Source organism: Peptoniphilus obesi ph1, assembly GCF_000311865.1.
GTDB classification, from domain to species: Bacteria; Bacillota; Clostridia; order Tissierellales; family Peptoniphilaceae; genus Peptoniphilus_E; species Peptoniphilus_E obesi.
The window spans coordinates 1-57,671 of sequence record NZ_HE978580.1; the positions used below are offsets into that span (position 1 = coordinate 1).

A 57,671-nucleotide genomic window follows, 5' to 3' on the forward strand; every position below is an offset into this window, starting at 1 on the left:
AAGTATAATGTATTGTCAAGTAAAATTAGAAATTATTTTACTTATTTTTTTCAATATATTCATTTCAATATTTTATAATGTAATCAGCTTGAGCTGACTTTTAATATTTTACTATTTATTAAAAATAAGTCAAGGCTTTTTTCTAAATTAATAAAGATTTTATCTGGTCATTTGGATTTAATTCATATGCTTTTTCAAGATATGGCTTAAAGACTTGATCTTTGATGTTATATAAAAATATTCCAAAGTTATAATTTAATAGATAACTTTCTGGTAATTTATCTATTCCAACTTTATAAGTTTCTTTTGTTTTTTCTAGATCTTCTAGATTTAAATAAATTTGAGCTTTTAAATTGTAATATTCCTCTACTTCATCATTGTAGTTAAGACTTTGATTGATATGCTCTAAGCTTTCTTCAAGAAGTCCAAGCCCAAAAGTAGTTAACGCTTTATAATAATGTAGTTTTTCTTTTTCTGGATATAGGTCTGATACATTATTTAAACTTTCATAAGCCTTATCTAATTTTCCATAGGCTATGTATGATTCAGATGCTTCCAGGTTTGCATAGTCATCTAATTCTTTTAGGTCTTCCCTTATTTCATCTTTTAATTCTTCATATTCATCTTCAGAATTGTTTAAAAATTTCTCAAAGTAAAGTTTAGATTTTAAATAATAATTTAAGTTCCTATATATATAACCTAGTCTATAATAGGCTAATATATATTCTTCACTATGATTTAGTATGTCTTCATAATCATTTGCTATGTCTTCTAAAAATTCTTTTTGCTCTTCTTCTGATAGGTTTTTGTATTCCTTATTATAGATAGCTTCTTTTATATTTGCCTTAGCAAATTCTAGGTCTAGATCGTATTCAATGAAGTTATCATATGAGTTTAAATAAATAAAAGAAGCAATGTTGTCATCTAAGTTAGCTGCTTGTGATGAAAGATAAAGAATCAAAGCTTTTATGTCTTTTACTGCAAAGTTTATAATTTTTAAATATTCATTTTTAAATCTAAAATCTTTTTCTATCCCTAATAGGTATATTATCCCTTCATTAATTCTTGATAAATCAATTTTTTCATCTATTGATTTATCTTTTATTCCTTCAATAAGACCATCTAGCCTTACTGGTAGATTTATTTCTTTTTTGAGTTCAATTTCATTTAGCTCAACATTTTTATTTAATTCTATAAAAACTATGTCTTTTAGTCTCTTATCTACTTGTTTTTTTAGGTACATTATTTCTCCTAACTAAATACTTCCCATATATTTTCTTTTTCTTAACGTGCTCTTGCTTAATATATTGAATAAGCTTGCTCTAAATACTATATATACGCCTGTTAATAAATAAAATATTATATATCTTATTAAGTTGTCTGTATTATTTAAGCTTGGAAGATAAGTTTTAAATCCTAAGCTTATATTTATATAGTCCTGTTTTGAGATAGATTCTATTATTGCATTTGGAGATAGTATAAGACTTGATAAGATTCCATATACTATTAGTAAAATTAACCAATGCAAGATGTTTTCTTTCATAAAGTTTAATGTATAAGTAAAGCTTTCTATATATTGCTTGTCTTTAATGTAGATGCTTTCTGCTATTGGATTGAATACTATATATAAAATCAATCCAAGTAAATAAAAATTACTGCTAAATAAACTCACCCAAGAATATACAAATACTACAAAATATATATTAAATAAATAATTACTAAAGTTTCTTGTGTTAAATATATTTTGTATTTTTATTCTTCCAAAATATACTAGGTCTGATAATACAGAAAAATATATAGACATTATAGCAGAGTAAATTAAAGCATATATCAAACTGCCTAGCAAAGAATTATAAAATAGTAGCCCCGATAGACTAGAGCTTTCAAGATAATTTAATATTAAAGTAAAAATCATAGGTAAAAATAATACTATCGGATTTTTTATTATAAGATCTTTACTTATTTGAACTGTTTTTGAGTAAACTAATTTTAAATCTTTTAAAATATCCATAACTTCCTCCTGATGTTATTATACAAATTATTTGAGAAAATAATCAATAAATAATATACTTATTGTATATGAAAGGAGAAATTTATAATATGTTTAATAATTTTAAAAAATTTTTTACTAGTATTATTCTTGCTTTAATTGTGGCCTTATCTTTTAATGGCACTTCTTTTGCAAAAGTTAATAGTAGTGAAGAAATAGCACCAGGTGTAGTTAGAGAGGAACACATTGTTAATTATAATAAGAAAAATACTTATATAAATTTGCTAAAGATTGATTTAAATAATCCTTATGTGGGAATTGAAGTTGTTGCTGGTAATGGAAAGTATACCCAAAGAGCAACTGTAAGCCAAATGGCTAAAAGAACTGATGCAACAGCTCTTGTTAATGGAGACTTTTTTAATACCTTACTTCAAGGATCTCCAGAAGGTCCTTCTATAGTGGGTGGAAAATTACAAACATCTCCTGTTTACTATAATGGACTTTATTCTTTAGGAATAACAAAAGACAATATTGCTAGTATTGAACAAATAACTTTTACTGGTAATGTTAAGGCGAAAAATGGAAAAACCTTTAAACTTGATAGTCTTAATAAATCTTACTATTGGTATGAAGACACTAATGAATATTCTCACCAAGATAAATTGAATTTATATAATGATTTTTGGGCATCAAAATCAAGGGGAGAAAAAACAAACAGTGAGATTTTGGTTAATGCAAATGGAGTAGTTGAACAAATTAGCGAAGGGAAAAACTTTAATTTCCCAGTTCCTGATGGAAAATTAATTCTACAAGCTGACGGAAAAGCTTATGATTTTATAAAACAAAATGTAAAAATTGGCGACCAAATTGCTATTAACTATAGTATAAGTCCTAAAAAAGATTTTAAATTCTTAATTGGTGGTCATGCTCTACTTGTTAATAATGGACAAGTTGTAAAATATACTAAAGATATCAATGTTCTAGGTGGAGTTAGGGCAAGAACTTGCGCTGGTATTTCAAAAGATGGAAAAACTTTATATATAGCAAGTGCTGAAGGTAGAACAAAGAGATCTGCTGGGATGTCACTTCCTAATTTGTCGGATTTCATGGTTTCAATTGGAGCAAATAAAGCACTTAACCTTGATGGCGGTGGATCAACTGCCATGGTTGCTAAAAATCTTGGTGACTTTGAAAGAACTAGATTTATAAATCCAGAAAAAAATGCTGCTGAAAGAAAAGTAGTTAATGGAATTGGTATTTATAATACAGCTCCAAGCACTAATAATATAGCTGGTTTAAAGATAAATGGTCCAGACTCTATGTTAGTAGGAACTAGTGCAGAATTTTCTGTAAAGGGAGCTTGGAATGAAAATCTTAAGCCTATAAAAGCTGATAGCTTTGCTTATAGTCTATCCTCTGCTTCTGAAGAAAAAGGTCTATTAAATGGAAAATGGTATCTTGCTCTTGCTGAGGGAGAAAATGAAATTAAATTTGTAACTCAATCAGGTTATGAACAAGTTAAAAAAGTTAATGTCTATGGCTTTGATAAAGTAAAAGATTTAAAAATAAAACTTAACAATACCAAAATGGTTGAAGGCGGAAGTTACCAAGCTACTGTAAAGGCTGTTTTAAATGATAAGACTGAAAAAGATATAGATCCAAGAGTTTTAAGTTTTGAGCTTGAAGGATTTTCAGGTTCTGTTGATGGTGGAGGAAATTTCACTATAGATTCTCTTAATGGTCTTAGCAAGGGTCTTTTAAAAGTAAAAGCTGGTAATTTAGTAAAAACTATAGACTTATACGACAAAGATTCAATGAATCTTGTTATGACAATAGATAAGAAAAATTACACTATTAATGGAGTCGACAAAAAGATGGATACTTCTCCATTTATAAAAGATTCTAGAACTTTCGTACCTATTAGATTTGTAATGGATGCTTTAAATGCAGAAATTAATTACAATGAATCTAACAGAGAGGTAGAAATTTCTTATAACGACCAAAAAATTATCATTCCAATTGACAAAAAATATATTATGGTAAATGATGAAAAGAAAGATATAGACACAGCAGCCTTTATTAAAGATTCAAGGACTTTCGTACCTATAAGGTTTGTGAGTGAATCTTTAGGACTATCTGTTGACTATAATGATTCAGCAAGACAAGTTATAATCTCAAGTAACTAATTGTTAAATAAATTTTATTAGATATATTCATTTTTGAATTAAAAAAACGACAATTTTAAAATTGTCGTTTATTTTATTATCATTCAGGTGAAACAAGTGAATCAAAATTATATTTTCCATTTTCTATTTTTATAATGACAACTGATTTGTAGGGATTATTTTTCTCATCAAATCTTATGTTGCCAGTTACTCCCTCAACCTCAATATTTTTTATAGTTTCAATTAATTTTTCACTATCAGTAGAATTTGATTTTTCAAAAGAATTTTTCAAAATATATACACTATCATAAGCAAGAGCTGAAAAAGACGATGGCACTTTCTTATATTTAGCTTGGTAGCTATCTACAAACTCTTTAACTATTTCTGATTGATCATCACCAGCATAGTGGCTAGCAAAGTATATAGAGTCCAAGACTTTTCCCGAATTTTTATCAGCTAGATCTAAAACTCCTTCCCAGCCATCTGATCCAATAATTTTTGCATCTATTTGAGCTTCTCTTATTTCTTTAGCGATTATAAAATCTTTTTCAGAATTTTCTGGGATTAAAATTAAATCAGGATTTTCTTTTTTTATATTCTCCAGCTGAGTTTTAATATCAAAATCGTCTTCTTCATATCCTTCATCCGCTAGGATTTTTAATCCCCTTTGTGTAAATTGATCTTTAAATGCATCTGCAATTTCATTTGAATAGTCGCTTGATTTATTTCTCAATACAAAAGCACTCTCTGCTTGTAAAATATCTATTGAAAAATTAGCCAAAATCTCTCCCTGTACGCTATTGGTAAAACAAGTTCTAAATATATTATCCGAATCTTCTGTTATAGATTCGCTTCCTGCTGTTGGACTTATAATTGCTATCTTTTTTTGACTAGATTTATTTGCAACAGCTTTTGCATTTTCTGAGCTTATTGGTCCAACAATAGCATCGACATTTTTTTCAATTAATTTGTCATAAGCTTTTACTGCCTCTACTGGATCACTCTTGTCGTCTTCTAAAATATATTCAACTTTCTTTCCATCAATTCCACCATTTTCATTTATTTCATCAATAGCTAGCTTAATTCCTTTATCTACAGCATCTCCATAGATATCTGATTTCCCTGTCTTTGAAACTATCGCTCCAATTTTTATAACTTCAGATTCCTTGTCTGCTGGATTAGGATCATTACTATCTCCAGTTTTAACATTGCTGTTACAGGCTGCCAGTAAAAATATTAAAAATAAGGCTAAAATTGTTTTTTTCATTTTGATTTCCCCTATTAAATTGCGATTGTAGAACTCAAATACTCATATATTCACATAACTTTTCAAAAATCTTATTATAAAAGTTATTTAATCTTTCTTCTTCACTCAATATCCCAATCTATATACTAATACAAGTTAAAGAAGTTTTCATGTCTATAAAAAATAATACCACATTTCAAAAAATAGCAACACCAATTAATTTAATAGACATTGTAGAGCATTTACTTATTCTCATCTATTATTCTACTATTGAGATATTGATCTATTTTTTCATCTGTATCTAATCATAGAATGATCTCTAATATATAAATATTTTATATACATATAATATCTATAATTTAAGAAATTCCTAATTTTTTATATTTATAAATTTATCCATTAAAGAGATACTCGAAGTAAAATAAAGATATCTTTATGTATATACTTATAAGTAGGACCATATTATTTTGATGGTTGCTGTACTATAATTTCTCCTTTGTCAGCATCTAAAGTTATTTTTTGTCCATCATAAACTTGGTTATAAAATTCTTTATCTACCTCTGTTACCATGGGAATTTCCATAACAATTGCACAAGATACAAGAACAGTATCAAGTTCCTCAACGATTAAAGCTTTGGGACCTGTCCCACATTCATCAAGTTTATACAAGCCATCAGCTTGAACTACAGAACTACCTTTACCCTTTGGAAAAACAACTATTTTATCTTTGACGCTCTTTCCTTCAAGAGCATGACCTTTTTCAATTATATTTCCAGTTTTAGGGTCTGTGTGGTAAAACAAAATTGGCTCTTTAGAAAAAATTAATTTTCCTTCAACCTTTCCACCAGAAATTACTTTACATTTAAATTTATTCATTTTAAAAGTCACCACCCTCAGAAGCTATTTCCATACATTCTTTTGCATCAAGAACATTTATCTTAACATTAAAAGTTGACATATAATATGAACATTTTGGCGAATCAGATAAACCATTTTTCCCTTTTAAATCTTTCCAAACTCGTTCTTCATCTATGCATGTATTTGGAACAAGACTGATATTATACGCTTCCAATTCTTTCCTTAAATCCATATCTTCTAATAACTTTATTAAAGCCTGTGATGTCAAAATCCAAATAGGAACTTTAGGTTTTTTACTCCTAGCCATTTCTAAAACATTGTTTATTTGCTCAAATGTATAGTGAGGACACCCAAACATAATAAAGTCAATTTTTTCTTTAGGTTTTATTTTATCTTTAAAATCTTTTATATCTTCATTAGTTATCACTATCTCTTCTTTGATTTTTTTATTACCCATAGCCATTTCAAGATTCTTAGCTTCAGGCGTATAACCTAAGATGTGATATATAGTATGCGAACCAGTTACATTTAAATTAGTACCTAAGTTTATATGAGCCTCTGTACTAGGATTTTTCTTTATTCCATCAAAGATTGGAATACCATTGACTTTTTCCCCGCAAATTAAACCTAGTATTGAATAATCAAAATCACTTTCTAAATCTGCTTCTACTCTTACTAATGTATCTCCATATCTGTTTTCATCCAGCAAAAATCCATATTCTGGGGTAAAACCAGTAATGGCTGAGCACATAGAACTGAAAGAACTTTCCCTATTTGTCCTAGCACCTACTACTGAATTAGCATAGATTGTTACACTAGTTTCTGAAAAAGCAACTATATCCCCATATTTTGGAACATTGGCAAATAGGTAAGGTGTGCAAGAGTAAGTCATTATTGCCCCCATATTCTTATAAGCATTATGAACCCTTTGCATGTTATCAATATCATCTTCTGTCAATATATCTTTATTATTGAAATAAGATAGAGAGTATCCTGGATTTACTGTGGGTTTTACCGCAAAAGTGGCACCCGCTTTATTCATTTTTTCTGAGAACCACCTATCGGCACCCTGTGCACTTAAAGATATATGAGCTCTTTTTATTGGAACTAGTCTATTTGCACCAAAACTTTCTCCAATTGCAACTAGTATTTTTATAGCCATAGCTTTACCTTTTCCAAAGTCGCCATTTAACATCTGAGATTGATATTTTGTTAATTCCATTAAGCCCTCCTATTTTTTATCGCACCAAGAAATTCCAAACCCTGAAATCATTTGATTTTAAGTTATAGGTGTTTGTCATAAACTTTTAAACTTAATATATCTAATTTTAGTTTTTTTATTATTTTACTGCTCCACTAATTGCTTTAATAATAACTGCTGTCTCTGCTCTTGTTAGTTGACTATCTCCATTGAAATTATTATTATGGTCACCCTTTATATATCCAGCATTTACCAAGTGAGCAACATAAGGTTGAAATTCTTCAGGTATTTTATCAAAATCTTTAATTCCACTTGGTCTTGTAGTATCTGGTGTCTCATTTTTCAACTTTTGTAGTCCTAAAGACAAGTATTCTGCCATATCATTTCTTGTAATATCATAGTCAGGATCTTGAATATAGTCTACTATATCTAAACCTTTGCTTACTAACTCGTCAAAAGTAGGTTGGAACCAATTGTCGTTAGGATCAGTATTTGGAACTTGTTTCTCGCCTATTGTATTATTCATTAATGTTAAAAATTCAGCTAAGGTTACAGACTTATTTGGTCTAAATGTATTATCTTCATATCCATTTATTATCCCCTTATCTGTAAGTTCACTTACAACACCATAATACCAATCATCATTGTTAACATCCTTAAATGTTTTAGCAAAAATATTTGTTGGTGTTAGCAATATAGTACTCAAAGCAAGTGTAGCTATAACTCTTTTTTTCATTTTATTTCCCCCTAGGTTTTTAATTTTCTCATCACTTTTATATTATTGTCTTAAGAATATTATACTAGAAAAAACATTGAAAACGAGAAAGAAAGGCTTTTATTTTATTATCTGATACAGCGATAAAGATAATATTTTTCTTTATCATACATATATAATTTAAATACAAATAATCCGCTATAAAAAATTTATATTTTCTTCTAATTTAATTACTAGTTTTTTTATTACTTTAAAACTGATTATAATTTTAATTACTTTTCATAATCCGTAGACTATTTTACATTCTGAATAATACTGGAAATAAAAATAAGACCCTATAATCTTCTATAGGGTCTTTGAGTCTAAGTTTTATTTTAAATTTATTTTTAAGTTATTCTTCTTGAATTTTGTTTTTACTGTAATAGTGCTTTATCTATTATATCTTATAGATTATCTGCAAAGCTTTATTCTTTTTTTATAATCTTCCATTAAAATCTAGATTATCATAAACACTTTATTACAAAAATAATTATCAAAGAAATTTTTAACCAATAATTATATTTACATTTTTTCTGGAGCTTGTATTCCAAGTAGGTAAAGACCTTCTTTTAAAACATTTTTAACTCCATAGCAGAGCATAAGCCTTGTATTTTTTAATACAGAATCTTCATCAGTAATTATTTGAGTATGACCATAATATCTGTTGAATAATCTAGCTAAATCTCCAACGTATCTTGTTATAAAATATGGTTCATATTTTTCATGAGCATCTATAACAACATTAGTAAAGTTGTATAAAGTCTTTATAATTTCATGTTCATCTTCTGATTTTAAAAGTTTATAGTCAACTTCAGCATTCTTGTCAAATCCACCTTTTTCTAATAGAGAAGCTATTCTTGCATGGGCATATTGCACATATGGTCCAGTTTCTCCGTCGAAAGAAAGAGTTTTATCCCAAGAAAACATGTAGTCTTTTATTCTTTGATTGAATAATTCTTGGAATTTAATTGCGCCGATTCCAACTTGAGCTGCTAGTTCATCTTTGTTTTCAATTTTTTGTCCACGTTCTTCTTCTCTTTGACTTAGTATTTCTTTTACTTTTTCTGTTGCCTTATTTAAAACATCTTCTAAGTAGACTACTCTACCTTTTCTTGTAGAAAGTGTTCCATCTTCAAGAGAAACCATTCCAAATGGAACGTGTACTATTTCATCTGACCAGTCATAACCCATTTCTTTTAATATAGCTTTTAATTGTTGGAAGTGAAGTGTTTGTTGTGATCCAACAACATAAATATTTTTATATGGTTTGTGTTCTTCATGTCTATAGTGAGCAGCTGCTATATCTCTTGTTATATAAATTGTTGATCCATCTGATTTTATTATTAGGGCTACAGGTAGGTCATATTTTGATAAGTCAACAATTTGAGCTCCTTCAGATTCAACCAAGGCGCCAGATTTTTTTAATTGATCAACTTCTGCTTGCATTAAGTCAGAGTAAAAAGATTCCCCCTTGTAAGTGTCGTACTGAATATCAAGCATCTTATAAACTCTATTAAATTCTAATAAAGAAACTTCTCTGATCCATTTCCATAGTTCAACCGCTTCTTCATCGCCTTTTTCAAGTTTTGCAAACCAAGATCTACACTCATCTCTTAATTCTTGATCATTTTCAACTTCTTGATTTATTTTTACATATAATTTTAACAGTTCTGGTATAGGATTTTTTGCAATTTCTTCTCTATTGCCCCACTTTTTAATAGCAACAATAAGCATACCGAATTGAGTTCCATAGTCACCTAAGTGGTTGTAAGAAATTGTATTATAGCCTAAAAATTTATATATTCTTTTTATTGAATCTCCTATTACTGTCGATCTTATGTGCCCAATATGAAATGGCTTTGCTATATTTGGAGATGAGTATTCAATTACAACATTTTTATTTTGTCCAACATCTTCTTTTCCAAATTCTTCGCCCTTAGTAATTACTTCATCAATAACCGTTTGAGCTAATTTTTCTTTGTTTATAAAAAAATTAATATAAGCAGATTTTGATTCTACCTTTTCAAAGTAATCTGATTTTATTGATTCTGCTATTTCTTTAGATATTAAATTTGGATTTTTCCTATATACTTTTGCTAAAGAAAACACTGGAAAAGCATAGTCTCCCATATCACTTGTTGGCGGAACTTCAATAGCATTTGATATTTCTTCCTTGGTCATGACTTCTTTATCTTCATTTAATTTTTGATCTAGAATTTTTATAATTTCATCTTTAAAATTAATCATATTTTCTCCTTTATAAATTAATTATTTAAATTCAACAACACTAACTCCACTACCACCTTCATTGTAGGCTGCGTCTTTGCAGGATTTAATATTTGCTTTGGATTTTAAATAATTTTTTACTTTTTCTCTTAATACACCAGACCCCTTGCCGTGTATAATCCGAACACTTTTAAGTCCAGCAAGATAAGCATCGTCTATATATTTTTCAATTATTGGCTGTGCTTCATCAAAAGTTTTTCCTCTTATATCTATCTCAGATTTAACATATTTTGATTTTGATCTTATTAATTTCTTAGTTTTATTTTTTTGACTTTCTTCTTGCACATCTGATTTAGATAGTGAATTTTTAGGAAGTTTTACTTTCATCATCCCAATTTGTACTAAGACATCTTTTCCATTTTTATCAATATCAATAACAGTTCCATCAGCATTTAATGAATCTGCATGGACACTATCACCAACTTTTAATGATTTAATTGGCGCTTTTGCCTTTTTGATTTCTATTGTTTTTGAACCTGGTATTGTCTCATCAAGAGAACTCCTTAAAGTATCATTTACATCTTGAAGTCTTCTTGCTTGTTCGGATGATAATTCTTCTTTTACTTCTTTTATTTCATCCATAATAAGCCTAACATTTTCTTTTGCATTTAATAAAATTTGCTTAGCTTCTGTTTTTGCATCTTCAATTAACCTGTCTTGCTTATTTTTTTGCTTATCTATTTCTTTTTTTAATTTCTCATTGTTTTCTTTATATTTATCAATTTCTTCTCTAAGTTCGAGTTTTTCTCTTTCGATAATGCTCCTATCTTTTTCTATAGATTTTAAAACATTTTCGAAATCGACAGACTCTTCACTTATAAATTCACTAGCATCTTCAATTATATCCTGACTTAATCCTAACCGTTTTGATATTTCAAATGCGTTTGATTTTCCAGGAACTCCTATCAAGAGTTTGTAGCTTGGAGAGAAAGTATCTACATTAAATTCCATAGAAGCATTTGCAACTCCATCAGTAGTTAAAGCATAAATTTTTAACTGATTGTAGTGAGTTGTTGCTATGGAGGTTATATCATTTCTTCTCATGCTCTCCATTATTGCATTTGCTAAGGCTGCCCCTTCTGTTGGATCAGTTCCAGCTCCAAGCTCATCGAAAATTACCAAAGATTTTGAATTTGCATATTTTAATATTTCAACAATATTTATCATATGCGATGAAAAAGTTGATAAAGATTGTTCAATGGATTGTTCATCACCTATGTCTGCTAGAACATTTTCAAAAATTCCAACTTCACTGTTTTCCCTAGCAGGAATATGAAGACCATATTGTGTCATAAGCACGAAGAGACCAACTGTTTTTATGCTGACAGTCTTACCTCCAGTATTTGGTCCAGTTATAATAAGTGATTTAAATTCTTTTCCTATATGAATATCTATTGGTACAACTTTTTTTGCATCCAATAGAGGATGTCTAGCTTCTTTTAAATTTATATACCTGTTTTGATTAATAATTGGTCTTGTTGCATTTAATTTTAAAGAAAGTTTAGCTTTTGCAAAAATAAAATCTATTAAAGATAATATTTCTTGGTTTCCTAAAATTTCATATCCTTTTTCAGCAACCTTCCTAGATAATTCTTCGAGAATCCTATTTATTTCTTCTCTTTCATCATTATAAAGTTCTCTAAGTTCATTGTTGAGATTAACAACAGACATTGGCTCTATATAAACTGTTTGTCCACTGGAACTCCTATCATGTATTATCCCTTTTAATTTTGATTTACTTTCAAGTTTTACAGGAACAACATACCTTCCTTCCCTTATAGTAACCAAACTATCTTGCATATATTTTTTTGTATTTTCATCTGTAATCAAGGAATTTAACTTATCCTTAATTGCCACTTTTTTTCTAGCTATTTGTTGTCTTATTGAAGATAATTTCGATGAGGCATTACTCGATATTTCATTTTCAGAAACTATAACCCTATCAATATCGTCTTCAATTTTTTTGTAGCTAAATAAATCATCTGCAAGTCTTGGAAGATAGGTATATTCTTCTACATCAACATTTAAATAAGATTTTAAATACCTAGATACTCTTAAAAAATCTGAGATTTTTAAAAGTTCTCCCGAATTTAAAACCCCGCCAATGTCTAGTCTTTTTATTAAAGCGGTAATATCATTAATTCCAAAAAGTGGGGGTTCAGATTTGTCTATGATTAATTTTATTGCTTCGTCACATTGGTCTTGCCGCTTATTTATTTCTGAAACGTCAAAAGATATGCTTTCTTTGTCTGCTAAATCTTTTGCAAGTTCTGAAACAATTTCATCTTTTAGCAAATTAATTATTTTATCAAATTCTAAAACTCTTTTCGATTTTTCTATTAGTTTATTCATATAATCCCCCTGTTTAGATGTCCAAAACTAACAGCTCCGTATCTATCTATAAGTTTGTTTTTCAAACTATCCTGGTCAAATTTTTTGTTATTAATAATATTATAATATAAGTTTATACTTTCTTTTATATCTGAATTTAAAGATATTTTAAAATTAGCAAGATCAAGATCTTTGATTTTATCTCCAAACATTATTGGGTGTGAATTAAATAATTCGCTAATATCGTCATTTCTTCTTACTAAAAATTTCTCCTTGTGAGAATCTTCTAGGTAAAAGCCTTTAGAAAATTTACATTGATTACATCTGCTGCTATCTTTGCAATTTAAAACAGTTGACATAGGACAATGTCTCATTGTCATTACAGGAAGTAAGCCATGGCTAAATACTTCAAGTTTTTTGCCATAATGACTGGCTATTTTTTGAATTTGATTTTTATTTAATTCTGGAGAAAGTATTATCCTGTCTATCCCTAGATTGAGTAAATATTTTACACTGTAGGAATTGAAACAATTTAGCCCAATATCTGCAACCTTATTGATATTTTCATTTTTAAATATATTAATGTTTGCCAAGTTATTAAATACAACTTCTTCAAAATATTCTTTATTATTTTTATATAAAGAATAGCTAGCTTCTAATTGTTTATAATTTTGAAATTTTGGCAAAACAATAGATATCTTTTTATTAGTATTTTTTACAAAATCTATTACATCTTCATCAATGCTAGTTGCTGGATAATAAATCTTATCTACTTTTTCTAAATCTATTTTTAATAAATCTTGATAGTTAAAAACTTCAACATTTAGATTTTTCTTTTCTTTGTTTTTCTTATCTTCTTTTTCCAGTTTAAAAATATTTTCATCAATTTTTATTTCTTGTCTTTTTTCTATAAAATTTTCATCTAGTTTTTCTATGGCTTTTCTTCTCAACTTATTTAAATCAGATTTGCTAATAAAAATATCTTCATCGATATCAATATTTATTTCATCTAAGTAATATATGCTATCTCCTAGTTTATTAAGAGATTCCATTATCTGTTCTTTATCTAATCTAATTTTTCTTGCCTTAGTGATTTTTTTATCAAGAGAAACCGTTTCTTGGTAGCCATCTGATGAAACTTTTAATTTTGGATCTTGATCAAGTTTTAAAATACAGTCCATAGCAATTGGTCTGAATTTTTTGTTTTGATTTAAACTATCTTTTATTTTTTCGTCCAAGTTTTTAGAGAAAGTTCTGTATACTTTTGATCCTATCGATATATTTCTTTTACTTTTAATAAAGGCTTTTTTATTTTTCTTAACATCCTCATCTATCTTAAAACCTTGACTATGATTGCCATCGTCAAATTCTATTCCATCGCCCTTATTTATATCAGCTTTTAAATCTATAAAGACTCCACTTTTATTTTTTTCTACAACTTGTCCTATTAAAATTCCCCTGTTATTCGCTTTTTCACTTGAAATATAAGATCTACCAAAATCACCATAAGCTAGTCCTTCAGTTTGACCTCTGTTAAAAATTTGTTTGCTTTCTAATTTGTCTTCTTCTTTCAAATTATTTTCCAAAGAATTTTTATAGGAAGAAACTATCTTATATACATATTCTGGACTTTTTAGCCTTCCTTCTATTTTTAGAGAATCAACCCCTAGACCAACAAAATCTTCAATTTTATCTAAGAGTGATAAATCTTTTGGAGATAAATAATAAGCATCATTTGATAAAAGTTTTGAATCTAGACCAATAATTTTGTATTTTTTTCTACAAGCTTGGGCACAATTCCCCCTATTTCCTGACCTTGCTCCGATCATAGAAGAAAATAAACATTGGCCTGAAAAGCTGACACATAAAGCACCATGTATAAAGGCTTCAACTGATAGATTTGTTTGATTTTTAATCATTTTTATCTCATCTAATTCAGTTTCTCTGGCTATAACTAGTCTGTCAAATCCCATCTCTTCAATTTCTTTTGCCCCATAAATATTATTTACAGACATCTGAGTGCTGGCATGTTTTTCTATTTCTTTTATAGATTTATCTAAAAGATAAAAATATCCTAGGTCTTGGATAATTATCCCGTCCACACCAATTTCATATAAAAATTTACTAAATTTAATACTGTCTCTTAGTTCGCTATCATCAAGGAGAGTATTTATTGTTACATAAACTTTAGCATTTCTTAAATGAGCATAATTTACCGCATCAATTAGGTCTTGTTTAGAAAAGTTATCTGCCCCTGCCCTTGCTGAAAAGTTTTTACCCCCTAAATAAACAGCATTAGCACCTGCCTTAATTGCTGCTTCAAAAGATGCAGTATTACCAGCAGGTGCTAAAATTTCAATATTATTATTTATCATTTAAGCTCTCAATTTCTCTATTTAAATCTATAATTCTTTTTTGAGATTCATAAATTTGTTTTTCTAATACTTCTTTTTCAGATTTTACTTCAGCAAGTTTTGCCTTTAAATCCTCTAACTCTTTATTTTGAAGTTCAATTTTTGATGTAAAAGATTGATTTTCTTCTCTTTCATTGGATAGTTTTTTATTTAATTTTTCAATTTCTTTTTCTAAAAGTGAGTTTTTATCTTCTAATCTTTTATTTAGGTCTTTAATTTCTTCTAATTCTTTTACATTTTTTCTAAAAACATCATCATTATCTTTTACTTCTTTAATTGAATTCTCTTCACTAATAGCCTTGTTTTTTTCATCTAGTATATTAAGAGCTGTAAGTATAAGACTTTGAGCTTGGTTTAATTTATAATTTGAGTTTTGTGTTTGTTTTATTCTTAAATCTAGATCATCTGCTAAATTTTTTACATAAATGGAATCATTTTCTCCTACTACATAAAAATTCATATCATCTATAGAAACTTTTACTCTTTTATCGCTCATGTTTCCTCCTTATTCTCTTAGCTTTCCAGAAAGGTCTTTTGTTATATCTTCAATTATTTTTTCAATAATTTCGTTAACTTCCTCATCTTTAAGAGTTCTATCATTAGCTCTAAAAATTACTGAAAAAGCAAGAGATTTCATTCCATCATCTATACCTTCGCCAGTATAAACATCGAAAACTTCGTATTTTTCTAATAAATCTTTAGCATTTTTCTTAACAATTTTTTCTATTGAATAACTATCTACATCTTCATCTAGGATAAATGCCAAGTCTCTCTTAGTTGCAGGATATTTTGGAAGTTCTTTATAAATATAGTTTGGAATTGCAAAATCAAGAAGTCTTTCAACTAATAGTTCCCCAACAAAGGCTCTTTTCTTCATATCAAAATTCTTTAATACATTTGGATGAACTTCACCAAATACACCATAGCTAACTCCATTATAATAAACTTCTGCAGATCTTCCTGGGTGAAGAAATTCTACATTTGCTCTTTTGAATTCTAGGTCTTTAATACCTATTTTCCAGAAAATTTCTCTAACTGCTTCTTTTAAGTAATAGAAGTCGCCTATATCATAAAAACCTAGAGACAATTTCTTTTCTTCGCTTGGTAGGTCTCCATTTTCTGGTTTAAATGTGTTTCCAAATTCAAATGCTGCTACATTATTATTGTCTCTGTGTTCATTGTAGGATAAGTTTTCTAGTAGATTTGAAATTAATGTTGTTCTCATGACACTAAATTCATCACCTAGTGGATTTATTATTCTTACAGCATCTCTTAATTTATTATCTTTTTTTAGATTTAATTTATCAAAATTTGAATCTCCTACAAATGAGAAGGTTATAAGTTCATTAAATCCAAGAGTAAATAAGGATTCTTTTATTCTTATTTCAAGATTTCTAAGTGCTGATCTTCCACCAACCGTAACTGTTCCTTCAAGAGGCTTTGGTTCAATATTATGATAGCCATAAATTCTTGCAATTTCTTCAATCAAATCTTCTTCGATAGATAAGTCTAATCTAAAAGTTGGAACTATTGAAACAATGTGGTCGCCTTCTATTTTTGATTTAATTTCTAATCTTTCAAGAAGATCTACCATTTCTTGTGGACTAATTTCAAAGCCAATTAATTTATTAACTTTTTCTGGTCTAAGTTTTATTACTTTTTCTTCTGCCCTATCTTCATAAGCATCTATGCAGCCTGATAAAACTTCTCCAGCCTCAAAATCTTTTATAAGTTGAGCTGCTCTATCTACACCAATTTTAGCTATATTAGGGTCTATTCCCTTTTCAAATTTAGCTGATGCTTCTGATCTTAATTGAAGTCTTCTTGCTGTATCTCTTATTAAGTCTTGGTCGAAGTTTGCACCTTCCAATAAAACATTAACTGTATTTTCTGTTACTTCAGTATCAAAACCACCCATAACTCCAGCAAGCCCTATAGCTTCTTTACCATCACTAATAACTATGTCTGTATTTTTTAATTTTCTTTTTTGATTATCAAGAGTTAGTAATTCTTCGCCTTCTTTTGCCATCCTTACTAGAATTTCTTTTGTTTCAATCTTGTCTAAATCATAGGCATGAAGAGGTTGTCCATATTCAAGCATAACAAAGTTTGTTATATCAACTATATTGTTAGTTGGTCTAACTCCTGCTGCCATAAGATAGTTTTGCATCCAAAGTGGTGATTCTTCTATTTTTACATTCCTAATTGCTTTTGAATAAAATCTTCTGCAATTTGAAGTTTCTATTTTTACATCATTAAAAACTTCTTTAATATTTGTATCTTCTTCTTGGAATTTAATTTCTGGTTCTTTTAATTTTATGTCAAAAGTTGCTGCAGTTTCTCTAGCCATACCAATAATGCTTAGACAGTCCGGTCTATTAGGTGTGATTTCAAATTCAATAATTTCACTATCTAAATCTAAGGCTTTTATGGCATCTTGACCTATTTCTGTTCCTTCTGGGAATATATAAATTCCATTCCTATATTCTTTTGCTATTACGCTAGAATCAAGTCCTAATTCTCCAAGTGAGCAAAGCATACCATGTGATGCTACTCCTCTTAGTTCACTGTCTTTAATTTCCATACCCTTAGCAAGTTTAGCTCCAACTTTTGCAACAGGAACAATTGCTCCTTCAAATACATTTTTTGCACCAGTAACTATTGTTAATTCTTCATCACCAGTATCAATAGTACAAATAACAAGCTTATCAGCATTAGGATGATTTTCTATTTTTAAAATTTTTCCAACAACTACATTACTTAGTCCAACAGATCTATCTTCAATAGATTCAACATGGGAACCTGTATCTGTAATCTTTTCTGATATTTCTTTTGTGCTTGCATCTATATCTACATAATCTCTTAACCATTTAACAGGTAATAACATATAAAACCTCCAACTAAAATTGATTTAAAAATCTGTTATCGTTATCGAATAGCAACCTAATGTCGTTTAATTTATATTTAACCATAGCTATTCTGTCTATTCCCATTCCAAAAGCAAATCCTGAATAAACTTCTGGATCTATGCCACAGTTTCTTAAAACATTAGGATGAACCATACCACAACCTAGAAGTTCCATACTCCAACCAGTATTGTTACAAGCGCTACAACCTTCGCCACCACATACTGTACAAGTAACATCTACTTCTGCACTAGGTTCTGTAAATGGAAAATAATGAGGTCTAAATCTAGTTTTCATATTATCGCCAAAAAATGATTTAACGAAATAATTTAAATATTCAAATAGATTGGCCATAGAAATATTTTTATCAACAACTAGCCCTTCTAATTGATGGAACATTGGAGAGTGAGTTGCATCCACTTCATCAAATCTAAAAACTCTTCCTGAACAAACCATTCTGATAGGAGCTCCGTGTTCTTTCATAGCCCTAATTTGAACAGGTGATGTTTGAGTTCTAAGTAAAGTCTTATCATCTATGTAAAAAGTATCACTTTTACTTCTTGATGGATGGTTCTTAGGAGCATTTAGTAAATCAAAATTATTTGCAACAGTTTCAATTTCTGGACCATCATAAACCATAAAGCCCATGTTTATAAACAAATCTTCAAGTTCTTCAATTGTTTCAACTAATGGGTGTTTATGTCCAATTAAATTAGTCTTTTTATCTAATGTTATATCAATCTTTTCTTCGTTTAATTTCTTTTCTAATTGTTTTTGATTTAAGTCTTCAGTCTTTTCTTTAATTTTTTCTTCTATTCCAGTTCTTACTTCATTTGCAAGTGAGCCTATAATTGGTCTTTCTTCTTTGGAAAGTTTTCCCATTTCTTTTAGGACTGCTGTTAACATTCCCTTTTTTCCTAAATATTTTATTCTTACTTGCTCAATATCTTTTAAGTCATTTGAATTGTCTAAGTCTAAATTTGCTTGATTTTTTATTTCTAAAATTTTATCCTTCATCATATCCTCCATTTGCTCATCATCCCTAGCATTATAGCATTAAAAGCAGATATTTTCAATGTTTGAGCCAGCTCTTAAGTTAAAATAAAAGCATTTTTAAAATTTTATTTTCTATCTAAATTTTAATAAAAAATAAATCGTCATCTAAATTATAAATTAATAATTTGATAACGATTTAACACTTAAATATTTATTTTTCTAAAATTGTTCCTGTTCTTCCTTTTAATGCTTGGTCAGCTCTCTCAAGAGATGTAATTATTGCATGACAATTTTCTTTTCCATTCATAATAAAATTTTTACAAGCTTCAATTTTAGGAAGCATAGAACCTTTTGCAAATTCTCCTTCAGCTATATATTTATCAATTTCTTCTAAATTTAAGCTATCTAAGTCTACTTGATCTTTTGTATTAAAATTAATTGAAACTTTATCAACAGCAGTTAGTATTAATAAAGAATCCGCTTCTAGGTCTAGGGCTAGTTTTGCACATGACCAATCCTTATCTATTACAGCTGCTACTCCTCTTAAGCCCTGTTCACTTTCTACAACGGGAATTCCCCCGCCACCACAAGATATTACTATTTTTCCACTTGCAATCAAAGTTTTAATGCTATTTAATTCTATTATTTTTTGAGGTTTAGGAGAAGCTACAACTCTTCTGTATCCTCTTCCTGCGTCTTCAGTGAAAATAAAACCTTTATCATTTTCAAATTTTTTAGCTTCTTCTTTACTATAAAAAGCCCCAACTGGTTTTGTTGGATGTTTAAAAGCAGGATCATCTTTATCGACAAGAACTTGAGTTACTATTGTGCAGCAATCTTTACTGATTTTTCTTATTTTCAGTTCATTTTCTATTGCTTGTTGAAGTTGGTAACCAATATAGCCTTGACTCATAGCTCCACACTCTGCAAAAGGCATGTACGGTGTAGACATAGGACTATTTGATGAATATTCCATAGCTAAATTTATCATCCCAACTTGTGGCCCATTTCCATGACCAATTACAACTTCATTACCATCTTCAATTAGGTCTACAATAGTTTTTGCTGTGTTTTTAACAATTCTTATTTGCTCTGAGGGAGTATGCCCTAAAGCATTACCCCCAAGAGCAATGACAATTCGTTTTGCCATCTATACCACTCTTATATAATTATTTTAAAGTAGCATACATTACTGCTTTTATTGTATGCATTCTGTTTTCTGCTTGATCGAATACTTTTGATTTGCTAGATTCAAAAACTTCGTCTGAAACTTCCATTTCATTTATTCCAAATTTTTCAGCTATGTCTTTTCCTATAATTGTGTTGGTGTCGTGGAATGATGGTAGGCAGTGAAGGAAAATTGCATCTTTATCAGCCATATCCATTATTTTTTTATCAACCCTATATTTTTCTAGAAGTTCTATACGTTCTTCCCAAACTTCATCTGGTTCTCCCATTGATACCCAAATATCTGTATATATAGCGTGAGCCCCTTTTGCTCCTTCTTTTGGATCGTCAGTTAAAGTTATTGTCGATCCATTTTCTTTTGCTATTTCTCTACATTGTTCTACTAATTTTTCTTCAGGCATTAAATCTTTTGGTCCACAAGCTGTGAAATTCATACCAAGTTTTGCAGATACTACCATTAATGAGTTTGCAACATTATTTCTTGCATCTCCCATATAGGTTAAGTTAAGTCCTTTTACATTTCCAAAATTTTCTTCAATGGTTAAAACATCCGCTAGCATTTGAGTTGGGTGGAATTCATCAGTTAAACCATTCCAAACTGGAACTTTTGCTTTTTCAGAAATTTCTTCAACAACTTTTTGTGAAAATCCTCTGTATTCTATACCATCGTAAAATCTTCCTAGTACTCTAGCTGTATCTTCAATTGATTCTTTTTTGCCCATTTGAGATGTTCCAGGTTCTAGATATGTTACTCCCATTCCTAAATCGTGTGCTCCAACTTCAAATGAACAACGAGTTCTAGTTGAAGTTTTTTCAAATAATAGTACGATATTTTTACCTTCTAGGTATCTATGTGGTGTTCTAGTTAGTTTTAATTTTTTTAATTCTTTAGATAATTCTAGTAAATATCTAATTTCTTCTGATGTAAAATCTAATAACTTTAAAAAACTTCTTCCTTGTAAATTAACTGGCATTTTTACCTCCCGCAAAATAATTATAGTTTATTAGTTTTAGTCTTCTCTTTCTAGTGGCATGCTCATACATCTTGGGCCGCCTCTACCTCTTACAAGTTCTGCTCCCTTTATTTCAAGAACTTCCAGACCCTTGCTTTTTAATATATCATTTGTAACAGTATTTCTAGAATAAACAATAATCTTTCCTGGACTTATACAAAGTGTATTTGACCCATCGTTCCATTGTTCTCTAGCTGCGATTATTTCATCGCCTCCGCCACAAAGAATTAACTCAACTTTTCTTTCTAGATATTTTTCTAGAATATGTTCAAGAGTATCATGTTTTTCTCTTATTGTAAGTTCGTCTTCATTGTTTGCCCTAGTTATTTCAAAAACTCTAAGAGTCCCTAGAATTCCTGGATGAATAGTAAATTTATCATAGTCAATTTGTGTAAAAACAGTATCCAAGTGCATAAAAGCTCTAGATTCTGGTAAGTCAAAGGCAAGTATAGTTCTAATTTTAGAATTTGAATCATAAAATATCTTTTTAGCTAAGTCGCTTATCGCATCCGCCTGTGTTCTTTGAGAAATACCTATGGCAAGAGTTGTTTCGTTTATATTTAATATGTCTCCTCCCTCTATTGTAGAAGGTGCATCTCTAGTATAAAGCATCTCAACTCTGTCTTTATAATCTTTGTGATATTTAAATATATAATCTGCAAAGATTGTTTCTCTGTTTCTAGTCTTAGAGTACATTTTATTTAAGACTACTCCGTCACCAACAGAAGCAAATGGATCTCTCGTAAAGTAAAGATTTGGCATTGGTGCAAGAACCATTTTTGATGGTGGACTGACAAGGTCTACTAAGGAATCTTTTTCAGTTGTATCTATTTCCTTTAGATTAACCCCTTCCATTGTTTTTAAAATAAGTTCTTTATTATCTTTAATGGAATTTAAAAATTCAAACAAAGCAGTTTTATATTTTTTTGTATATATTCCACCCTCTGTGATAAATTGTTTTAAAAACTTTTCTCTTAAACCCGGATTTTGATCTAAGGTTTGAGTCATCAAATCTTCTAAGTAAACTACTTCAACTCCATTTTCTTTTAAAACTCTAGCAAAATTATCATGCTCTTCTTGGGCTTCTTCTAAAAATGGAATGTCATCAAACAACAACTCTTTTAATGTGTTTGGAGTTAAGTTTAACAATTCTTTGCCTGGTCTATGTAATAATACTTTTTTTAAAGTTTTAATCTCGTTTGTAACATGAATAGCCACAACATCATACTCCTTTTTCTACTAAGACAATTACTACACCTATCTTATACCCTTATTAAAATATATAAATTAATAATAAATTTACATATTTATGTTAATAATTTATCAATACTAAGGCACTAATTCTTAATTATACTATTTTTTTATAAATTTTTTATATTTTATCAGAAATTATTCATAAATTTAATAATTTTTTCTTATTTTTATAAATTTTATTAAATTTAATTTATTCACTTGTCTATTTGTAAAATTTATGTTATTCTATAAAAGATCTATGGCGACATAGCCAAGTGGTAAGGCACGGGTCTGCAACACCCTTATCACCAGTTCAAATCTGGTTGTCGCCTCCATGGCCTCATTATGAGGCCTATTTTTTTGCATAAAAAAAGTGCTAAGTTAAACTTAGCACTTTCTCTTTTTAATAAAATTGGCCGTAATCCCCATCAACAATCTTAACTTGAACGTTAGTTAATTGGTTGCCATAAATGTTTGAATATTCTTTGTATCCTGTAATCCTTAAATAATCATATTTGTTTAAAATACTATTTGAAGAAAATACATATTCTTCACCTTTTTTCATGCTTGAAGATCTTCCAGGATTAACTATTTCTATAGTATATTCATGTTCTCTTTGACCAAAATTATATAGTGTTCTTGTATCAATAACTTTAGCTATAGCATCAAATCTTTGACTAGAATCAACTTCTATAAACTCTGTAACATCATTACCTCTAAGAGAGATCTTTCCTGTTAAACCTACTAAATCTCTTTCGTTTATTTGAGATAGACGAAGGTTATTGAATCTTTGAGTTCTAAAAATAGTTTGATCAGTTATATAATAAACATTTCTTCCATTATTTGTTTTAAAACTTATTTCCCCAATTCTTCCATCATTTCTTTTTGAAACATACATACTGGCATTTTCAATTTTACCATAGTTATCTTGTTTTTGGTCTCCAATTGATGTTACAAATTTATAGTTTAGAGAAAGCGTAACATTTTGACCAGTTTTTAAATCTTTAAATAAAGAATTATTAAACCATGGGTCATTTTGATTTGAGTTGCCATAGAAAGTATAGTTTTTATTATCAGAAAGCTTGATTGTTATTTTTTCTCTTGTATTTGCTGATGTTGCACTAGAAACGCTTGTAATAGTACCACTTACACTTGTAGATTTTGGATAAACTTGAGCTTCTTTAATTATATTATTTTTATCAGCTTTAAATTCTACAATATCATCTACATATAGGTCACTAAGCTTTATTAATTGACCATATTTATAGATTTTAGAGTTTGAGTCAGTCTTGAATGTTTCAGTTTTATTTGTAGTAAATCTAGAATCTTTTGAAAGGTCTACATCCTTATTGCTTGAATAGTTTAAAGTAACTGAACCATTAGAAACTCCTCTTACATAAGCTATTAAATCAACTTTTGAATTAGTAATTTCAATAGTTTTAGCTAAACCTTCTGCAGTCTTATCTGAAAGTGTAGCATAAGTTATTTTTAATTCTTGGTCTGGTTTAATATCTGAGAATTTAAGGCTTGTTTCACCTTGTTTATAAATAGTAGATGAGTTAACCCTAAATTGATATCTCTTGTTATTTGATTCAACAATTATTGTATCTTGATTATTAATATTTGTTGAAAGGATAACAGTTGCTGTCATTGTTTTAGTTTCTGTGTTTAGACCTTCTGCCTTGCTATAATCATAAGAAAGCTTAGTGATTTTCGCCATTTCACTTCTTCTTATATGGCGTTCTCCTTCAAATTTTCCATCAGATCCAGTTGATGAGAAGATGCCAGCCTTAACTAATGAAGCTAAATATCCTTTAGTAGAAGCTGGAATTTTATCCTTATCATCATGTCTTAAATAAGATTGATCTCCATTTGCAGGTAGTTTTAAAGCTCTTGCAAAATAAACTGAAATTGTATTTCTATCAGGAAATACTGGATTATCTGGATTTATAAATCCTTTTTGTTTAGCCTCTTTTACTGTATCAAGAGTGATTATGTCTCTTTCAATTGCTAGTGCAACTGATTCTTTAGACCATGAAGCTACTCCTATTTTAGTAAGGTCATCTCCATATTTTTCCACTGCTTTATTTACTTCATCTTGTGGTGCATTAATAACACCTTTTAATAATTTTAAAGTTTCTTCAAAGCTAACTGCTCTGTCTGGTTCAAAGTTACCATTTGGGTATCCATCGATAACACCCTTATCACTTAGTTCATCAATATAACTATATGACCAACCATAAGGGCCATTTTTAGTTACGTCTTTAAATTCTTTAGCAAACACTGAGTTTGATAATAAAATTGTTGCGCATAAAGATACGCCCAGTGCTTTTTTGAAATTTTTTCTAATCATATTTACCTCCTATTCGATAAATCATAAAAAAATATTCTTGGATTTCATTATATCATAGTTAGAAAACTAAAATTATTACAAGTATATTGCAATGATTCCATAAATATTAAATTTTATTTAAAATTATCAAGCCAAGCTATGAGTACTTTTAAATACTTCTTTCTTTCATCAATAAATGGCATATGTCTCGAATATTGAAAAAGTTCCCATTTTGAATTTTCTATATTATCAAAAAGAATTTTTGAAATATAAGGAGATGATAAATCCATAGATCCTGATGTTATAAGGCTTGGGACTTTTATTTCAGATAGTCTATCTGTGTAGTCAAAACCTGATAAAGTTCCTGTTGGCATAAATTCATTTTGTCCCCAGGATTTTATATAGGCAATTCTTCCTGCATTTTTATTTCTTCTTAAGCATTCTGGATCGCTTTCTTTTGGACTTGATGCAGAATATTTTTCCATAAATTCATCTACAACTTCCTTATATAAAGGATTGTCATAGTCATCATTTTCTTCTGCTTTTTTTATTATTTCTTGTTTTTCTTTTTCCATGTAAGAAATGCGTCTGTATTGTTCCTCTTTCCATAATTTTGCACTTGATAAGGTTGAGGATAAGATTAAAGATTCGAGTCCTCTTGGTTTTCTATCTATGCAATAAGAAAGAGTAAGCATTCCTCCCCATGATTGTCCAAGAATATGAAGATTTTCTAAGTTTAATTTTTCTCTTAAATTTTCTAATTCTTGAGTCCAAAATTCTTGATTAAAATTAGAAGAGTCTAATTCCATGCTAGATTTGCCACAACCAATTTGGTCATACATAACTAGTGGTCTATCAAGCTCTTCTGCTATTTCATCAAAAACTTCAAAATAATTATGAGTAGATCCTGGTCCGCCATGTAAAAAAAGAAGTGGATATTTTTTAGCTTGTGGATTTGTTATTCTGTAATAAGTTTTGTAATTTTTAAAATCAATATATCCTTCTTGTATTCTCATATTCCCTCCTATAATTATTTATTATAAATATATTAATAATAATTATCAAATAATATTTATTTCTTAAGTATTTTTAATAATTTAATTATAAACAAATGAGGTATAATAATAGAAAAGGAGGTATATTATGAGATATTTACCTATGAGCTACAATACAAAAGATAAAAATGCTTTGGTTCTTGGAGGAGGTCTTCTTGCCCTATCAAGAATTAAAAAACTTTTAGATACTGAATTTAAAATATATATAATTGCAGCGAGTTTTGTAGATGAGATTAAAAAACTTAGTGAAGATTATCCAGAAAAGGTGTTTATTAAAGAAACTGAACTCAAAGAAAACTTTATGTTCTTTAGTTATGATTATGTTTTAATTGCGACAAATGATTTTAATTTAAATTTAGCCTTTGAAGAAAGGTGTAAAAATTCCAATATCAGCTATGAAAGAGTCGATATTTTATCAGATTCTGAGCTTATAATGAATGAAGTTATTGAAAAAAATAATATAAAGATTGGTCTAGATACTCACAAGTTAAATCCTAGTCTTGTTGAGATTATAAAATCTGATATAGAGAAATTTTTAGATAAATATTCAAAAGAAAAGTTTGATATTCTTGATGATATAAGACGAGAATTAGTTAGAAAAAATACATCTAACATAGACAAAATTATCAAAGATTTATATTTTAACGAAAAGATTTCTTTAGATACTTATTTAGAAGATTTAAAAAATAATAAAATCAAAGAAGATGAAAAAGATCTTGAAGATTTTATAGATGATGTGGATGAAAATGAAGACTCTTCTGAAAACTCTGAAAAAAAAGAAGATCCTAAAGATGATGAGGTAATTTCAGATGAAGAATAAAAAATTATATAATATGATTTTTCCCCTATGGGCCATTCCAATTTTTCCATTCTTTTGGTTTATAGTTATTCCCTTAAATTTTATTATTGACTCAATTGTTTTAATTCTTGGTTTGAAATTTATAAAAATTGAGGACTGGAAAAACATTTATAAAAAATCTATATTTTTCGTCGTTGCTTTTGGTTTTTTAAGCGATATAATCAGTGGCTTATTGCTTTATATAGTTGGAACTAAACTTGAAGATATAAATTATGATATTTTTAGTCATATAGCCTATGATCCAATTAATAATATTTATTCTTTTTCAGTAGTTTTAATAGCTGTTATTATAGCTTTTATCTTGATTTACTTTTTTAATAAAAATATTTCATTTAAAAATAGTAAATCAATAACTTTAGAAGAAAAAAAGAAATTATCTTTAATCTTAGCTATCTTTACCACTCCCTACATATACTTGTTTAGCTTAGAATTTGTTAATAATGTTTTACCTATATTTTATTAGATAAAAAAAAGAACTCACATTACATGAGTTCTTTTTGTTTATCCTAAATTAATCATTTTTCATGTTTCTGATATTTCTTAATATCATTTTTTGTTCAACGGATGCAACCATTCTTCTTGTGTATTCAACTGTATCTGGGTTAACACTCATAGAAGTTACACCACATTCAACAAGGTATTCTGCAAGTTCTGGATATTGGCTAGGTCCTTGTCCACAAATTGAACAAGTAATTCCTTTTTTATTACAAGCATCAATTAAAATCTTTAATGCTCTTTTTACTGGTTCATTTCTTTCATCGAAATATCCCATATTATTTAATATTCCAGAATCTCTATCTGCACCCATAACAAGTTGAGTTAAGTCGTTTGATCCGATTGAGAATCCATCAACAAGTTCTGCAAATTCTTCAGCTTGGAATACTACAGCTGGAACTTCAGCCATGATCCAAATCTTGAAGTTTTTATCTTGTTTTAAACCTTCACTTGCCATGATTTCTTTTACTTCTTTAAGTTCTTCAACAGTTCTTACAAATGGAAGCATAGCGATTACGTTTGTAAGTCCGTATTCTTCTCTAACTTTTAGCATTGCCTTACATTCTAGTCTAAATCCTTCTTCGTATTCAGGTGATATATATCTAGAAACACCTCTCCAACCGATCATTGGGTTTGCTTCTATTGGTTCAACTTCGTCTCCACCTTTAAGTCCTCTAAATTCATTAGTTCTAAAGTCAGACATTCTAACTACACAATTTTTAGGATAAATAGCTTGAGCTACTTTTGAAATACCTTCAGCTAGTTTATCAATCATGAAATCGCCTTGACCATTTTTTGCAAGATACATTGGGTGAGCACCGATCATATTTGTAAATATAAATTCAGTTCTCATAAGGCCAATTCCATCCATTGGAAGGTCTTTATATCTATCAATTAAATCTGGTTCTCCAAGGTTCATGTAGATTTTTGTTGCAGTTGTTGGTGCAACAATATTTCTTAGTTGGTTAAACATATCTTCGCTGAAGTTTCCACCAGCTTGTCCTTGATCTTCTTTTTTCTTTTTATCGTTTAAAACATTGCCTTGATATACAATTCCTCTAGTAGCATCAACTGTTACAAATTCTTTTGCTTTTAGTACTTTTGTCGCATTTTTTGCACCAACTATACATGGTATTTGTAATTCACGAGAAACTATTGCAGCGTGACATGTTCTACCACCTTCGTCTGTTACAACTCCTGCTGCTTTTTTCATAGCTGGTACCATGTCTGGGTTAGTCATTTCTGTAACAAGTATATCGCCATCTTCTACTAGGTTTATTTCTGATATATCTTTTATTAGTTTTACTTTACCTCTACCAATTCCTGGTGAAGCTGGTAGACCTTTACATAAGGCATTTAACACTTCTGATTCTTCCTCTTCTTCATCATCTTTTATTGTTGTTATTGGTCTTGATTGTAAGAAATAAAATTCTTTTGTATCTTTATCAAATGCCCATTCTGTATCTTGAATACTTCCATAAAGTTCTTCAACCTTAAGTCCTCTTTCGATTAGAGTTTCGATTTCTTTATCTGTTAGACATTCTTTTTCTACAAATTCTTTACCTAATTCATCTGCAACATTAACTTGTTCTGTTCCGATTCCGTCTTCTTTTTTAATTACCATAAAGTTTTTAGTTGCAATATTTTTTTCTACAATTTCTTTAGTTTTTTTGTTTATTATATATTCATCAGGTGTAACTATTCCAGAAACAACAGCTTCTCCAAGTCCCCAACTTGCGTTTATCATCATTTCGTTCTTATCGCCAGAAACTGGGTTAGCAGTAAACATTACTCCTGATTTTTCAGAATTTACCATTTTTTGAACAACAACTGAAAGCGCTACATCAAAGTGATCAAAATTTTGTTTTTCTCTGTAATAAATTGCTCTAGAAGTCCATAAAGATGCAAAACATTTCTTAACATGAAGTAGTAATTCTTCTTCACCTCTTATATGTAGGTAAGTTTCTTGTTGTCCTGCAAAGGATGCATCTGGTAAATCTTCTGCAGTAGCAGATGATCTTACAGCAACTTCAGGATCTTTAAGTCCTATTTCTTCAGAAAACTCTCTATAAGCTCTTAGAATTTCTTCATTTAACTGATCAAAAAATTCGCTTTCTACGATTTTGTCTTGGATAGCTTTTGAAGCTTCAAATAGTGAATCTACATCTTCAACATCAACTGATGACATTAAAAATTTAACAGCTTCATTTAGTTGAGCATATTCTATAAATTCTTCGTATGCATGTGAAGTTACACAAAATCCTGGTGGAACTGGAAGACTAAGCTTAGTTAATTCTCCTAAGTTTGCTCCTTTACCGCCTACCATAGATACATCATTTTTTGATATTTCATTAAACCATTTAATATAAGTATATTCAGACATGTTATCCTCCTTTAATTTCAAAACCATTATAACATATTTAATCAGTATGTCATACTATTTTTATATAATTTTTTGAGTTCTGCTATTGAAAGTGTAGAGATGGCTAATTTATCAACCTTTAACTCATCTAAAATTTTATAAAATTCTTCTTTATTTTCAAATTCTACCTCTATAAATGGGTCGGGATAAGTATTTTTATCCCAAGAGTCAAAATCAAATCTCATATTTTTATAAAGATATGACCTTCTTTTCTTATATCCGGTATCATATATATCGTAATCTAGTGACTTAAATATATTTATTAAATCATCTGGATTATCGATTATGCTTGTATATTCAATATTTTCTCTTACAGATTCATCACTTATATGTTTTTTAAAGGTTAGATATATTATTTCTTTTTTATTTATTAAATCTTTTGTTTTTCTAATTCTAAGGTATCCTCCCTTTTTACTATCAATGGGATGATGACTGCTATTAATCCTGATGTTTTCTTGTTCTTCATCAGCTATTAATTCTGCTCCAAGAGATTTTAACCTTTCTTCAATAAGTTCATTATCTAATCCTAGTAGCTTTACTTCTATTTCTCTTTCCATTATATTTCTATCTCCTGTAATTTAAAGTCAACATAATCTGATGATACGCACTTATATAAAACATCACCTATTATTCCTTCTTTAACAAATTTATGTCCATCACTATGAAGGTGTCCATAAATGCACATATCAAAATTTGATTCTGTTAAGGTATTTGAAAAGTCATTTACTTGCCCAGATTGGTTAAAAGGTGGATAGTGAATCATGGCTATCTTTTTCTTACCATTTTGAGCAGACTCTATTGAATTTTTTAATCTTTGTATTTCCCTATTGTAAATTTTCTCATCATCTTCAGTAAAGCAAAGTGAATCTCTTGGTATCCAGCCTCTTGTTCCACAGATTTCAACGTCTTGATAAGAAAAACTATTATTGTGAAGAAAGTGGATTTTTTTAAACCCACAAGAGTTCAGCTTGTTCATAGATGACCACCAATAGTCATGATTTCCTTTTGAAATCACTTTTTTGCCGGGTAAATCATTTATAGTTTTTAAATCAATAAGCGCATCTGTTAATTTTAATCCCCAGCTAATATCTCCTACTAAAAGAACTAAATCATCTTCTTTTACATTTTCTTCCCAACTTGATATTATTTTTTCCTTATGATTAATCCAATTTGATCCAAAAATATCCATTGGTTTGTCACCTATAGGATCAAAATGTAAATCGCCAATTGCCCAAATCATATATTCTCCATATCAATTAACTTATAATCTATTTTTTCTCTATCCAGTATATTCTTTTCCCTATTTGTTGCAGAAAAGATAAGTATTTGTCTTTTCATACTTGCTAAAAATTTTAAAGTGGACTGCATCCTTTCATCATCATATTGTAAAAAATGATCATCCAATATTAGTGGCGCTTCTGTAGATATAAGCTCACTTATAGAAAGTCTTAAGGCTAAATAAATCTGATCTATGCTTCCGCTACTAAGGCTATCTAAGTCCACATAAATATTAGAATTGCTATCATAAACTTTAATATTAAAATCTTCATCTATGCTGAGTTTTTTATATTTATTATCTGTAATATTCTCTACAAAATAATTCATCTTTTCTATAATTTTAGGAAATATATCCTGACTATTTTCTTGCAAAAGATTTGATATTATCTCAGTCGCTTCTTTGATTGCTTTTTTATCTTTTAATTTTTTCTTAAGACTTTTTTCTAGTTTTGATTTTTCTTCTAATAAATTTATATAGTCTTTAAATTTTGCATCCTTGTATTTTAATTCTTCTTCTAGCTTTGCTCTTTGAATTTTTAATTGTCCCAGATCTTTTTCTAGATCATTTTTATTATATTCTTCCAAGTTGAGTTTATGATCTAAGTCTTTGATATCTCTATCTTTTAAGATTATATTTGCCTGATTTTCAAGGATTTTTATTTTTGCAATATAGTCTGAATAGTTTTCATTTTCTTTAAATCTAGATCTTATTTCTTCAAAATCCCTTACAGAGTTTGTCTTATAAATATTTTCTAATTCCATCTTTATATTTTCCATGGCATTTTTAATCTGTTCAAGTTTTAATGAAGATTTTTCTAAATTTTCTGTCTCTATTTCTCTTATATATGCTTCTTTAGATTTTTCGTCGCTTAAAATTTCTATCTTGTCTTGCAAGTCTATAAAATTATCCGCTCCATATTTTTTATACAAGACTTCTAGCAGGTCATCTATTTTCCTTTTCTCTTTTGTTTTGTCAAATGATTTTTTCCTGTAGTCTGAAATCCTATCATTTAATCTCTTAAATAAATCTTTTTGAACCCTAATCTTTCTGATTCTTAAAAGAATATATAAGACTAAAAAAGGAATACCTATAATTAAATAATATAAGTTATTATTTATTGCAAAATAAAGACTTACTCCTATAAAAATAAGAGAAACAGCTATTGCAAATATATATAAATAAGTCTTATCTTTTACTTGTCTAAGCTCGCTATATAAGATTTCAGATTCCTTGGAATAATTAATTGCATTTAGGTCATTTAACCTACTGTTAATTTTTCTGATATTTTCCTTATCTTTATTGATCTCATCTAGTAAGTCAAGGTCATCATCGCTTGTTTTTTTATCGACAGACTTTGCTATTTCTTCATATTGACTTTCTAATGATAAGTAATTTTTTTCTAACTCAATTGCCCTTTGAAAATTATCAGGGTCAATTATTTTCATTTCTTTTAATTTATTTTTGATATTATCTAGCTCAGAATTAATTTCTTTTATCTTATTAAAATCTTCTTGCTCACTAAGTTTTTTGTAAAAATCTAAGTCCGTCTCAGCATTTTTTATTTCTCTATTTATTTCTTTTAATTTAAATCTTGATTCAGCAACTTGTTTATCTATGGATTCTAATTCTAATAATTTTTTGTCTATATTATCAATTTTTTCGCTTAAACTTCCTATTTCAGACTTAGACCTGCTAATTTTGCCAAGATTATCAGCTTGTAAATTTAAAATCTCAATGGCCTTTTTGCCATCAAGATCTTTATCATTTGCAAGGACAAAGTTTTCTATCTTATCTCTTAAATATTGAGTGTGGTCTTGATTGATGCGTGTTTTTAATTGTCTAATTAAAAAACTGCTTTTAAAAACATCGCTGGACATATCAAAAAAAATAACACCTGGTTGAGCAACTCTTGAATATATAAAGTTTCTAGGATCATCAGATAAGTCTTTGTGTTTACTTAAGTTTAAAATACTGACTTTATCATCTTTAAAATCTCTTTCAATCCTATAATCTTCTTGCTCGTATTCTATTTCGAGACTTCCCCTATAATTGTCACTGTTCCATGGTCTATATTTTTCATATTCATCAAAGTAGAGTCTTCTTTTTAAAGAATTTTTTGAAAATCCATAAAATATTCCCTCAATAAAGGCAGTTAAAGTTGTTTTCCCGCTCTCATTATTACCTAAAATTAGGTTAATTCCATCATCTAGTGAAATATTTTTTTTATTAAATTTTCCAAATGAAAATATATTTATCTTTTTAATTTTCATCTCTAGCCTCCATCAAAGCCCTGAGACCATATTTTAAAACTTTTTCATCAGAAGATGCCGCTGCTATAAATTTACCTAGCAGGTTATTTTTATTTTCTGAATAAATTTTTTCTATATCAATATTTTCTTCTGTCTTATCAATTATTTCTATATAGTAGTAGGATAAATTATCTTCCAAGTATTTAATTAAATAAGCAGAATCTCTGTAATTCCCGTAAATATATATCCTGTTAAAGTCTTCTTCTTGCCCTTGTAATTTTTTAATGATTAAATCTTTTATTTCGTAAATACTTTGATCACTGGTGATTTCTATCCTATTATTTATATATTTTCTCAAACTATTAGTGATATACTTTATTTCAAAATCTTTATTTTCATCAAGATTTAATTCTATAAATCCATGTTCATCCAAATCTTTAAAGCTTAAAGGCTCAGGAGATCCAGAATAATATGCCCTATCTGTAATTTTTTGTCTTAAGTGAATGTGGCCAAGAGCTATATAATCAAATTCTAAATTTTCTAATTCATCTTTTGAGATATAATATTTTTCTCCAGAAATTGTGCTAACATGTAGCAACAAAATATTTATATAGCTTGGGTCTAATTTATAATCTAGTTTTGCAGTAAAATCATATTTACTTTTCCAAGACTGCCCATAAACTCTTAAATTTAATCTATCTATTTGGAAAAAATCTTGATTATCAAAAATGTGAATATTTTTATTAAAATCTGTATTTAAAATTGGTGAATTTTCATCTATATAGTCGTGGTTTCCTGCAATTATAAAAACTTCTGTCTTTGTTAGAGAATTAAGTAAAAGTTTAAATCGATTTAAATCAGCATTTGTGAAATAATCTCTCTCATAAATATCTCCAGACAAAAGTAAAACATCTATATTATTCTTTTCAATATAACTTATATTATTTTCAAAACTTTTCCATAGCTCTTCTTTTCTCGAGTTAGCAAAATCTACATCGTATAAGCCCTTATAAAATTTTCCTAAATGCAAGTCTGTCATGTGTACAATTTTCATAAAATCACCATATTAATTATAACATATCAAATTCAAAAAAAATAAGAGATGATAACATCTCTCATTTATATTATTAGTTTTTGAACTGCCTTAAATTCATCTGTTCCAGAAATTGAATTTAAATCAAACATAATACTTTCAACATTAGTTATTACTGCTCCCATTTGGTCCATTTGATCTAATCCATTTTTGTGGTTAAATTTATCTCTTGATCCAACGGCATCTGCAGCAACATAAACTTGATATCCATCTGCTAATAAATCTCTAACTGTCAACATAACGCAGATATGAGTTTCTGATCCAACAACTACAATTTGTTTTTTGTGGCTAGAATTTATTCTGTCTCTAAAGTCTTGGTTTAACATGCAAGAAAATTCAGTCTTAGCTATCTCATCAGTCTTTAATATTTCTAATAAATTAGAATTAGTATGACCTAATCCCTTTGGGTATTGAACTGTTACAAGTCTTTCTATATCCATTATGTCTGCCATTCTAGCCATGATATTAGCTCTTTCTAATAGCTCATCCCTATTATGAATAGCTTTTAAAAGTTTATCTTGAATATCAATAAATAAAAATATTGTGTTCTCTCTTTCTAATTTGAAATTTTTCATTTAGCCTCCCATTTTATTTCTTTTATATCAATATCATTCATAAGTTTTTTGATTTCTGCCATATTTACATCCCTAAATTTTGTGTAATTTTCAATTATATAGGATGCTACGGCAATTTTTATGCTAGTTTTAATGTCATAAGACCTATTTATAGAAAATGCCATGGCTGCTAACATAAGATTTGGATTAAATTTAGTAATTGTCTTGTCTAAATCAGAAAAATCTATCCTAAATATACTAGACTTATTTATAAATAAAGATCCAAGCTCTGAATTAATAATCAAAGATCCTATCCCCTTATTTAATAAAATACTAGCTGCTTTTAAAGTTTCATCTTGAGTTTTTATTATAAGTTTAGTGTAATCTTCTAAATCACTTTTATTAATTATTAATAGGTATGGTTTAGAATTTTTGATTTTATCAAGATCATCGCAGGCAACTATGACTCTAGTATTATTTTTATAGCATAAATCTATAAAACTATTATATCCAATTTCGTCTAAATCTTCGTCTAAACAAGATAAGGCCACAACAGACTTATCTTGTATTTCTTCACTATACAAGCTATAAAATTTTTCAGCTTCTTCTAAAGTTTTAAGATTTTTCTTGCTTTTTAAGCTTGTGACTAAATTAATAGACTTAATCAAGACTAATTCTTCATTGTTATCTTTTAATTTTACATACTTAAAATCTTCAAACTGCTTGTCCAGCTCTTCTTTGATTAATTTTCCATTGACTCCGCCAAGGCAGGTCAAAAGTTCCGCCTTTTCTCCTAAATTATTTAGAAAAATTAAAGAGTCTATTCCATTCCCAGAGGCATATATCCTGCTTTCTGTAAATTCATTAAGTTGGTGAGCCCTAAAATTTAATGACTTGTACGACCTAACTATTTTAGGATTAAAATCACAAAATAAAATCATATAAACCTCCTAAGCTAATTCTTCAATCTTCTTTTTAATCTTATCAGTTATCTTATCTAGCTTTTCTTGGGACTTTTCTTCTAACTTATCATTTGCATAAATATAAAATTTAATTTTTGGCTCGGTGCCAGACGGTCTAACAGCAAACCAAGAATCATTATTTAGATGGAAAATTAAAAGGTTAGTTGCTGGAAGCCCCTTATAGCCTTCTTTATAGTCTATTTTTTCTTTGACATCAAGACCTAGATCTTTTCCTATATCTTCATTTCTAAAATATGAAATAATTTTTTCAATATGTTTTTTACCAGCAATTCCTTCAAATTTAAAATTTAGTAAATTTTCTTTATAATAGCCATATTTTTCATAAATTTCATCTAGTAAATCGACAAGTGTCATTGATTTTTTCTTGTAGTAGGCTGCCATTTCACAAATTATCATTGATGAAACGACCGCATCCTTATCTCTGACATAATCTCCAAAAACATAGCCAATAGATTCTTCATAGCCAAATAAAAATTTATTATCTTTATCTTCATCCCAAATATTTGCATAATTACAAATATTTTTAAAGCCTGTCAAACTTTCAAAGCATTTTACAGAAAAATCATCAGCAATTATTTTTCCTAAATTTCCAGTAACTACTGATTTTACTATCGCATCTTTGGGATTCAATTTACTTTTTTCTTTTAGCTGAGACAAAATATAGTAAATCATCATGGCTCCAATTTGATTGCCATTAAAAGATTTATATTCGCCATTTTTATCTTTTGCCATAAAAGAAACCCTGTCGCAATCTGGATCAGTTGCAAGAATTAAATCTCCATCGTATTTTTTCCCATATTCTAAACCATATTTAAAAGCTTCAATAAATTCAGGATTCGGATAATCAATTGTAGTAAAATATGGATCTGCTATCGCCTGGTCTTCAACAAGGATTATATTATTAAATCCTCTTTTACTTAAAATATTTCTTACTGGAATATTTCCAGTTCCATGAAGAGGCGTGTAGACAATTTTTATATCCTTATCCAAATCTTTATCATTTATTGCCATCGATAAAGTTTCTTTATAATAAGAATATTCTAAGTCCTTTGAAATATATTCTATTAAATTCTCATCAATTGCTTTTTCAAAGTCCATAATTTTGATATCATCAAATTTTAATTTAGTGTTTTCTTTAGAAACTTGATCTGCTACATCTTCTAAAATTTGAGAACCCTTGTCCCAATATAATTTATATCCATTATAATCTTTTGGATTGTGAGAAGCTGTTATCATCACTCCTGCGTTGGCAGAAAGATACCTAACTGCATAAGATAACATCGGGGTTGGTTTTATATCCTTGTATAAATAAACTTTGATACCATTTGCAGCAAAAACTGATGCAGTAACTTTTGTAAATTCATCCGAAAATAATCTATTATCTCTTGAAATTGCAACAGACTTATTTTTTTCTTCTTTCTTATTTAAGATATTTGAAATTGCCTGGCTAACCTTGGCTACAAGATAAATATTCATCCTATTTGTTCCGGCACCAATTTTACCTCTTAAACCAGCAGTTCCAAATTCTAAATATTTATAAAATCTATCTTTTAATTCTTCTTGGTCATTTATTTTTCTGATTTCATCTTTATAATCTTCAGTAATTATTTTTGAGTCTAGCCACTCATTTATTTTTTCTTTATAATCCATTGACTTCCTCCAATACCTACTTATATGATACCAAATTAACAATTATTTATTTAAAATAAATAAAAAAAAGAAAAGCAAAAAACTTTTCTTTAAAATTTATTTATTATTTTTTGAAATTAAAATTATTACCAAAGTCAAAACTGCTATTAAAACAATTGTACCACCCGGTTTTAGTCCAAGATAAAAGGAAATAAACAAACCTGCCATGGTGAAAAATAAACCAAATACTGATGAAAGCACAACAGTTTTAAAATAACCAAACTTAAATCTCATAGCGCAAGCAACCGGTATTACCATCAAAGATGAAATAATAAGTATACCAATAATTCTTGCTGAGATTGAAATTGTAATAGCTATTAAAATCATAAAAATTGTATTTATAAGATTTACATTTATGCCAGAAATCCTAGCAGACACTTCATCAAAGCATATGCTCATAAGCTCTCTGTATAAATAGACAAAGGTTAAAAATACAAAAATAGATAAGATTATTATTAAGATAAATTCAAAATTACTAATCGCAAGTATAGATCCAAATAAATAAGATTCAAAATTAGCAGCAGTCTTTACAAAACCTGACATCAAAGAAGCAAGACCGATACCAGTCGACATAATTATTGCAGTTGATATTTCTTGATAACTAGGAAATTTATTTCTTATAAATTCCAAAAATAAAACAGCAATAACACAAACAAAAATCGAAACTATGGTCGGTGAAACTCCAGCAACTAATCCTATCATTATTCCTGAAAGAGAAACGTGCGATAAAGCATCTCCAACAAGTGATATTTTTTTATTTACAACAACAACCCCAATAAAAGGAATTATTATTGACAATAGCAAGCCGACGATTAAGGCCTTATTCATAAATGTATATTGAAAAATTTCCATTACTCATCCCTTACTATTTGACCATTATCTAAAATAACTTTTCTAGAAATATATTGGTCTACATCTCTTAACTCATGGGTAACTATTAAAATGCTAATCTTATGAAATTTATTAATGTGGTTTAATAATTCATAAATTGATTTTTTTGCATCTTTATCCACACCATTTGTTGGTTCATCTAAAATAATAAAATCAGGACGAGAGACAAGAGCTTTGGCAATCAAAACTCTTTGTCTTTGTCCACCAGATAAGTCTTGAAAAAGCTTATCTTTATAATCTTGCATGCCCACTTGTTTAAGTGAGTTATAAATTCTTTCTTTTATAGTTGGATTAATTCTTTTAAAACCCTTAAGGTCTTTGTAAAGTGATAAGGAAACAAGTTCAGAGCAAGTAATTGGAAAATTATAAGATGATCCTGGATTTATTTGAGGAACATATCCTATATTTAAATCTTTATCCTCAAAAATTACCTGACCCTCACTTGGGATTTCTTGTCCTAATATCAACTTTATAAGACTAGTTTTCCCAGACCCATTTGATCCAAGTAGGGCTAAAAATTCGCCCTTATACATATTAAAGTTAATATTATCAAAAAGCTTTTCTTTCCTATATCCAAAGCTTAAGTTCTTAATGCTAAAAAGAATTTCATCCACTATTTCAATGCACCTACTAATTTTTCTAAATTACTCTTCATTATTGAAAAATAATCCATATTATTATCTACTTCTTCTTGAGATAGTCCTTCTAAAGGATTTAGATATTCTGTCTTTGCACCAGTTTGACTTGAGATTGAATCAGCTACTTTTGTGTCTATCAATTCTTCTGTAAATATTGTGCTAATATTTTCATTCTTTACCAAATCAATAATTTCTGCAATTGTTTTTGAATCTGGTTCGCTTTCTTCAAATATTCCTTGGATTCCCTTTTGTTGAAGTCCATATTCTTTACATAAATATCCATAGGCTTCATGAGAAACTACAATTGTAGAATTTTTAAGACCAGCTAACTCAGTTCTATAAAGACTATCTAATTCTTCAAGTTTTTCTTTTGATGCTTCAAAGTTTGCTTCATAAAAGTCTTTATTTTCAGGATCTTGTGCTACAAATGCATCGCATATATTTCTTAATTGAATTATAGCGTTTTTAGGATCTAGCCAAACATGTGGATCATATTTCCCATGGTGATGGTGGTGATGTTCATGTTCGTGTTCATGATTTTCTGCTTGCTTGTTGTGATTATCATGATTATGACTATCTGCTTCATGATTGTGTTCATTTGCTTCATGATTGTGATTATCATGGTTGTGATTTTCATGTTCATGATCTTCGTCTTCATGTTCATGTTCATGTTCGTGATCATGGTCATGATCTAATTCAATTAAATCTAAGTTTTTACTTGTATCAACCTTTACAAGGTCTTTATTATCAAGCGCACTTGTAATATCATCTAACCAATATTCAAGACCAACCCCGTTATAGACTAACATATCTGCTTTTTCTAATTTTAGCATGTCATTTTGTCCTGGTTCCCAGTCGTGAAGGCTTTGTCCTGTTGGAATTAAAAGTTCTACATCAGCTTTATCTCCAGCTATCATTTTTGTAAATTCATAAACTGGATATATTGTTGTATAGACTTTAGGCTTTCCAGAATCTTCTGCACTTTCTTTTTGTGTACATCCTGTTAATGCTAATGCAAATACTAGCATTAAAACTAAAGTTATTTTTGTAAATTTTTTCATTTTTTCCTCCTGATTAATTAATTTTCATCTAGTTACATATTCTACAACACTCTTATCAGGAAAAAAATTGAAATTTAATTCATATGAAACAAGCTTCATACTTCAATTATTTTATAGTTTTTTCTTTTACTTCTTTATTTAACTTTTCAATAAAGTCTTCTACTGATACATCTTTAATTTCTTCGCCATCTCTTGCTCTAACAACTAATTTATTAGAATCAACTTCTTGTTGTCCAACTACAAGCATGTAGTTAATTTTCTTTAATTGAGCTTGTCTAATCTTATAACCAACTTTTTCAGCTCTATCATCTAAGTTAACTCTAAATCCAGCATCTTTAAATTTCTTTTGAAGATCTTTTGCATAATCAATGAATTTTTCAGATACAGGAATTATTTCTATTTGAACTGGAGATAACCAAAGTGGGAATTTTCCAGCAAAGTGTTCAATTAAAATACCCATAAATCTTTCAATAGATCCAAATAGGGCTCTGTGTAGCATTACTGGTCTTGCCTTTTGTCCATTTTCATCAATATAAGTTAAGTCAAAGTTTTCAGGCATTTGGAAATCTAGTTGGATAGTACCACATTGCCAAGTTCTTCCTATTGCATCTTCTAGGTGATAGTCAATCTTTGGTCCGTAGAAAGCTCCGTCACCTTCGTTGATTGTGTATTCCATTCCCTTATCTTCTAGGGCTTTTTTAAGAGCTTCTTCAGCTTGGTTCCAAGTTTCTATATCTCCCATAAAGTCATCTGGTCTAGTTGATAATTCTACTGTATATTTAAATCCAAATGTAGAATATAAATAATCAGCAAGTTCAATTATTTTAAATACTTCTTCTTCTACTTGAGAAGGTAGGCAGAAAACATGGGCATCATCTTGAGTAAATGTTCTTACTCTGAATAAACCGTGTAGAGCTCCAGAAAGTTCATGTCTATGAACTTGACCAAATTCAGATAATCTTAATGGTAAGTCTCTGTATGATTTTGGTGATGATGAATAAACAATTGTTGAACCTGGGCAGTTCATTGGTTTTATTGCATAATCTGCATCATCAATTTTTGTAAAGTACATGTTTTCTTTGTAGTGGTCCCAGTGACCTGATTTATGCCATAATTCTTCATTTAAAACTATTGGAGTAAGAATTTCTCCGTATCCCCTTTCATTTAAAACATCTCTCCACCAATTTAAAAGTTGATTTCTTAAAATCATTCCATTTGGGTGGAAGAATGGGAATCCTGGTCCTTCTTCGTGCATAGTAAATAGGTCTAGTTCTTTTCCTAATTTTCTGTGATCTCTTTTTTCAGCTTCTTCTAATCTTTCTAAGTATTCATCTAATAATTTTTTCTTTTCAAATGAAATTCCATAGATTCTTTGAAGCATTTTATTTTTTTCGTCTCCACGCCAGTAAGCACCAGCTATAGATAATAATTCTATTGCCTTAACTTTTTTAACATTATCAAGGTGTGGTCCCTTGCAAAGATCGTAGTAATCTCCTATTTTATAAATTGAAATTTCTTCGTCTTCTAATTCTTCTATTAATTCAAGTTTGTAATCTTGTTTCTTTTCTTTGAAAAAATCAATTGCTTCTTGTCTTGGCATATGAATATGTTCTACTTCATAGCCTTCTTTTACAATATTTTTCATCTCTTTTAATATCGCAGGTATGTCTTCTTGAGTAAGTTTATGGTCTAAGTCTATATCATAGTAAAATCCATTGTCTATTGCAGGTCCAATAGCAAATTTTGCATCTGGATATAGTCTTGATATTGCATATGCCATTATGTGTGAGCTTGTATGCCAAAATATTTGCTTTCCTTCTTTGTCTTCAAATTTTAAAACTTTGAAGTCTGCATCTTGGTCTACAATTTCTTTCATGCCCTTAATTTCTCCATTAACTAGTGCACCAAGTGCAACTCTAGCTAGGCCTTCTGAAATATCTTTAGTAATATCATATACAGATTTTTTTTCTTCATATTCTTTAATAGATCCGTCCGGTAATTTTATTATCATGATTTCCCTCCATAAAATAAAAACAAATAAAAAACGACCTATCGCCAAAGGACGATAGATCGTGGTTCCACCTTAATTAAACTCTAAATCTTTATCGCAGATATGCGCTTCGTTTTTGCGAAGTTCTCCAGGTTAGTTTTCAATTAAATTAATTAAAAGCACTCTCAGCCTTGTGCTTATCTCTGTATAATATCATTTAATTTACTCTTCCTATCAGAATCATTATTGTATGTATACTAGCACAATAGAAATAAATTTTCAAGCTTTAGATTTGAAAAATGCTGCCATAATCAGAAAGTTCTTTTTTATTTAATATTTTATAACTTTCATTATTGTCATCTAAAAATTTAATAATTTTTTCATAGCTTGGGTGTTTAGATAAATCCCCAAGAATTATTATTTCTCCATCTACTAAACCAGATGCACCACCTATAAAACCATAATCAAATCCAGAAAGTTTTACATGTTTATGTTCTATAAGTAGACTATTTATCTTGTCCTTAACCTTATTATAAATTCCTAAATCAGATGTTATAAGAGAGTTTTTACCAAGCAGACAAGAACATTTTGTGTAGCCTTGGCTGACATCTATAAATTCATAAGATCTCTTCTTAAAATAATCCATCACAAATTCATCCGTATATTTTAAATTGTGGACAAAATATTTATCAAAAGTAAGAAAGTTAAGAGCAATATCATTTGGATAAGCAGCCTCTAATTTTTTACTAGATTTTATAATATTAAAATCCTTGAGTAAATCTTTGTAGTAGGAATGATTTTCCCTATCGACAATTATGTCCCTATCTTCTAACTTCCTAATAAGCATGTCTGGGTGGCTATTTATTCTCTCGTCAAGATCTTCATTTTCTTTGGTTAAAATATATGAATCTAATTTGCTAAGTTCTTCTAAAAAGTAATTATCTATTTTTTTATCTAAAACAAGCATATTATCACTTTCTATTAATTTCATACATAATTATAGAACCTGCCACTCCAACATTTAAAGATTCTAAATTTTCTGATATTGGTATATAAATATTTCTATCAGATATTGACATAAGATAGTCTGAAACTCCATTGGCTTCATTGCCAAGAACTAATATAAAATCATCTGAAAAGTCATAATTATATGACGGATTTTTAAAATTCAAGCTTGTTGTTATAATTTCAAATTTTTTATCCTTTAATTTTTCTAAATCTTCTTTTTTATCTAACAAGTAGATTTTAATTTTAAAGATTGAAGCCATGGTAGATCTTATAAGTTTTGGATTATAAATTTCTACACTGTCGCTTGAAAAAATTATCCCGTCTAAGTTAAATGCTATGGCTGATCTTATTAAAGTTCCTATATTGCCAGGGTCTTGTAACTGATCTAGGTATAAATATTTTCCTTTTTCTATGTTACCTATTCCGCTTATATGAAGTTGCTTATAATATCCTATAATACCTTGAGAATTTAAGGTATCGGTTAAATTTTTAAATAATTTTTCTGAAAAATAGTAAATTTCACAAGCATTTTCTGTGAGTTTTTTGATCAAGTCTTTATCGTCAAAATTTTCGCTTAGAGCTATAAATTCTGGCTTTACAAAATCTAGAGATTCCTCTATTACCTTTACACCTTCTGCGAAAAATAATTTTTCTTTTTCTCTAAATTTTTTATTTAGTAAAGATTTTAAAAATTTATATTTTTTATTTGTCTTGCTTTCTATTACACTATCAACTTTCATATTTATTAAACTTATCTTTCATGGCTTTTATAAATTCTCGATTTGTCTTGTACTTATTTATATTATCAAGAAGTGTTTCTGTTACTTCGTGACTTGATTCTTGATTCATTGCCCTTCTAACTGCCCAAGCAAAATTTAACTCATCTTTATCTAGCAAGTATTCTTCTTTTCTAGTTCCAGATTTATAGATATCTATGGCTGGGAAAATTCTTCTTTCGGACAATTTCCTATCTAAATGAACTTCCATATTTCCTGTTCCCTTAAATTCTTCAAAAATTATATCGTCCATCCTTGAACCTGTTTCAATTAAAGTTGTTGCAAGTATTGTTAAAGATCCACCTTCTTCAATGTTTCTTGCTGCTCCGAAAAATCTTTTTGGTTTGTGTAAAGATAAAGGATCTAGACCTCCTGATAGGGTTTTACCACTTGGTGGAGTAACAAGATTATAGGCTCTTGCAAGTCTTGTAAGCGAATCAAGAAGAATTACTACATCATATTTATTTTCAACAAGCCTTTTTGCTCTTTCAATAGCATTTTCTGCAACCCTAATATGGTTTTTAGCCTGTTCATCAAAGGTTGAATAAACAACTTCCCCATCGACAGATCTAATCATATCTGTTACTTCTTCCGGTCTTTCATCTATTAAAACTACCATAAGTTTTACTTCTGGATAATTTGTTGAAATTGATTTTGCTATCTTTTTTAATAGGGTTGTCTTGCCACTTTTTGGTTGAGATACAATCATCCCTCTTTGACCCTTGCCAATAGGCGAAATAAGATCAATCAAACGCATGGCTGTGTCGTTGGAAGTATTTTCTAAAATTAATTTTTGTTTTGGATAAATTGGTATGAGTTTTTCAAAATGTGGTCTGTTGATTGAAAGACTAGGGTCAAGTCCATTTACAGATTTTATATAGATTAAGGCATTGTAACTTTCGTTTGCTTTTGATGGTCTAACTACTCCTGTAACTTCATCGCCATTTCTTAGTCTAAATTTTCTAATTTGTGATGGTGATACATAAATATCTCCTTCACTAGGTTGATAGTTATGGATCCTCAAAAATCCATAACCATCTTGGTGAAGGTCTAATATTCCTCCGACATAATTTATGCTGTCCATATCTTCTATGATTTCTGTAGCATTGTCAGAGAGATCTTCTATATTTATTTCTTCCTTATCTGATGAATGATCTTCTAAAATATCTTCTTTTTTGTCCATCTCATCCATCATCAAGTCTATATCTTGGATATTTAGAATCTCATCAATAAGTTGATTTTTATTAAATTTATATGATTTTTTTATGTCTAAACTATCAGCAATTTCTCTTAGCTTGGCAAGATTCATTTTTAATAATTTTTTTCTATTATCATTGCCATCATCTTTATCAAGTTCAATTTGATTTTCTAATATTTTTTCAATAATTTCAGACTTTTTATATTTATAAGCCTGGTCTATTCCTTGATTTTTAGCAATTTCTCTTAACTCGGTTAGACTATTATCTTGTAATTCTTTTTCTGTGTAACTAGTAACTAAAGGCTCCTCGCCATCAGTTATATATTTATAATAATCTCCCCTATTAAGTGATGCATGATCTTTTAAACCCATTGATACTGCTATAGTTTTTAATTCATCTAGTGATTTATTTTGCAAGACATCATCATTTTTATTTTTATTGCGATCTTCTTTCAAAATATCCTCCTAATTTTATTTAGCATATTCTGGCTTTTGGGATAATTTATGAGTTGATTTAATTCTTCTTACAGTTCCACTTGGTAGTCTTAAAACTAAACTTTCAGTTGTTGCCATATTGTTTTTATGGTATTTAACACCTTCAAGTATTTCGCCAGTTGTTACTCCTGTTGCTGAGAATATTACTTCATCTCCCTTAACAAGATCTTCAATTGTGTAAATCTTATTTAGGTCTGAATGTAATTTTAAGCATCTTTCTTTTTGAGCTTCATCAGTTGGGTTAAGTCTTCCTTGGAAGTCTCCTCCTAGGCATTTTAAAGCTGCTGCAGCTATTACACCTTCTGGTGCTCCACCAACTCCCATCATTAAATCAATTCCTGATTCATCAAAGCAAGCTTCTATTGCAGTTAAAATATCTCCGTCAGATACTTTTTTTATTCTTGCACCAAGTTGTCTAATTTCATTTATCATTTCATCATGTCTTGGTCTATCTAAAACTGCAACTGTAACTTCACTAACATTTTTATTTAAAGCTTTTGCCACTCTTTTTATATTTTCTGTTGGAGAATCATCTAGGTCTATGCATCCCTTTGCTCTTGGTCCACATGCTATTTTTTTCATATATACATCTGGAGCATTTAGCATTGTTCCTCTTGGAGATACTGCAAGTACAGCAATTGCATTTGATCTACCTTCTGAAATTGCAGTTGTGCCATCTATTGGGTCAACTGATATATCAACCTTGTCATAACCTTTAGAGTCTGATCCTATGTGTTCCCCTATATAAAGCATTGGAGCTTCATCAATTTCTCCTTCGCCTATAACAACGATTCCATCTATTTCTATTTGGTCAAACATTCTTCTCATTGCATCGACTGCAGCCTTGTCTGCTCCATTTTTGTCTCCCTTACCTTGGAACTTTCCTGCAGATAAAGCAGCTGCTTCTGTAACTCTTGCTAAGTTTAATGATAAATTTCTGTTCATTTTTAAAATCCTCCCTTTGATTTTACATCTTTAAAGTCACTAAGAAATCTTTCGATACCACTATCTGTTAAAGGGTGTTTTATCATCTGAACAAAAACCTTATAAGGAATTGTTGCAATATCTGCCCCAGTTAATAAACACTTATGTATGTGCTCAGTATTACGGATACTAGCAGCAATGATTTCTGTATCTATATTATAATTTTTAAATACACTAGATAATTCTTGGATTAAAATCATTCCATCATAACCAATATCATCTAGTCTTCCAATAAATGGACTGACATATTTTGCTCCTGCTCTTGCAGCAAGGATTGCTTGATTAACCGAAAAAATTAAAGTTGCATTTACCTTAATATTTTCTTTTGATAAAATTTTTATAGCCTTTAGGCCTTCAATTGTGATTGGAATTTTAACCACTATATTATCTGAAATTTTTGCAAGTAGTCTTGCTTGTTTAACAATTTCATCACACTCACTTGCAGTCACCTCAGCTGATATAGGTCCATCTACAATTTCACTTATTTCTTTAACAACATCTTCAAAAACTCTGCCTTCTTTTGCTATTAAGCTAGGGTTTGTTGTTACGCCACTTAATATTCCCCAAGAATCAATTTCTTTGATTTCTTCTATACTTGCTGTATCAATAAAAAATTTCATTATAAATCTCCTTCTTCGAGTAAAACTACAGCCTGTGCAGCAATTCCTTCTTCTCTTCCCTCAAAGCCTAATTTCTCTGTAGTTGTTGCCTTGACAGATACATTTTCTATATCTGTATTAAGAATTTCACAAAGACAAGCTCTCATATCTTCTATATAATCTTTAAGTTTAGGTTTTTGAGCAATTACTACACTGTCAATATTTGTAATTTTATAATTTTTTTCTGTCATTATTTCATAAACTTTTTTTAGTAAAATTTTTGAATCTATGTCCTTGTATTTATCATCAGTATCTGGAAATAATTTTCCTATATCACCAAGAGCCAAGGCTCCTATAATAGCATCCATAATGGCATGGATTAACACATCGGCATCAGAATGACCCAAAAGTCCAAATTTGTAGTCAATTTCTATTCCGCCGATAAAAAGTTTTCTTCCCTCAACTAATTTATGAACATCATATCCTATTCCAATTTTCATTTAATTTTCCTCAACTAATGCTTCTGCAATTATTAAATCTTCTGGAGTTGTTATCTTAATATTTTTATAATCATTAAGTACAAGCTCTATCTTTTTTCCATATTTTTCAACCAAGGAACAATCATCTGTTCCATAATAATTTTCATTGTAGGCTTGCTTATAGGCAGCTAACAAAATATCTTTTTTAAAGACTTGTGGCGTTTGAACAGCAAAAAGTTCTGACCTATTCGGTGTATAAGCAACTTGTTTTCCATTGTAGGAAACTTTTATTGTATCCTTTACCTTATTAGCCAAACAACATGCTCCAGATTTTAAAGCTGTTTCAATAGCTAAGTCAATCTTTGCTACATCTACAAAAGGCCTTGCTCCGTCGTGGGTTAAAACTATATCAAAGTCATCTGGCATATGGTTTAGAGCATTATTAATAGAATCTTGTCTTTCTTCTCCTCCATAAACAATTTTATAGGGCAAAGATATTTTATATTTATTAATAATTTCTCCAAGATAATGTATGTCATTTTGCTTAATTAATAAAATTATATAATCAACATATTTTGAATTTTCAATTTTATCTATTGTATGAGCCAAAATGGGCTTATTATCTATTTCTAGAAACTGCTTGTTTATAGAATGTTTCATTCTTTTTCCCATACCAGCAGCAGCTATTATGGCACATACTTTTTTACCCTCTATCATAATTAACCTACTTGTTTAATTCATTTAAAGAAAATCTAATTATATCCTTAGCAATTGGAGCAGCAATTTCTCCACCCAGATATTCAACATTTTCAACAATTACAGCCACTGCAATTTGTGGATCGTCTGCTGGTGCAAAACCAACAAACCAAGCATTGTTGATTGTTTTTTCTTTGGATCTTTCTGCAGTACCAGTTTTTCCAGCAATTTGGAAAGATCTAAGTCTTGCTGCCTTACTTGTTCCTCTATTAACTGAATTTATCATCATATCTTTAATTTGATTAGCTGTTTCTTTTGATACGGATTGGACAAGCATTTCTGGTTGTCTAGTCATAACCTCTTCTCCATCTTGTCCGACTACTTTTGAAACTATATATGGTTTCATCATCTTACCATCGTTTGCTATTGTTGATGCAATCATAGCCATGTGGAGTGGAGTAACAGTTACGTCTGCTTGACCAATTGATGCAGCTGCTAGGGCTTGTTTATCCCAGCTTTGATAGTTGAATTTTGATTTTGAAAATTTAACATTGGTAGTATTTAAATCAAAATCAATATCTTTATTAAATAAAAATTTTTCTGCAGTTTCTCCCATTTTTTCTTGCCCCAATACAACCGCCTTATTAGCAAAATAAGTATTTACAGAAAAAGTTATAGCATCATTTAAATCTATCTTGCCATAAGTTTTTCCACCAGCATTTTTGATTGGATAACCACCAGCATCTTCTTCTCCTGTATCTTCATAAGACTGATCTATTCCATTTTCTATTATTGATGCAGCTGATACAATTTTTTGTATTGATCCAGGTGTGAAACCACCTTGCATTGCTGAATTATAAAAAGAACCTTCATTTTTTTCAACAATAGCTGCATAGTCTCTTTCTATCGTTTCAAGGTTAAAATCTGGATATGAAACCAAGGATAAAACTTCTCCAGTTTTTGGATTCATAACTACAATTGCAGCTTTTTCTCCCACTTCTTCTAGGAGTTGTCTGGATCTTTCCTGGATGGCAGTATTAGTTGTTAAATAAATACTGTCACCTGTATCTTTATCATAATCACTTTTAAAGAATGCTTTAAAACTTCTAACTATATCTGGTTCATTTTTTCCAAGAAGATATCTATTGTAAGAAGATTCTATTCCAGAATTACCTCTGACTTTGTTTGAATATCCAACAACATGAGCATAGCTATAAGGATAGTTATAATGTCTTTGATATTTGTATTTTTCTCCGTCAGAATAAGCTAGAATTTCTCCTTTGTTATCATAAATATTTCCTCTTTTTATTTGAGCTATTTTTAAAGCTTCCCTCTTATTAGCAGGATGTTCTACTATGTTTGGAGCCTTGAAAATTGTAAAATAGCTTAAATATATAATTAATGAAATAAATAGAGCTATTAAAAATACCAATAAAATTAATATTTTTCTATTCTCTTTAATATTCATTGTCCACCTCATTCATATTTATATGACATATCTTCACTGGTTACTTGAAGTATTCCTAAAGCTATAAAACTAAATATCATTGAAGATCCACCATATGAAACAAACGGCAAGGTAATTCCAGTCATAGGAATTAACTTTATTACTCCTCCAATATTTAAAAATGTTTGTACTGCAAAAAGAATAGCAACGGCTATAGCCAGTATCCTATAAAATTTATACTCTTGAGCAATGGCGATTTTTATTGCCCTATAAGTCAAAAGCATAAAAAGCATAATTATGCCAATTCCTGTAAAAATTCCCATTTCTTCGCAAATTATAGAAAATATTAAATCTGAATAACCAACTGGTACAAGATTTGGATAACCAAGACCCAAACCAGTTCCAAAAAATCCACCTTCTGCAATCGCAAAAAGTGACTGAACAATTTGAAGACCTATTCCATAAACCCTGTCTTCTCTCCAAGGATCAAGCCATATATCAACCCTAACTCTAACGTGGTTAAATAATTTATAACCAAGAAAAGCTCCAACAAGAAGAAGACCTATATTAATCAATAAATTCTTTTTATCTTCGTCATAAATAAAAGAAATTCCAAGATACATAGCAAGAAATATTACTGCTGTTCCTAAATCTTTTTGTATAAACAATAGAGCTACTAAAAAATAAATAGCAAACATCAAAGTATAATTCTTGTATGATTTATTAATTTTTGTTTTATATTGGAAGAAAGAATAATAAGAAGCTATTATAAACATAACTAAAATTTTAGTTATTTCAGATGGTTGCATGGAAAAATTTGATATCTGTATCCAGTTTTTTGCACCCATGCCTTGGTCAGTACCAAAAATAGCAGTGGCAAGAAATAATAATATGGAAATTGCAAAATAAAAGACTCCATATTTTTCTAATCTCCTAAAGGCTCTCATGGCAAAATATGTTATATAAAACATAGTTATACCAAGCAAGGCCCAAACAAGTTGCAAAATTCCAAGATTTGGATTAGTTCTATAAGTTGTTATAATTCCAATTGTGAGTAACATAGAAACTATCAAGAATATATAATTATCTCCCGATGATACCCTGCCAAGTATAAAATTTGATATATAAATAATTAGGATAAGTCCAAAAAAAAGTATAGCTATATATTTATCAATATGAGTGTTATTGAAAAAAAATAATAATAAAACGCTTAGAATTTCAAAAATTAAAAGTAAGTCTCTAGGTCGTCTAGTCTTAAATATACGTTCTAACATTTTACCCCCTGTTATCCACAAAAATAAACTGGATAAAACCAACTCCTATTTTATCTCCATCTCTTAATTCTACAATATCAAAGATTTGTTCTCCATTTAAGAAAGTTCCATTCGCAGAGTTAAGATCTTCAATAAAATACATGCCGTTTTCTTCGGTGATTTTTAAATGTTTCTTACTGACAAATTTGTCTTTTATGATTATATCACACCTTGATGATCTACCAATTGTAGTTTCATACGACAAAACGTATGACTCATTCATCTTAAAATTAAGAGAATCAAGTCTATTAACTACTTTTAAATAAGCTGCATCAAGTGATGATCCTTTTTTATCCATAGATTTTATATCCAAGTACATAAGTCTTATTATTCTAAAAATAAACAGATAGATAATAACAATAAAAACATACTTAAGGATTCTTGATATTAATTCAAACAATTTAACACCTCTTATATTTATCTTAATAGATAATATCACAAATCATAAATAAATTAAATATAAATGATTTATGATACAATGTTAAATGGTGATTTTATGTACATTACAAAGATTATTTACGAGGAAAAGGAAAAACTTTTTAAACTTGTTTTTGATGATGATTCTTCGATTTTAATAAATGAAAATACTTTAATAAAATGTAATATCTATAAAGATAAAGAAATTGATAAAAAAGAGCTAAATGAGATTATAGAAGAAAATAAAGTGTATGAAGCAACAGAAAAGGCTCTTAAATTTTTAAAAAAATTAAGAACTAAAAAAGAAATCTCAGTCCATTTAAAAGAAGATGGACTAGATTTTGAAATTATAAATCGGGTTTTAAAATATTTAGAAGAATTTAATTATATTGATGATCATCAATATGCTAGCAGTTTTATAAGTGATAAACTAAGAATAAATAGGTACGGCCCAGAAAAAATTAAATATTTATTATTAAATAAAGGAGTTTCATCTGAAATAATAAATCTCAGCCTGGAAGAAGTTGAAGATGATTTAATAAAGGAAAATTTTTTAAAAGATGCAGAAATAAAATATAATAAAGTTTCTTCAACAAAGAATGCCTACGAAAAAACAGTTAAATATTTATTGTCAAAGGGCTATAGCCTTGATTATGTTATGAAAAATATTGGAGAAGTTATAAAATGAATTTTTATGTATATATACTTGAATGCAGCGATAAAAGTCTATACACAGGCTATACTGTTGATATAAAACACAGAATAAAAATGCACAATCAAAAAAAAGCCTCAAAGTATACTAGGGGTAGAGTCCCCGTAAAGTTAAAATACTTTGAGACTTATGATAATAAATCTGATGCTTTAAAAAGAGAATACTCAATCAAGCAACTTACTAGAGATCAAAAATTAGATCTTATAAATTCTAAAGATCTCAATTTAGATCATTTTGAATAATACCAATAATTAAAGCAAATAATAAGGATACAATTCCACTTCCGCAACTTATAACAAATACTATTAATGAATCTAAGCTGTTTGGATCAAATAATTTTGATATTACTGAAAATAAGGATACAATTCCTATACATATTAGAACTATACCTGGTAAATATTTAGCAAATTTTAGTTTTTTTGCAGCAAAATTTACTATAAATGTAAGTATTATTGCAACCAACATCGCCAATAAAGTTATAATCATATACTCATCATTTTTCATTATTACTTCTATAATACTACTCATCTTCCACCTCTATACCTTGCTGATTGGGATCAATTCTCTTAAGAACTGTTTCATATTCTTCTTCTTTTATTTCATTTGATATCCTATTAATTTGAATAAAGTTTTTATTATCATATATAAAAGCCTTATCTTCATCAACCTTTATTATTTCAAATACAAAATTATCTCTATCATATACATCAACTATTGATAAATATTCTCCACTTATATTTAATTTTTTCTGGTCAATATCAAATTTTTTAGATATATATCTATCTAATTCAACTTTTTTCGCCTTAAAGTTTGGATTATAAATAAGTTTATCTCCAACTATAATTCCATCTTCTTTAATAAATACATCCTTGCCTATATAATCTTTATAGGAAAAAATATCACTTGTATCTTGTTCATCATCTGTGAAAATTACTTTAGTAATGATCCATTTGCCATTTACTGGAGTCTTAGATACTGTCGGAGATTTAATTTTTGAAAAATCTGTATCTATTAAAGAGCATGAGCTAAGAATTAAGCAAAAAATAGCCAAAGTAAGTATCTTTATTTTAGACTTCATTAACATTTTCCTCACTATTTTGAATAGGTATTGTTACCTTAACAGTTGTCCCAATTGAATATTCAGAAAAAATTTCTAAGCTTCCATCATGTAATCTAGCTATTTCATCTGAAATAGATAAACCAATTCCGCTATGGCTTTTAGAATGTTTACCCTTATAAAATTTATCTTTAACATGTGGCAAATCTTCTTCTGAAATTCCCATACCATTATCTGAAATAAGCATATTAAATTTATCATTATCTACATAGGTTTTAAATTTAACCCATCCTTCTTTAGATGAAAATTTAATCGCATTATCCAATAAATTAATTATCAACTGTCTAATCCTATTCTTGTCTCCTATTATAACTATTCTTTCATCTAATATTTCTTTTATAAAATCAACATTTGCAGATGCAGCTCTAGGACCCATTTGTTTTGCAACATCGTTGCATATATCTGTTATATTAAATACATCCTTATTTAATTGGATTCTACCAGATATAAATCTTGAAAAATCTAATAATTCTTCAACCATTTTAGCTAGCCTGTCTGATTCATTTTCTATAATTCCAAGTCCATCATCAAATATTTGTTTATCAGCAGGATCTGTCGACTTTAAAACTACTGCCCATCCTTTTATCGATGTCAAAGGAGTTCTTAACTCATGAGAGATTGAAGAAATAAAGTCATTTTTTATCTGTTCTTTATTTAAAATTTCTTCTGCCATCTTATTTAAGGTCATGGATAATTGTCCAAGTTCATCTTTAGAATTTAGATTTGACCTTACCTTGTATTGTCCATCAGCCATCTTGCTGGCAACTTGAGTTAATTCTTTAATTGGTTTTACTATAGTATTTGCAAATATTATAGATATAATAGTTGTTATTAAAATTACTATTAAACCAAAAGTTATTAGAATAAGAGATGTATTAATTATTGTCTCATCAGTCTGTTCCAGAGATGAAATAAATCTTAGATATCCAATCGTATATCCTTCTTTATTCTTTAACTCTCCTGTAAGAGACATAGTTTTTTCTTTTGTATAATTATTTCTTTCTACATATGATTTTAATTTATCTTCTTTAGCTGCCTTAAGATCATCTGTATTAATCGGGTCTGATGGAAGAGCACCTATTGAATCATATACAACATATCCATCTCTATCTAAAATTTGAACCTCAGAACTTGTATGTAGCCAAACTAAATCTCCATCATTGACAAGCATCTCAGCTAAACTTTTATCAGAATAAAATTTTTCAAAAGAATCTATTGATAGGGAAAGTCTATTTTCCATTTCAATTTCCATGCTATCATAGTAAAAATTCTTAAAACCAATTATCAAGAAAAAATCAATAGTAAAGACAGTAAAAAATATAATGATTAAAAAAGATTTAACTAATCTTGTGCCTAAACTATTCTTCAAATTACACCTCAGTAAACCATCTATAACCTAGACCCCAAACAGTTTCAATATAATCAGGTTTTGCAGGATTTTCTTCTACTTTAGATCTTAGTCGTCTTATATTTACATCAACTATTTTAGAATCCATATCTATTTCGTCTCCCCAAACCATTTTTAAAATGTCATCCCTTTTTAGAGCCTTGCCAGGGTTTTGCATAAATATTTTCATTATCTTATATTCTGTTGGTGTCAGTATTATTTCTTTTTCTCCCTTATAAAATTTTCTTGAATATGTATCAAGTTTAAAAGGTCCTTGGAAAATTTCATTGTCGCTATTGTCTACATCAATCTCTAATCTTCTTTCCAAAGACTTTATCCTTAGAGAAAGTTCTGTTGGGTTAAATGGTTTTGTTAAATAATCATCAGATCCATATTGAAGTCCCATAATTTTATCTAAGTCTTCAGATTTTGCACTTAACATTATTATTCCAAGTTCTGGAAATTCATTTCTCAAAACTCTACAAACTTCAAAACCATCTATGCCAGGAAGCATAATATCTAAAACTACAATTTCTGGTTTTTCTCTTCTAGCAACTTCTAAACCTTCTTCGCCACTAGCAGCCTCAAACACTTTGTAGTGTTCTCTTTCTAAATTTATCTTAACAAACTTTCTTATAGAATCTTCATCTTCTACTAGAAGTATTTTTGTCATATTATCACCTTTCTATAATAATCATTATAATTAATAAGCTTAAAAAAGACAATAAATAAGACCTATCCTTTCGAATAGGTCTGAGATTATTATTTTATTAGTATTTTCCAATATAGTTTGGAGATTCTCTTGTGATTGTAATATTGTGAGGATGATTTTCTTGTAGAGTTGCTGGTGTAATTTTAACAAATTTAGTTTTTGTTTTTAATTCTTCAATATTGCGGCTACCAGTATATCCCATACCAGATCGTAAACCACCAACTAATTGATAAATTACATCTGAAACTTTTCCTTTAATAGGAACTCTACCTTCTACACCTTCTGGTACATATTTTTTAGTTTCAGTTTGGAAATATCTATCACTTGATCCTGAATTCATTGCTCCTAATGAACCCATACCTCTGTATGATTTAAATCTTCTTCCTTCAACATATATTTCTTCTCCTGGGGATTCATCAGTTCCAGCAAGTAGTGAACCAATCATTATACAATCTGCACCTGCTGCTATAGCCTTAGTAATATCTCCAGAATATTTAATTCCACCATCAGCTATAATTGGAATATTGTATTCTCTTGCTGCTTTTGATGCTTCTAAGATTGCAGTTATTTGTGGAACCCCAATTCCTGTTACTACTCTTGTAGTACAAATTGAACCAGGTCCAATACCAATTTTTACACAATCTGCTCCTGCTTTAATTAAATCAACTGTGCCTTGATAAGTCGCAACATTACCAGCTATTAATTGAATATCAGGGAAGTTTTCCTTAATCTTTTTGATTGTATTAAGAACATTTTTTGATTGTCCATGTGCTGTATCAATTACAACAACATCAACTTTTGCTGCAACCAAAGCTTCAACTCTGTCTAAAACATCACTAGTTACACCAACTGCTGCTCCAGCAAGTAATCTTCCTCCCTCATCACGTGCTGAGTTTGGATATTCAATTTGTTTTTCAATATCTTTTATTGTTATAAGACCTTTTAGATAACCTTCATCATCAACTAAAGGTAATTTTTCAATTTTATTTCTCTTAAGGATTTCTAAAGCTTCATCTAAAGAAATTCCTTCTTTACCTGTGACTAAATTTTCTCTAGTCATGACTTCAGATATTGGTTTTGAAAAATCATCTTCAAATCTTATATCTCTATTAGTTAGTATTCCTTCAAGTTTATTATTTTTATCAATAATAGGAACACCTGAGATTTTATATTTGCCCATCAATGCATCTGCATCAGCAATTGTGTGGTGCTTTTCTAATGAAAAAGGATCTGTAATAACACCATGTTCAGATCTTTTAACCTTATCTACTTCTGTTGCTTGTTCTTCAATTGACATATTCTTATGAATGATACCAATTCCACCTTCTCTTGCCATAGCTATTGCCATAGCTGATTCAGTTACTGTATCCATGCCAGCACTCATAATAGGTGTATTTAGCATTATTTTGTTTGTAAGTTTTGTTCTTAAATCAGTATCATTTGGTAATATATCCGAAACATCAGGTAGTAATAGAATATCATCAAATGTTAAACCGTCTCCAAAAAATTGCACTTAATCCCCTCCTAGAATTTTTCAATTTTTATATATTATAACTCTAATAAAATTTTATTTAAATAAACATTTTAGTTTAATATACCCTTTTTTTCAAGTTCTATCTTTAGATAACTTGGTTCTATAGATATTATCCTATATTTTTGATCAACATCTATATTTAATTTTACATCATGCTTACCAGCCTGAAGGTCTGATAAATTTACACTTGCAGATATTTGATCCTTACTTGCTTCCAATTTAGATAAAGGATCCTTTGGTGCTATTATTATATCAATTTTTACATCATCTTCAAAAATACAATTAAAGGCTTCATCTAAATTTTCTATTTTTATATCGTCTTTATTGATGCTTATTTTTTGTTTTTTAAGAGTTATTGGCTGAGATGATGCTACAAATTTAATATCCTTATCTACTAAAGACACTCCATCTGGAAGATTAACATCAATTGTTTTTTGTGTATTAATTAAAGAGTTTGCATCAATAGCTTCTGTTGTTAACTCATCAATTTCTTTTAAAACTGATGAATTTCCCTTAATAGTCACAGAGTTTGGTTCGACATAAAAATCTTTTGTATCCATTCCCTCTGGTATATTGCCAACTATATTTAATCTCACAGGTATTGTTTGTGTTTTCAATATTGGCAG

At 29.0% G+C, this 57,671-nt stretch carries 50 protein-coding genes and 1 tRNA gene (1 of these 51 running past the window's edge); 6 read left to right on the top strand and 45 right to left on the bottom strand.

Going from position 1 to position 57,671, the window contains the following annotated elements; translation table 11 throughout:
- Window positions 1-142: 142 nt before the first annotated feature.
- Both HGPB_RS00005 and HGPB_RS00010 read right to left on the bottom strand, forming a co-directional pair.
- Window positions 143-1,243, bottom strand: coding sequence for a tetratricopeptide repeat protein (locus HGPB_RS00005; RefSeq protein ID WP_019131625.1), 1,101 nt, complete (start codon window positions 1,241-1,243; stop codon window positions 143-145).
- Between the two features lie 12 nt (window positions 1,244-1,255).
- Window positions 1,256-2,011 (bottom strand): hypothetical protein, encoded by a 756-nt coding sequence (locus HGPB_RS00010; protein ID WP_019131626.1) that lies wholly within the window; start codon window positions 2,009-2,011, stop codon window positions 1,256-1,258.
- Between the two features lie 89 nt (window positions 2,012-2,100).
- Here HGPB_RS00010 and HGPB_RS00015 point away from each other — a divergent pair, with 89 nt between their 5' ends.
- Complete coding sequence (locus HGPB_RS00015) at window positions 2,101-4,176, top strand: stalk domain-containing protein (protein ID WP_019131627.1); 2,076 nt, start codon at window positions 2,101-2,103, stop codon at window positions 4,174-4,176.
- Window positions 4,177-4,255: 79 nt separating this feature from the next.
- Here the strand turns inward: HGPB_RS00015 and HGPB_RS00020 are convergent, their stop codons facing one another.
- The 13 genes from HGPB_RS00020 to arcA all read right to left on the bottom strand — a co-directional run bounded on the left by HGPB_RS00020 (window position 4,256) and on the right by arcA (window position 22,566).
- Window positions 4,256-5,422, bottom strand: coding sequence for an ABC transporter substrate-binding protein (locus tag HGPB_RS00020; protein ID WP_019131628.1), 1,167 nt, complete (start codon window positions 5,420-5,422; stop codon window positions 4,256-4,258).
- 441 nt (window positions 5,423-5,863) lie between these two features.
- Window positions 5,864-6,277 (bottom strand): aconitase X swivel domain-containing protein, encoded by a 414-nt coding sequence (locus HGPB_RS00025; RefSeq protein WP_019131629.1) that lies wholly within the window; start codon window positions 6,275-6,277, stop codon window positions 5,864-5,866.
- A 1-nt stretch (window position 6,278) separates the two neighbouring features.
- Window positions 6,279-7,481, bottom strand: a complete 1,203-nt coding sequence (locus HGPB_RS00030) for an aconitase X catalytic domain-containing protein (protein WP_019131630.1) — start codon at window positions 7,479-7,481, stop codon at window positions 6,279-6,281.
- A gap of 118 nt (window positions 7,482-7,599) precedes the next feature.
- Window positions 7,600-8,196: an S-layer homology domain-containing protein gene (locus HGPB_RS00035; protein ID WP_019131631.1), complete on the bottom strand. Its 597-nt coding sequence runs from the start codon at window positions 8,194-8,196 to the stop codon at window positions 7,600-7,602.
- Window positions 8,197-8,736: 540 nt separating this feature from the next.
- Window positions 8,737-10,461, bottom strand: a complete 1,725-nt coding sequence (argS, locus tag HGPB_RS00040; protein ID WP_019131632.1) for an arginine--tRNA ligase — start codon at window positions 10,459-10,461, stop codon at window positions 8,737-8,739.
- Between the two features lie 21 nt (window positions 10,462-10,482).
- The gene (locus HGPB_RS00045; protein WP_019131633.1) at window positions 10,483-12,852 is read right to left on the bottom strand and encodes an endonuclease MutS2; all 2,370 of its coding nucleotides are present in this window, start codon (window positions 12,850-12,852) and stop codon (window positions 10,483-10,485) included.
- A complete protein-coding gene (locus HGPB_RS00050; protein ID WP_019131634.1) occupies window positions 12,849-15,206 on the bottom strand; it encodes a U32 family peptidase in 2,358 nt (785 codons plus the stop codon). The genes HGPB_RS00045 and HGPB_RS00050 overlap by 4 nt, the downstream gene beginning before the upstream one ends.
- Window positions 15,196-15,741, bottom strand: a complete 546-nt coding sequence (locus HGPB_RS00055) for a cell division protein ZapA (protein WP_019131635.1) — start codon at window positions 15,739-15,741, stop codon at window positions 15,196-15,198. Before HGPB_RS00055 ends, HGPB_RS00050 begins: the two co-directional genes overlap by 11 nt.
- Window positions 15,742-15,750: 9 nt before the next feature.
- Window positions 15,751-18,132: a phenylalanine--tRNA ligase subunit beta gene (gene pheT, locus HGPB_RS00060; protein WP_019131636.1), complete on the bottom strand. Its 2,382-nt coding sequence runs from the start codon at window positions 18,130-18,132 to the stop codon at window positions 15,751-15,753.
- A 13-nt stretch (window positions 18,133-18,145) separates the two neighbouring features.
- Window positions 18,146-19,168, bottom strand: a complete 1,023-nt coding sequence (gene pheS / locus HGPB_RS00065; protein WP_019131637.1) for a phenylalanine--tRNA ligase subunit alpha — start codon at window positions 19,166-19,168, stop codon at window positions 18,146-18,148.
- Between the two features lie 190 nt (window positions 19,169-19,358).
- Window positions 19,359-20,297: a carbamate kinase gene (gene arcC / locus HGPB_RS00070; protein WP_019131638.1), complete on the bottom strand. Its 939-nt coding sequence runs from the start codon at window positions 20,295-20,297 to the stop codon at window positions 19,359-19,361.
- A gap of 19 nt (window positions 20,298-20,316) precedes the next feature.
- Window positions 20,317-21,309 carry an ornithine carbamoyltransferase gene (argF, locus tag HGPB_RS00075; RefSeq protein ID WP_019131639.1) on the bottom strand — a complete coding sequence of 331 codons (993 nt, stop codon included), beginning with the start codon at window positions 21,307-21,309 and terminating at the stop codon, window positions 20,317-20,319.
- 36 nt (window positions 21,310-21,345) lie between these two features.
- Window positions 21,346-22,566 carry an arginine deiminase gene (arcA, locus tag HGPB_RS00080; RefSeq protein ID WP_019131640.1) on the bottom strand — a complete coding sequence of 407 codons (1,221 nt, stop codon included), beginning with the start codon at window positions 22,564-22,566 and terminating at the stop codon, window positions 21,346-21,348.
- 276 nt (window positions 22,567-22,842) lie between these two features.
- On the opposite strand from arcA, the gene HGPB_RS00085 reads away from it, so the two are divergent.
- Window positions 22,843-22,916, top strand: a tRNA-Cys gene (locus HGPB_RS00085).
- Between the two features lie 68 nt (window positions 22,917-22,984).
- On the opposite strand, the gene HGPB_RS08395 is transcribed toward HGPB_RS00085, so the two are convergent.
- Entirely contained in the window at window positions 22,985-24,934 is a 1,950-nt protein-coding gene (locus HGPB_RS08395; RefSeq protein ID WP_019131641.1) for an S-layer homology domain-containing protein, read from the bottom strand.
- 113 nt (window positions 24,935-25,047) lie between these two features.
- Window positions 25,048-25,929 (bottom strand): proline iminopeptidase, encoded by an 882-nt coding sequence (gene pepI, locus HGPB_RS00095; protein WP_019131642.1) that lies wholly within the window; start codon window positions 25,927-25,929, stop codon window positions 25,048-25,050.
- Window positions 25,930-26,056: 127 nt separating this feature from the next.
- On the opposite strand from pepI, the gene HGPB_RS00100 reads away from it, so the two are divergent.
- Both HGPB_RS00100 and HGPB_RS00105 read left to right on the top strand, forming a co-directional pair.
- Entirely contained in the window at window positions 26,057-26,788 is a 732-nt protein-coding gene (locus tag HGPB_RS00100; RefSeq protein WP_019131643.1) for an NAD(P)-dependent oxidoreductase, read from the top strand.
- A complete protein-coding gene (locus HGPB_RS00105) occupies window positions 26,778-27,290 on the top strand; it encodes a hypothetical protein (RefSeq protein WP_019131644.1) in 513 nt (170 codons plus the stop codon). The genes HGPB_RS00100 and HGPB_RS00105 overlap by 11 nt, the downstream gene beginning before the upstream one ends.
- 48 nt (window positions 27,291-27,338) lie before the next feature.
- On the opposite strand, the gene ppsA is transcribed toward HGPB_RS00105, so the two are convergent.
- The 22 genes from ppsA to HGPB_RS00215 form a co-directional block, all read right to left on the bottom strand.
- Window positions 27,339-29,705 carry a phosphoenolpyruvate synthase gene (ppsA, locus tag HGPB_RS00110; protein WP_019131645.1) on the bottom strand — a complete coding sequence of 789 codons (2,367 nt, stop codon included), beginning with the start codon at window positions 29,703-29,705 and terminating at the stop codon, window positions 27,339-27,341.
- Window positions 29,706-29,746: 41 nt separating this feature from the next.
- Window positions 29,747-30,301, bottom strand: coding sequence for a class IV adenylate cyclase (locus HGPB_RS00115; protein WP_019131646.1), 555 nt, complete (start codon window positions 30,299-30,301; stop codon window positions 29,747-29,749).
- Complete coding sequence (locus HGPB_RS00120; RefSeq protein ID WP_019131647.1) at window positions 30,301-30,984, bottom strand: metallophosphoesterase; 684 nt, start codon at window positions 30,982-30,984, stop codon at window positions 30,301-30,303. The genes HGPB_RS00115 and HGPB_RS00120 overlap by 1 nt, the downstream gene beginning before the upstream one ends.
- Entirely contained in the window at window positions 30,981-33,293 is a 2,313-nt protein-coding gene (locus HGPB_RS00125) for an ATP-binding protein (protein WP_019131648.1), read from the bottom strand. Before HGPB_RS00125 ends, HGPB_RS00120 begins: the two co-directional genes overlap by 4 nt.
- A complete protein-coding gene (locus tag HGPB_RS00130; protein ID WP_019131649.1) occupies window positions 33,283-34,326 on the bottom strand; it encodes a metallophosphoesterase family protein in 1,044 nt (347 codons plus the stop codon). The genes HGPB_RS00125 and HGPB_RS00130 overlap by 11 nt, the downstream gene beginning before the upstream one ends.
- Window positions 34,327-34,391: 65 nt before the next feature.
- Window positions 34,392-34,940 carry an isochorismatase family protein gene (locus tag HGPB_RS00135; RefSeq protein WP_019131650.1) on the bottom strand — a complete coding sequence of 183 codons (549 nt, stop codon included), beginning with the start codon at window positions 34,938-34,940 and terminating at the stop codon, window positions 34,392-34,394.
- Window positions 34,937-35,860, bottom strand: coding sequence for a PfkB family carbohydrate kinase (locus HGPB_RS00140; protein ID WP_019131651.1), 924 nt, complete (start codon window positions 35,858-35,860; stop codon window positions 34,937-34,939). The genes HGPB_RS00135 and HGPB_RS00140 overlap by 4 nt, the downstream gene beginning before the upstream one ends.
- A 9-nt stretch (window positions 35,861-35,869) precedes the next feature.
- Window positions 35,870-37,552, bottom strand: coding sequence for a phospho-sugar mutase (locus HGPB_RS00145; RefSeq protein WP_019131652.1), 1,683 nt, complete (start codon window positions 37,550-37,552; stop codon window positions 35,870-35,872).
- Between the two features lie 96 nt (window positions 37,553-37,648).
- Entirely contained in the window at window positions 37,649-38,443 is a 795-nt protein-coding gene (locus HGPB_RS00150; RefSeq protein ID WP_019131653.1) for a metal ABC transporter permease, read from the bottom strand.
- Window positions 38,443-39,096, bottom strand: a complete 654-nt coding sequence (locus HGPB_RS00155) for a metal ABC transporter ATP-binding protein (protein WP_019131654.1) — start codon at window positions 39,094-39,096, stop codon at window positions 38,443-38,445. Before HGPB_RS00155 ends, HGPB_RS00150 begins: the two co-directional genes overlap by 1 nt.
- On the bottom strand, window positions 39,096-40,181 hold the full coding sequence (locus tag HGPB_RS00160; RefSeq protein WP_019131655.1) for a metal ABC transporter substrate-binding protein: 1,086 nt from the start codon (window positions 40,179-40,181) through the stop codon (window positions 39,096-39,098). The genes HGPB_RS00155 and HGPB_RS00160 overlap by 1 nt, the downstream gene beginning before the upstream one ends.
- Window positions 40,182-40,287: 106 nt before the next feature.
- On the bottom strand, window positions 40,288-42,192 hold the full coding sequence (gene thrS / locus HGPB_RS00165) for a threonine--tRNA ligase (protein ID WP_019131656.1): 1,905 nt from the start codon (window positions 42,190-42,192) through the stop codon (window positions 40,288-40,290).
- Window positions 42,193-42,457: 265 nt separating this feature from the next.
- The gene (locus HGPB_RS00170) at window positions 42,458-43,162 is read right to left on the bottom strand and encodes a DUF6873 family GME fold protein (RefSeq protein WP_019131657.1); all 705 of its coding nucleotides are present in this window, start codon (window positions 43,160-43,162) and stop codon (window positions 42,458-42,460) included.
- Window positions 43,143-43,919: a TrmH family RNA methyltransferase gene (locus HGPB_RS00175; protein WP_019131658.1), complete on the bottom strand. Its 777-nt coding sequence runs from the start codon at window positions 43,917-43,919 to the stop codon at window positions 43,143-43,145. The genes HGPB_RS00170 and HGPB_RS00175 overlap by 20 nt, the downstream gene beginning before the upstream one ends.
- Complete coding sequence (rho, locus tag HGPB_RS00180; RefSeq protein ID WP_081578459.1) at window positions 43,909-45,525, bottom strand: transcription termination factor Rho; 1,617 nt, start codon at window positions 45,523-45,525, stop codon at window positions 43,909-43,911. The genes HGPB_RS00175 and rho overlap by 11 nt, the downstream gene beginning before the upstream one ends.
- A gap of 99 nt (window positions 45,526-45,624) precedes the next feature.
- Window positions 45,625-46,593 (bottom strand): class II fructose-bisphosphatase, encoded by a 969-nt coding sequence (glpX, locus tag HGPB_RS00185; RefSeq protein WP_019131660.1) that lies wholly within the window; start codon window positions 46,591-46,593, stop codon window positions 45,625-45,627.
- Between the two features lie 2 nt (window positions 46,594-46,595).
- Window positions 46,596-47,252 (bottom strand): fructose-6-phosphate aldolase, encoded by a 657-nt coding sequence (gene fsa / locus HGPB_RS00190; RefSeq protein WP_019131661.1) that lies wholly within the window; start codon window positions 47,250-47,252, stop codon window positions 46,596-46,598.
- Complete coding sequence (ispF, locus tag HGPB_RS00195) at window positions 47,252-47,731, bottom strand: 2-C-methyl-D-erythritol 2,4-cyclodiphosphate synthase (protein WP_019131662.1); 480 nt, start codon at window positions 47,729-47,731, stop codon at window positions 47,252-47,254. The genes fsa and ispF overlap by 1 nt, the downstream gene beginning before the upstream one ends.
- Window positions 47,732-48,427, bottom strand: coding sequence for a 2-C-methyl-D-erythritol 4-phosphate cytidylyltransferase (gene ispD / locus HGPB_RS00200; protein ID WP_019131663.1), 696 nt, complete (start codon window positions 48,425-48,427; stop codon window positions 47,732-47,734).
- Window positions 48,428-48,434: 7 nt separating this feature from the next.
- Complete coding sequence (locus HGPB_RS00205) at window positions 48,435-49,874, bottom strand: peptidoglycan D,D-transpeptidase FtsI family protein (protein WP_019131664.1); 1,440 nt, start codon at window positions 49,872-49,874, stop codon at window positions 48,435-48,437.
- Between the two features lie 8 nt (window positions 49,875-49,882).
- Window positions 49,883-51,127 (bottom strand): FtsW/RodA/SpoVE family cell cycle protein, encoded by a 1,245-nt coding sequence (locus tag HGPB_RS00210; RefSeq protein WP_019131665.1) that lies wholly within the window; start codon window positions 51,125-51,127, stop codon window positions 49,883-49,885.
- Between the two features lies 1 nt (window position 51,128).
- Window positions 51,129-51,566: an FHA domain-containing protein gene (locus HGPB_RS00215; RefSeq protein WP_019131666.1), complete on the bottom strand. Its 438-nt coding sequence runs from the start codon at window positions 51,564-51,566 to the stop codon at window positions 51,129-51,131.
- Window positions 51,567-51,662: 96 nt separating this feature from the next.
- Between HGPB_RS00215 and HGPB_RS00220 the strand changes: the two genes are divergently transcribed.
- Entirely contained in the window at window positions 51,663-52,271 is a 609-nt protein-coding gene (locus HGPB_RS00220; RefSeq protein WP_019131667.1) for a RecX family transcriptional regulator, read from the top strand.
- Window positions 52,268-52,537 carry a GIY-YIG nuclease family protein gene (locus HGPB_RS00225; RefSeq protein WP_019131668.1) on the top strand — a complete coding sequence of 90 codons (270 nt, stop codon included), beginning with the start codon at window positions 52,268-52,270 and terminating at the stop codon, window positions 52,535-52,537. Before HGPB_RS00220 ends, HGPB_RS00225 begins: the two co-directional genes overlap by 4 nt.
- Here HGPB_RS00225 and HGPB_RS00230 read toward each other — a convergent pair.
- The 6 genes from HGPB_RS00230 to HGPB_RS00255 all read right to left on the bottom strand — a co-directional run.
- A complete protein-coding gene (locus HGPB_RS00230) occupies window positions 52,515-52,823 on the bottom strand; it encodes a hypothetical protein (RefSeq protein ID WP_019131669.1) in 309 nt (102 codons plus the stop codon). The two genes, HGPB_RS00225 and HGPB_RS00230, sit on opposite strands and share 23 nt — an antisense overlap.
- Window positions 52,816-53,373 (bottom strand): hypothetical protein, encoded by a 558-nt coding sequence (locus tag HGPB_RS00235; protein WP_019131670.1) that lies wholly within the window; start codon window positions 53,371-53,373, stop codon window positions 52,816-52,818. The genes HGPB_RS00230 and HGPB_RS00235 overlap by 8 nt, the downstream gene beginning before the upstream one ends.
- Window positions 53,363-54,781, bottom strand: coding sequence for a sensor histidine kinase (locus tag HGPB_RS00240; protein WP_019131671.1), 1,419 nt, complete (start codon window positions 54,779-54,781; stop codon window positions 53,363-53,365). Before HGPB_RS00240 ends, HGPB_RS00235 begins: the two co-directional genes overlap by 11 nt.
- 1 nt (window position 54,782) lies before the next feature.
- Entirely contained in the window at window positions 54,783-55,472 is a 690-nt protein-coding gene (locus HGPB_RS00245) for a response regulator transcription factor (RefSeq protein WP_019131672.1), read from the bottom strand.
- 97 nt (window positions 55,473-55,569) lie between these two features.
- Window positions 55,570-57,024, bottom strand: coding sequence for an IMP dehydrogenase (guaB, locus tag HGPB_RS00250; RefSeq protein WP_019131673.1), 1,455 nt, complete (start codon window positions 57,022-57,024; stop codon window positions 55,570-55,572).
- A 71-nt stretch (window positions 57,025-57,095) separates the two neighbouring features.
- Window positions 57,096-57,671, bottom strand: the final stretch of a protein-coding gene (locus tag HGPB_RS00255) for a CdaR family protein (RefSeq protein WP_019131674.1). It continues 660 nt past the right edge of the window; only the last 576 of its 1,236 coding nucleotides appear in the window; its start codon lies beyond the right edge, outside the window; the stop codon is at window positions 57,096-57,098.

Bases quoted from the DNA above. Each gene is read 5' to 3' on its own strand.
- HGPB_RS00005 (WP_019131625.1), bottom strand. From the start codon at position 1,243: ATGTACCTAAAAAAACAAGTAGATAAGAGACTAAAAGACATAGTTTTT.
- HGPB_RS00010 (WP_019131626.1), bottom strand. From the start codon at position 2,011: ATGGATATTTTAAAAGATTTAAAATTAGTTTACTCAAAAACAGTTCAA.
- HGPB_RS00015 (WP_019131627.1), top strand. From the start codon at position 2,101: ATGTTTAATAATTTTAAAAAATTTTTTACTAGTATTATTCTTGCTTTA.
- HGPB_RS00020 (WP_019131628.1), bottom strand. From the start codon at position 5,422: ATGAAAAAAACAATTTTAGCCTTATTTTTAATATTTTTACTGGCAGCC.
- HGPB_RS00025 (WP_019131629.1), bottom strand. From the start codon at position 6,277: ATGAATAAATTTAAATGTAAAGTAATTTCTGGTGGAAAGGTTGAAGGA.
- HGPB_RS00030 (WP_019131630.1), bottom strand. From the start codon at position 7,481: ATGGAATTAACAAAATATCAATCTCAGATGTTAAATGGCGACTTTGGA.
- HGPB_RS00035 (WP_019131631.1), bottom strand. From the start codon at position 8,196: ATGAAAAAAAGAGTTATAGCTACACTTGCTTTGAGTACTATATTGCTA.
- argS (WP_019131632.1), bottom strand. From the start codon at position 10,461: ATGATTAATTTTAAAGATGAAATTATAAAAATTCTAGATCAAAAATTA.
- HGPB_RS00045 (WP_019131633.1), bottom strand. From the start codon at position 12,852: ATGAATAAACTAATAGAAAAATCGAAAAGAGTTTTAGAATTTGATAAA.
- HGPB_RS00050 (WP_019131634.1), bottom strand. From the start codon at position 15,206: ATGATAAATAATAATATTGAAATTTTAGCACCTGCTGGTAATACTGCA.
- HGPB_RS00055 (WP_019131635.1), bottom strand. From the start codon at position 15,741: ATGAGCGATAAAAGAGTAAAAGTTTCTATAGATGATATGAATTTTTAT.
- pheT (WP_019131636.1), bottom strand. From the start codon at position 18,132: ATGTTATTACCTGTTAAATGGTTAAGAGATTATGTAGATATAGATGCA.
- pheS (WP_019131637.1), bottom strand. From the start codon at position 19,168: ATGAAGGATAAAATTTTAGAAATAAAAAATCAAGCAAATTTAGACTTA.
- arcC (WP_019131638.1), bottom strand. From the start codon at position 20,297: ATGGCAAAACGAATTGTCATTGCTCTTGGGGGTAATGCTTTAGGGCAT.
- argF (WP_019131639.1), bottom strand. From the start codon at position 21,309: ATGCCAGTTAATTTACAAGGAAGAAGTTTTTTAAAGTTATTAGATTTT.
- HGPB_RS08395 (WP_019131641.1), bottom strand. From the start codon at position 24,934: ATGATTAGAAAAAATTTCAAAAAAGCACTGGGCGTATCTTTATGCGCA.
- pepI (WP_019131642.1), bottom strand. From the start codon at position 25,929: ATGAGAATACAAGAAGGATATATTGATTTTAAAAATTACAAAACTTAT.
- HGPB_RS00100 (WP_019131643.1), top strand. From the start codon at position 26,057: ATGAGATATTTACCTATGAGCTACAATACAAAAGATAAAAATGCTTTG.
- HGPB_RS00105 (WP_019131644.1), top strand. From the start codon at position 26,778: ATGAAGAATAAAAAATTATATAATATGATTTTTCCCCTATGGGCCATT.
- ppsA (WP_019131645.1), bottom strand. From the start codon at position 29,705: ATGTCTGAATATACTTATATTAAATGGTTTAATGAAATATCAAAAAAT.
- HGPB_RS00115 (WP_019131646.1), bottom strand. From the start codon at position 30,301: ATGGAAAGAGAAATAGAAGTAAAGCTACTAGGATTAGATAATGAACTT.
- HGPB_RS00120 (WP_019131647.1), bottom strand. From the start codon at position 30,984: ATGATTTGGGCAATTGGCGATTTACATTTTGATCCTATAGGTGACAAA.
- HGPB_RS00125 (WP_019131648.1), bottom strand. From the start codon at position 33,293: ATGAAAATTAAAAAGATAAATATATTTTCATTTGGAAAATTTAATAAA.
- HGPB_RS00130 (WP_019131649.1), bottom strand. From the start codon at position 34,326: ATGAAAATTGTACACATGACAGACTTGCATTTAGGAAAATTTTATAAG.
- HGPB_RS00135 (WP_019131650.1), bottom strand. From the start codon at position 34,940: ATGAAAAATTTCAAATTAGAAAGAGAGAACACAATATTTTTATTTATT.
- HGPB_RS00140 (WP_019131651.1), bottom strand. From the start codon at position 35,860: ATGATTTTATTTTGTGATTTTAATCCTAAAATAGTTAGGTCGTACAAG.
- HGPB_RS00145 (WP_019131652.1), bottom strand. From the start codon at position 37,552: ATGGATTATAAAGAAAAAATAAATGAGTGGCTAGACTCAAAAATAATT.
- HGPB_RS00150 (WP_019131653.1), bottom strand. From the start codon at position 38,443: ATGGAAATTTTTCAATATACATTTATGAATAAGGCCTTAATCGTCGGC.
- HGPB_RS00160 (WP_019131655.1), bottom strand. From the start codon at position 40,181: ATGAAAAAATTTACAAAAATAACTTTAGTTTTAATGCTAGTATTTGCA.
- thrS (WP_019131656.1), bottom strand. From the start codon at position 42,192: ATGATAATAAAATTACCGGACGGATCTATTAAAGAATATGAAGAAAAA.
- HGPB_RS00170 (WP_019131657.1), bottom strand. From the start codon at position 43,162: ATGAAATTAATAGAAAGTGATAATATGCTTGTTTTAGATAAAAAAATA.
- HGPB_RS00175 (WP_019131658.1), bottom strand. From the start codon at position 43,919: ATGAAAGTTGATAGTGTAATAGAAAGCAAGACAAATAAAAAATATAAA.
- rho (WP_081578459.1), bottom strand. From the start codon at position 45,525: ATGGGTTTAAAAGATCATGCATCACTTAATAGGGGAGATTATTATAAA.
- glpX (WP_019131660.1), bottom strand. From the start codon at position 46,593: ATGAACAGAAATTTATCATTAAACTTAGCAAGAGTTACAGAAGCAGCT.
- fsa (WP_019131661.1), bottom strand. From the start codon at position 47,252: ATGAAATTTTTTATTGATACAGCAAGTATAGAAGAAATCAAAGAAATT.
- ispF (WP_019131662.1), bottom strand. From the start codon at position 47,731: ATGAAAATTGGAATAGGATATGATGTTCATAAATTAGTTGAGGGAAGA.
- ispD (WP_019131663.1), bottom strand. From the start codon at position 48,427: ATGATAGAGGGTAAAAAAGTATGTGCCATAATAGCTGCTGCTGGTATG.
- HGPB_RS00205 (WP_019131664.1), bottom strand. From the start codon at position 49,874: ATGAATATTAAAGAGAATAGAAAAATATTAATTTTATTGGTATTTTTA.
- HGPB_RS00210 (WP_019131665.1), bottom strand. From the start codon at position 51,127: ATGTTAGAACGTATATTTAAGACTAGACGACCTAGAGACTTACTTTTA.
- HGPB_RS00220 (WP_019131667.1), top strand. From the start codon at position 51,663: ATGTACATTACAAAGATTATTTACGAGGAAAAGGAAAAACTTTTTAAA.
- HGPB_RS00225 (WP_019131668.1), top strand. From the start codon at position 52,268: ATGAATTTTTATGTATATATACTTGAATGCAGCGATAAAAGTCTATAC.
- HGPB_RS00230 (WP_019131669.1), bottom strand. From the start codon at position 52,823: ATGAGTAGTATTATAGAAGTAATAATGAAAAATGATGAGTATATGATT.
- HGPB_RS00235 (WP_019131670.1), bottom strand. From the start codon at position 53,373: ATGAAGTCTAAAATAAAGATACTTACTTTGGCTATTTTTTGCTTAATT.
- HGPB_RS00245 (WP_019131672.1), bottom strand. From the start codon at position 55,472: ATGACAAAAATACTTCTAGTAGAAGATGAAGATTCTATAAGAAAGTTT.